The organism is Legionella sp., assembly GCF_047605385.1.
Lineage (GTDB): Bacteria > Pseudomonadota > Gammaproteobacteria > Legionellales > Legionellaceae > Legionella.
Map to the genome: position 1 here is coordinate 1 of NZ_JASGFU010000015.1, position 54,001 is coordinate 54,001.

A 54,001-nucleotide genomic window follows, 5' to 3' on the forward strand; every position below is an offset into this window, starting at 1 on the left:
TCCGCTCTGGGGTAATTCCAAAATTTCAAAAAAAAATTCGTTTTGAATCATATTGTACAGCATGCAATGGATTTAAATAAAGCCAAAGCCGCTTCAAAAGGCCTGGATTTTTCCATGGATTTTGATAAAAACATCCCTCAATACCTTATTGGCGATAGCGTTCGCATTCACCGCATTGTTCTTGAGTTACTCACCAACGCACTTAACTTTACCGATTCAGGTTCTGTCAAACTCACCGTGACACTCGCACACCGAAAGAATAGGGAAATCATTATTAAATTGATGGTTCAAGACAGTGGGATGGGGATACCCAAGGACAAGCAGCAGGAAATTTTTCTGCATTTCAAACGATTAACACCCTCTTACAAAGGGATTTATAAAGGCGCAGGATTAGGGCTTTCTGTTATCAAACAATTTATTGATGATCTGAATGGGGAAATTTACGTAGACAGTGCGTTGCAACAAGGAAGTACATTTACCTGCGTTATTCCATTAAACGTATCACTTATTGAAGACGACACTGGGCTTGTTGAGGATTTTGAAGACAATCTTGCCCTGCCCTCTTCCCAAATCATGACGCCCAGTATAAAAGCCACCACCAAAGCACCCGACACGAAAAACTTTAAGCATCAAGTATTGGTTGTTGAGGACAATACCATCGCGCAAACGGTTGCCAAATCCATACTGACTCAATCAGGCTGTCATGTGGATGTAGCGGCTAATGGGCAAGAGGCATTGAATCTTTGGAAGCAAAACGAGTACGATCTGATCTTTATGGATATTGGACTTCCCGACATGGATGGTTATCAAGTGACTCATCACATTCGCGTGCAGGAGGTTGCCAAAAATCGTCATACGCCGATTATTGCGCTCACGGCACATGTAGGCGAGGAAAACAAACAACGATGCATTGAGTCTGGAATGAACGCCGTCTTAAGCAAACCTTTATCAAAAAAGAGTTGCGATGAGATATTAGGCTCCTTTATTTCCCAAAAACCACGGGAAGAATCTGCTTCAACTCCTTGGGCTTCTGATTTACCGGAAACAGAAAATGAATTATTTGATTTATTGTCATTTCCAATACTGGATGAAGAAGAAGGCATTAAGACAACCGGATCGGAACACATGCTTGGAGAGATGTTGCAATTCATGCTCGACTCCTTACCTGATGATATGACTCAACTTAAAAAGACGCATGATGAACTAGATTGGGAAAGAACACAGCAACTCGCCCATAAAATCAAGGGTGGCGTGGTCTATGTCGGTGCTGTTCGGATGAAAATGGCCTGTCAATACCTGGAGCGGTATTGGAAAACAGGACAACGCACATTACTCGAGCCGCTTTATCAGCAACTGTTGCAAGTAACCCATGAAAGCGTTGTTGAAATTGAGCAATGGATTAAAAAGAGACTCCCTTCCTAATGTCATTTATTGCGTTTCAACACGCTGACTATTGGACATGACCTGAGAAAGCAGTTCCTGCTCTACTTGTGCAGGATATTTTTTAAATCGAAGTGCCACAGGTCTTAGAAAATGCGGATAATGCGGTTGGATTAAATAATGCCAGGTTGCCGCCATCGCTTTATTTCGCCCACTGGGATACACTTCAAAATCATATGCTTTTTCTGTCCATAAACACATCACTGCACATTCCTCAATCAGATAATCCAGGCATAACCTGAATGCTCGGTCATGGTCGATATCCTCTTGATTAAACCGACTTAAATAGCGTGTTAAAAAATCATCAATATTGGCATGGATGGCTTGTTGGAACAATTTATTGGAATCGTATTCCTTTTGTACACGCAAATGGCTGTTGATGTAATTAGGACTGTTATACCATTCATCCCATCGCATAATCTCAAAGGGAATGGTTAATTGGCTGTAGGCCCTCTCGTTTCGCTTTAACCAGGCATCCCCTTCTCTAACCGCCAATTGATACAATTCATCGGGAGTCGCATGATTCATAATCCCAAGGGTATGGCGCTGCACACTATCGTCCACAAGAATAGTGCATTGCTTAAAAGAGTGGTTAATCAGTTTAATGACCGCCTCAAATTTTGCCCCTTCGTGAATAGTTTGTCCGACACTGATGGGCATTAAGCAAGTCGACTGAGGAAATAGCTTCCTTTCTTCGGGTGGGTTTTCTCTAAACGATGCCTTTACAATCCGGTTATCCACTAAATCAATCACTAGAACCTCCTTAAGATGTTTAAACGGCTTATTGCATCACTCATCGATGCAGAACAAAAAGAGGTCATATTTTAATCTATTCCACTTTATTTGTCTATTTGTTAATCAAAAACACAGGCTTATCCCCAGAACGTAAATCAACACACCCCGAATGAATTAAAACCTAATGACTTAAACAGCAACGTTAAGCATCAGGTTCTTCATTTGATACATCAGTTCTTGTGATGTTAACTCATGCATAAAATAAATCGATACTCATTCAAATCCTACACCATCCAATACAATGAAGCGTTTCCCTCTATTTAGGCACAACGCTTTATTTTTTGTGCATTGTCTTGCTGTTCCAGCTCTTGTTCAATAACCGATTGTTGATGCCATAAGCATTCCAATTCCTCTTGTGCCTTTTGTATTTGTTCACGAATGAATGCGATGTTCTCTCTAGTCGTTTGTTCATGGATACTTTTTGTAAGCTCCTCAATAAGCGTGCTTTTCTTAAACATTAGTTCTTCAATGTGTGTTAATCGATCGTCCTTTAAAAACTCATTTGATTGATTCAGTTCACGTTCTTTTGTTTCTTGCCATTGTTTCTCTCTAATATCCTGTTTGTCTTTGAAATTTTGACCCAAATAAAAATGGTTATAAAAGCCTTTCGGAGTTCTCCAATTATTGCTACGCATGATTTTAGAAAGGCTGTTGTTTCGATGTTTAAAATCCTGCATGCTAGGTAAACAAAATTCTGTATTGATTAACGAAAAAAGGTATTCGGCTGCCACTTGTCCAGGAGATGAAAACTGTTTTTTATGCTCAAACGTTAAATTGAAAAAAGTTCCAAGAAGTAATTTTTTAATTTCTTCGGATATTTCTTCTTTAATTTCGGTGTTAACAAACATCTGAATCGTTGCATATTGGTTGATGAGTCGATCTAAGGTGGTTTTATCCACTGATTTAACTAATTGTTTCAACTTAATATTATTGTTAAAAGAATAATAAAGATCTCTTATATATATTCCCCTCATTTTAACGGGATCGTTTCCCTCATTTTTTTCTAAATTTGAACATGTTGGGTTTTTATTGTTTTTTTCTGAGCAGTTTCCTTTAGGGGAAGTGTCTTCCTCATTGTGAATATCTTTATTTTGACTTAGTGAATCGTTTTTGGGTGTGTTTTCAGATGGTTTAAGCAAACCAAGTAGTTGTTCAGTAATATAAATGTAAGTACCTTTTTTTATTTCAAATGCCCCTGTCTCATTGGTTCTGCTGTAAAGTGCCTGGCGCCGTTCAATGAACCCGGAATCATTAAGTTCCTTAATATACCGCTCAAGCGTGCTTTGAGGGATACCCGTATCCTCAACAATTTGAGAATAGGGTTTCATAAACCACTTTTGATCGGAGCCTTTTAACTTATAAGTGCTGGTTTGCCAGCCTAGCAGAATGTAGTCCATCAATTGAGCTTTTCGAGCTGATGGGATTATTTTAATGAGATTTTTAAATCTCGAATGAAAAATTGAACAAAGGGTTCCCATAGATAATATCCTTATCTTATTGTTTTTTTTAGGGAACGAGACTAAAATAAAGAAGAAGTATTAAAGAACTGTCGCTTGGAATTGATGTTCTTAAATATAGTTAGTCTCGTTCGGAGCTAAATTTCTTTAGCCAAGAAGAGTTTGCAGACTCTTCTTGGTTTTTATATTTTTACTGTCCTATTACATTTTCCTATCCATTTGTTTTATTTTGTTATTTCCGAATAATATGCACTACAAAAATTAATTGATCAATACTGTTTTTTTTATTTAGTTATTAAGCGCACTATAATTTTACATAACATATTGATAAATAATAATAAAAATATTTTTATTTTGTGATTCATCAATAAAAAGAACCCCTTTATTTATTTTGCACTACTGTAGTGCATAAATGCTTTATTTAATTTTATTTTTAAGGTACCGTATATAACAGGATAATAATAAATTGAGGAATTAAAATGATTAAAAATGAAAATAAAGCAAAAATTTTAGTTATTGCAAATAATAAAGGGGGGGTTGGAAAAACAGCTTTAACTCAATTGCTTATTAGTTATGCCGTAACTGTTCTTGGCCTGCGTGTATTGGCTGTTGATGGAGATGGACAAGCTAATTTGAGTAAACGTATAGTTAAAGACGACAGGATAGAGCTGCCAGCTAAATATTTTCCACCTATACATCCTGAATATAATTCTCAATTGCATCCGAATTGGGATGGGGTTTCTAGTCTAGCTTCATTATATATAAAAGATCAGCCTATTGCAGTCTACCCTTCTTACGAATATGAAAACTTGAAAGTAATACCTGCTCATAATGAAATTTTAAAAAAAATTGAGGAAATGCAATTTGATAGTACATTATCTTATGAAGATTTATATGATATTCCTCGAAAGTTTTTCGAACCAGAACGAATGATGAAAGTGGGATTTGATTTAGTTGTTGCGGATTGTGCACCCGCAATTTCAATAACTTCAGTTGGCTTAATGCGAGCAGCTACTCATACCGTTATGCCTTTTCAACTTCAAGAGAAAAGTTGTGAGGGGTTAAATGCAATGCTCCATTGTTTTCATGAGCAAAATGAAAAGAAAACAAGATCTCAAGCAAGCAAATTAATTGGGTTCCTTGTTAATCAAAAAGCCTGGAATAAACGTACTGGACAAGATGAGCAGCGTCAAAAATTAGAAGAAAGTCACTATATAAAGCCTTATCTTATTCCATGTGAATTAAGAGATTCTGGGGATATGGCTAAGGTTGATACTAAAGGTGCTGATTTATCAATGCCATTTAAGGGATTAAAAAGAAATTCAACTTTAAGAATAGATGCAATTAATGCGTGTAATTATATTTTTTCCAAAATGGGTTATGACCACCTTATTAAAGAAAAAGGCATTTTAGCAGAAGAAAATTTTGAATTAATGGAGGAAGTATAATGACGATGATATTAGGAAATAATAATTTTGATGATATCGCTTCAGAAGAGAAAAAAAATGTTAAGAGAAATGCTTCAAAGGGGGATGCAAGTAAAGCCCTAAACTTTGGTAATATTTCGATGCAGCTTAGCTTTAACGATGGTGGATTTGAGGGGTATTATAAGGTTCGTCCTAAAGCGTTAAAACCTAGTACTCATAATCCAAGGCCTGATTGGATAATTGATGATGAATGGCTGGTTAAGCATGTTGGCATAGATATGTCGGATGTTTTAGAAAGCAATGACTTACCAAATTGTCTTGTAAAAATAGAAGAAAATGAAGTTGATGGAAAAATTGTTGAAGTAGCTCATTTCCCTGATTTTAGTACCTTATTTAATAATCCAAATAAAGAACAACAAAAAGAATATGAGTTCTTAGTTGATCTAGCCAAGAGTCTAAGAGAGACAGGTCAAATTCAACCAATAGAGATTGAATCTGATTCTGAAGGAAATACTTTAATTGTATTAGAAGGTCATTTACGTCGTTTAGCTTGTATATTGGGAAGAATCCCTTATATACGTGCTATTAGAAATGAAGGATTGCATGACTTATCTACGAGAGAAAAGATAGGGCGGCAGATTACTGAAAATAGTTTGAGAGCTAATGTATCTCCTTTTGGAAATTATCAGTTAGCAATAGAAGAGATAAAAGCGAATCCATCTATAACAGTTCGAGAATTACGTGAAAGATTAAAGATTAAAAAGGATTTTGCTGCAGTTATTTTAAAGATGATATTAAATCCAGAAAAATTTCATCCAATCATTTTAGATAGTCTTAAAAGAGGTATGCTTTCCGCTAATAATTTAATAAAAGTTGCCGCAATTACAAGAGCTGACAAACAGGAGTCGTTTATTCATAAGCTTCTAAAGAATAATAAAGTCGATAACTCTGATGGGCAGATTAAGCCACTGAAACGCGGCACGGATGGTCGGAAAAAATCTGTTGCTACATTTTCCATTAAAACTCACGATCATTGTGTTAAAGCTGGAAAAAAGCTTTTAGAATTATTGCCTCAGCTAAAACAAATTTCTAATATTAATCAGGTAGAGTCAGTAGAAGATTTTTCGATGCTCTTAAAAAGTTTTGAGAGTTTTCTACTTGATAAGGTCTAATGGGAGTAGATATGTTTTTAGAAAAACCAGAAGAAAAAGATAGCAAAAGTCTAAAACAGAAGAAAATTACTTTACGAATTCCTGGTAAACTTTGGAATTCAATACAAGAAAAAGCTAAAGAAGAATATACCGGAAAGGGCAAGCAGTCCCAATTAGTTAATGAAGCTTTAGAACATTTTTTTAGAGTGTCTGCTATTGATGATATTAATTGGAATAATCCATCAGATGATTACGTTTTAATAAATTTATTAACGCAAATTAAGTTAGGTGCCAATATGAAAAATATTGGTTCTAACCCTGTTCAAGCTAATGTGAATATTGAATTAATGGAAAAGTTAATCACATTAGAGTTGAATATTAAAAACTCTAGAAAAATGCTTGATGTCCATATTAAGCCCGCAATAATTCGAATGGCATTAAGTCAATGGATGTTCGCTGATAGAAAGTTAATTAAAAGAATGGCTGATAATTGAATATTGTCCCCTGGGGGACAAATCGTATTTTTCCCAGTGTTTATAAGGGTTATCGAGATATTTATGTTTTTTTTTGCAAGCATAAAGGAGTGAAAAATTGAATATCCTAGGTATGGGAGTAGATGCAATTGAATTTTCAAAAAAAAGAACTCCGAAGATTGTTTTTGAGGAAAATACTTTAAAAAATATTCCTTTAATAGAATTAAAAATAGGAATATATCAACCGCGCAATCGAGATTTGATTAATGGTGAAAATTTATTGGAACTAGTTGATTCCATAAAGAAAAATGGGGTACTTCAACCGATCTTGGTTCGAAAAACTAGTAATGAATGTTACGAAGTAATAGCTGGAGAGAGACGATATCTGGCATGCAAAATTGCTGGATTTGAAGATATGCCTTGCATTGTTAAACATGTCAGTGAAACCGAAGCCTATGCTCTTGCTATTGTTGAGAATGTTCAGCGTGATCAATTAACACAATTAGAAGAATCACAGGCACTTTTGAATTTAAAAGATAAATTTAATTTGTCTGTTGAAGAGGTAAGTATGTTAGTAGGAAAGCATAGAACAACTATTTCTAATTTAATTAGAGTATCGTTATATGCAAGTCCTAAAATTAAAAATATGTGCGCAAATGGTTTAATTGAATTTGGACATCTTAGAGCGGTTTTATCACTTGATCATGAAATGCAAGATAACTTGATTACATATGTGGTTAATAATAATTTCTCAGTGAGAAAGACCGAAGAACTAATACGTCAAGGTCGTTTTAATAATCTAATAAATTTAATTGATACTGTAAAAAGCGAAATTAGTAAAAAAATGTTTGATGATAGTACTAAAAAATTGAATGAATATTTTTCATCTCCTGTGAGAGTAAAGCAAGTAGCTAATGGAAAAATAAGACTATCTGTCGATTTTGAAAGTATTAATGCATTTAATAACTATGTAGTCAAACTAAGTGAAGATAAGTGAGAGGATGATAATTGATGTGGCTCGCTTTCAAAACAATTTGGCACTTAATCGCTGCATCAAATGGACTTAAATTAAATGCGAATGAAATTGTGTTTTGGCTTACATTATTTATAACTGAAATGTTCAGTTCATCCAAAAAACGGCCTTTATAACTTGAATAGTACTCTAACTTAGTGTATTATTTAAATATATTAATAAGCTGGTGAAATAATTGATAAAGCCATGGCATGGCATGTTAACTTAACTATTAAGGCAAAAAAGAATTTAACTAAGGTTCCTGAATATATAAAAGAAAAGCTGCTATTATGGGTAGATTCAGTTGAACGTATTGGCATCAATAAAACCAGAACTATACTCGGTTATCATGATGAACCATTAAAAAGGAGAGCGAGCTGGTCAACGTTCAATAAGATTAAATAGGGCTTACAGAGCATTTTATATTGAAAATGAAAATAAAGAGGTTGTGATTATTTCTGTTATTGAGGTCAATAAACATGAATACTAATGCACGAGAATATCTGGAAAAGTCTTTAGGTAGATTAACTTTAGGTAAAGCTATTCGTTCTATTCGCCATGGTGAAGGAGTAAGCCAGATAGATTTTGCAAAACAACTTGGTGTTTCAAAGCAGTTTTTATGTGATTTAGAGCACAATCGAAAGATTGTGAGCGCCAAAAAAGCTAAACAGTTTGCAGAAAATTTGGGCTATTCATCGGAACAATTTATTGCGCTGGCTATTCAAGACTCTCTAGAGCACGATGGCCTCCATATGATTGTTGATGTAAAAGCAGCTTAAAGGTTTTATAAGAAAAGACTATGATTACAAAATCACTTTACCTTGATTTTTTCCATGAGGTATTTTGTTGGATCTTGAATAATTTCTCGCGAAAATACAATCACCAAAAAAACGTACGTTTGTCTGGTGATAGGCTGGAATGTTCAGTTGCAAATAATGTGAGCCTAGTGGCAATTAATCTGGACCAATTTGATGAGCTGATTGTGAGTCGCAACAAATAGGTGTGAAGCACGCACAATATACAGTATTGTCATCCCAAACATTTAAAGGAGATCGTTTAAAATTATGACATTGAATGAAAGATTGTTCTTCTATGTGTTTTTGATCTTTTTCAAGATAAGTTGAAGCATTCTGTAATAAAAACTAATTTAATGATAATGTGTTATCATACAATAAATAATTATAAATAAAATATGACCGAATGTTTAATAAATTCCGTAGGTGATCGCATTACTTATTGCCGATCTTCGCTACATTTAACAAGAAAAGAACTTATAGATGAATGGGCAGGAGCATCTGTTCCTACGCTTGTTAGATGGGAGCTTGGTACAGTAAAAATTCCAGCAAAAAAAATCCCTTCCTTGGTAGACTATTTTAATTTGAAAGGATTAATTGTTACAGTAAGCTGGATTTCTCAGGGAGTAGGTGCTCCACCTATTCTGATGAGTGAAAAAATATTTGAAGAGATAGATTTTGATAGTTTAGCTCAAGAAAATTTATTAGAGCTAAATCGTAAAACAAAGAACTTTATTTTTGGGCAAGTTAAAAATAATTTACTCTCGCCTTATATCCGCTATGGTGATTATGTTGGAGGAAGTAAAATTCTAATTAAAGTATTAAATACATTTTGTGGTGATTTAATTTTTCTTAAAAATCCTTCCGGATTTAATATAGGGATTTTGGAAGAGTGTGCAGAGCAATTAATACTAAGAAATTTTGAGCGATCGGTACAAAATTCATTTAATACTGATTCGATAGAGTTGGCAGGAAAAATACAATGGATAGCAAAAAGACCATAAAAATAGGAAATAACTTCCATCTTTTAAATAAAGAGTTATTAAATATAGGCGCAACCTATTCCTCTTTATTGATTATGAATGATAACTCGAAGATAATTTTTTCGAAATCGAGTGACATTGATTGGTCTGAGGAATTCACTACTTCTGGATTATATAAGCATTGCTATTTGCTAAAAGAAGCAAATAAACAAATGGCATATAATAATATGCCATTTACATTACTTTGGGATTTATATAACCCACTAACCGACAAAGAACATGAACTAGCAGATATAAGAAATCACAAAAATATTGTTCATGGTGTGGGTTTCTGCTTTCGAGACAATGAAGGACAGAAAATCCTATTAAATATTGCTGGCAAGTATTCTGATGTTAACTTTGGGGCTATTGTGCTTAAACGTAGAACTACTGTTTATAAATCGTTGCGTCAAGTAATGATCGGTTGATTTTTGATTGAAAAATAACTTTCAATAGTGTTGAGGATAACAAGAAAATACTGGAACATATTATTATAGTTAAAGAAAATCCATACAATTTATTTTGAAAAAAAAGACTTGAGAAATAAATTGATATGATTGGTAAAGATAATTTAATAATATTCATAATTGCTGAAGAAAGTGCCTTGCTCCGTCCATATTCCAATGCCATAAAAGTAGCAGCAGGATAAATAATCCCTAGTATAAAATCCATAAGATAAGAACAAATAAAAAACACAGAAACAGTTAAGTGCAACAAAGTATCAACAATAATTAAAGCTATATTTGATAATATAATCATTGATAATCCCGAAATACATATTGAGTATTCAGATAAAGTTCTATTTAAATATGTAAAAAGATAATTTCCCATTAATATGAAAAATAAATTAAAAAAGCTAAAGGTACTATATGTTTGTGGTGATAAAGAAAACCATTGAGATGTTATTAATGGAGCATAAAATGAATAAAGATAGGTGATAATTGTAGTAATTGATAACAATAGAGAATAAATTACTGTTGATCCTATTTCCTTATAATCAAAGTGGTTATTATCTATAGCTTGTTTTGTTTGTAACTTGGCTGGGGAATGAATAAATAAGCTAAAAATATAAAAACACAGCCCCAAGAATAAAAACATCCCCATTACTACATTCATAGAACTATATTGCAGCAAATGTCCCGAAAGGGCAATTGAAGTATAGATCGCTGCCGTAAAAAACATTGTAACTAAAGTTATAAATTTTTTTTGTATTTCTTTTGATAAATTTTCTTTTATAATTATAAATCCACAAATTAAACCAGCTGATGAGCCAAACCCCATAAGCATCCTAGCTCTAATAAAAGAGTTATAATTCTGATAACAGTATGCGTGTAATAAAACAAAAGCACCAATAATAGCTATAAGTGCACCAACACGAATGCTTATTTTACAACCAAAAATAGTAGATAAATATCCCCAAACTCCTTGCCCTACCAAATAGCCCATCAAATAATACGTCATAACCAAACTAAGTTGATTGCTGGATAAAGAGAAATAAGACTTTATAAGTTCTAACTCAGGGCTTATAAAGGTCGCTAAAATTGATGCTGAAGGGATCAAAAAAAGTAAGCTGAGTTTCTCAAGACGGGTCATGTTAAAAATACTTCAATTTCATTCGGTATACATAATTTGTCATCAGAATCAACGTTATTATTAACGCACGTTGCATTAAAAACAGCCTTAAGAATGATCTTCCCATCAGATAACCTTTTAATATCTTGCTTATGTGACCAATGATAAGGTAAATCTCCAGCACAGATTTTACTAGTAACAATAAATTTATCATTTGCTGAAAGAGAGTTTTTGAATTTCATTGTACAGGAAGTAACTATTAAATTTAGGCCTCGTTTTGCAAATTCTGTGTGATTTATATTTAGTATCTCGCCATGTTTGTGCCGAGCGTGGGATAGATAAATCATATAATTTGAATTATTTACAATACCCTGTGCATCTAATTCATTATCACGTACTTCCATTTCAATAGAAAAATTATTTAAAGACATACATACCTCTTTACAATGATAATTAGTTATCATATTGTAATTTAATATGATAACTAATTATCATAAATTGATTATCTTGTAACATTCTATGATTATTCTAACTTAAAAGCAATTAAGAATAATTCAGCAGAAATTATATTTATAAGGACAATGTGATGTGGGAAGTAATTAAGTATAATAAGGCCAGGCAATTAATTGAATCTAGATTTAAAGGTATTCCCCATCCGCATTCAACATTAATTAAATCGCTATTATCACTAGCTGATCCATTTACAGGAATAGCAAAAGACATTTCTTATATTGATTTAGCAAAGATATTAACGGTAAAAAAAGCCCCAGGAAGAAAAGATAGTGGTACACCAACAAAACAAACTATTCGCAACTATATCAAATCAATTGAGCATGAATGCGGGGACCATTTTAAAGTAATTTCCGAAGGGCAAAGTCTTCAATTCTTATTTCCAGACTTACCTAAAATTTTTAATAAAATTTGTGAAAACAGAGAAGTTAACACAGAACTTAATCTGTCAGAAACCATTGTCCATAATGAAAAAAACACTCTTTTAGACAAAAAAGATGACATAGAAGTTAACACTCCAACTCATACGGTAAAAAATAATAATTATATAAATAATAAACAAACAAATAACAAACAGGTAAAAGTTCCTATCAGTGATAATTTTTATCCTGATGCAGAAACCATCTCCATTGCAGAAGCAAAAGGCTACCTCCATGCAACTAATCCAGCTGAAATTCAGGCCTTTATTCAACACAACAAAATCAATAACACACAATGGGCTGATTTTAACCCCATCTTTTTACGCTGGTTAGCGCGTAAATCTGAATATGAAGCGAAACATCTACGGAACAAAAAGAACTTTTTAAGGAATAACTACGATGAATGCCGTGCCAATACACTCCATACCCAATCGTCCGCAATATCAAAACTCTGCGCACATTATGGAATTACCTCACCGCTTAGCTGGAGCTCCTCAATCGAAGAAGAGTTGCCCACCCATTTTGCAGAAAAAACACATTTCTTGGCTATGGACGAGGTTATCCATGATGTACGGTAACTTATTCATTAACCAACACGGTATTGAAGATAATGGTCTTTGGTACGAGGTATTAAATGATTTAACTCCAAGAGCGTTAGAAAGTGGGGTTGACCGAATTATCAAAGGCTCGCATTACAGTAAATACCCACCCAATGCGATGGAGTTTAGAAAGCTTTGTGAAGGATTTTATGAGGACGTCAATATTCCTTCATCTTCCGAAGCGTTTAATGAGATTCGTTTAAGTACCTATAGAAATAAATGCAACTGGAGTCATCCTATTGTTGCTTACATTGCTTCAAAGCTGAGCGCTTCATTTTATGATATGGAAAAGGACGTGGAGGCTTATTCGGTTTTTATTCGTATTTATGAACAAGTACGTTCTTTACTGTACCAAGGGCATGAACTTCCTCAATTTACAGTTCCTAAAAAAATTGAAAAAGAAAAAAATCCTGAAATTGCCCAGAAGCACCTGGCGCATATTCGCCAATTATTAGGAGCCCACTAATGAGCATGCCTCAGATGAAAATAATTTCACGAATTGAATTAATTACTCTTCTACGTCGTTGCGCCACTCTTTTAGAGCGCGCCTATCAAGAAAACCTTGAAAAAGATTTTTTTCAAGTAAGTATGGATGCCAATATGGCGAGTCAGAGGCTGGAAGTGGAGCTCGAACTGTATGAGCCTCGTGTGTTGCACTGAATGGTGTCGAGCAACAACGTGGGAATTTTATTTTTATAAATAAGGAAAAAACAATGAGTGCTGCTTTATCGTATTGCCAAAATAAGTTTCAAAAATCGTTAAACAAATCAAAAAACAAACAAGGTATTTATGCATCTTTTGAGTATTTGGACGCAGAAATTAAAAAATTAGATGCATTAACACAAATGCATTTATATTCCGCGGCAACACAATTTTTAGACAGTTTGGTGGAGGAGCCCAATGACTTGATTAATCCACTGGAACTATTTACGTACCGATGCCATTCCATTTTGGATGCTCGATACAATGGAACTCATTACCTTGTATTGGGACTCACAGTCCTTGCGATTTCTTTAGCGTTACTGATAACCGGTGCGACTTTAGGCATTGGCTTAGGAATTCTTTCTGGTTTTTGGTCAACACCAATGGCGTATCTGAGTGCGCTTGGTGCTTTAGAATTACCCGCACTTGGCATTGCAGCCACTGCAGGCGTTTTATCACTTGGAGGATTGGTGACCTCAAGCATTTTATTATTCAAAACACCCAAAATTAAAACCGCATTGTCACAAAGCATTGAAGCAGTCAAAGAAAGTCAACTGATGCCACACCTCGAAGAGGAAGAGGCAGAAGAACAAAACCAGGAAGAAGCCCCACAATTTACTCAATAAACTAAGGAACAGTTATGTTACTGCTGACACGAAGAACACAAGAAAAACTCATCATCGGTGATGAGGTCGTCATTCAAGTACTTGGTATTCGAGGCAATCAAGTGCGTCTAGGAATTGAAGCGCCTAAAGAAATCCCAGTACATCGTGAAGAAATTTATTTACGCATTAAAGCAGAAGATTTAAGGCCTGGTTCTAAGGGCGCAATGCACTAACCACTTAATCTATTAAGAATAAAAAGGATATTTTATGAAATGCACCTATAAAAACACAGTAAATTTCATTGGAGGCCTCTCTTTGGTAGCCTCATCAATAATGTTAACCGGTTGTGCTGCTACTCAAACCGCATTAGAACATAGTTCGTTGCAAGTCAGCACCAAGCAAAGCGACACGATTTTTTTAGAACCAATTTCTTCGAAACAAAAAACCATTTACCTTTCAATTAAAAACACTTCTGATGAAGAGATTAATATTAATGAGGCATTAAAAAATTCCTTAATAGGAAAAGAGTATCAGGTCGTTTCCAATCCTGAGAAAGGGCATTACCTTGTGCAAGCCAACATTCTCAAGATAGGTAAAATGAGTGTTGCTGCAAGTCAATCAGCATTAGGTGGTGGTTATGGTTCAGCCATTGCGGGTGCGGTAGCCGGTACTGCTGCTGGAAGCTTTACTCAGTCAAGTGCGGGCATGATTGCAGGTGGTCTTGCTGGTGGGGTCATTGGGTTAGCTGCGGATTCTTTGGTGAAAGATGTGAATTACACGATGATAACTGATGTTCAAATCAGCGAAAGGGCAGGTAAGGGCATTAAAATCAATGAGCAGTTCCAATCCCATTTGAAGAACGGAAGTAGCACAGTTACTTCCCAAACGTCATCGCAAGATAGCCAATATCAACGCTATAGAACTCGTGTGGTATCCAATGCAGATAAGGTTAATTTAAAATTTCAGGATGCACGTGCCTCCTTAGAACAAGGATTGGTTAAAGTGATTTCTGGAATCTTCTAATGAACCAAAAAACTTAAAAAAGACGATTTTATTCGTTAAATAAAACCATGAGATTTGTGATTAAAAATTAAGCGATTAAGGCTTAAGGGATTTGTATACCCTAAAAAAGGAGAAAACTTGTGAAATTGACTAAAAAAATAGCAATAAAGACTACTCCATTGTGTTTGGCATTGCTCGCTAGTGGGGTATGTTTTTCTTCCCCAGTAGATAAAGAAGAATTGACTCAGGAGTGCAAATATCTTGGAACGAGTTTAAGCCAATTAGCCAATGCGAATACTAAAGAATATTGCTCAGTCGATATGGGGTATTCAGGAGTGATGATGGGGCAATCATCTTTGTTAATTAAAGCAAACAGAATTCAGTTTGCACTGGATAATCTTAATTTTGTGTACAGAACACTTGAGCGCATCAGTTCAAATCATTGGGAATGCAGTTATTTTTCCTCGATGGTAATGCCCTTTTTAGAAAAAACAAGCAATTTGGCTCGTGAATTAGAGTCAATTGCTTACGTTTCATCATCAAATGAATAAGGAGCGAAAAATGAATATTGGAAAATCATTTATAAATTTAATGAGCAAGGGCGCTTTGATGCTCGTGATGTTTGTGATGACTCATAGTGTGTTTGCTAAAGATTTATTGGTCACTGCATTGGATGGAGATGTCAAAGATACCTTCTCTAGCGATGCGAAGTTTTGGATCATTTTTATCTTAATCGACATTGTTGGTGCTACTGCTCTAGCTGTTGCAGCTCGTAACCCTAAAGTATTTTTTGGTGTGTTCTTTATCGCATTTATTCCTGGAGCGTTACTTAAAATCTTCGTGTTTCATTAAAACAAGTAGTTGAAGGGGAATGAAATGAATCCAATGAACTATCAATTTTTAAATTACATTGATGCGCCGAAACGATACCTTACATTAACCATAGATGAGCTTGTTGTTGCTGGCATCAGTTTGTTGCTGTTTACATTTTTAAGTCAACGAATTTTAGTGAGTATGTTAGGTTTTGGTCTTGTGGGTGGATTGCGTGCCATCAAAAAAGGGCAAGGGCCAAAAGCTTTGTTGGTTTTAGCTTATTGGTATTTACCACATGCCTTGACGCAATTTTTCCTGCCTAAATTACCTGAATCTTATTACCGAGTATGGGTCGCTTAAGGAGTAAGTTATGGATTTTAGAGTATATCAAAATAAACTGAGCCAGCTGTCAGCACGATTTAACTTAATGGTTTGTTTGGTATTTGGGCTTTTGATTGCAAATTTAGTTTTATCGACTCTGGTCTATATTGGCTGGAATCGTCACAGCGTTGAAATAACCCCATTTTATGGGAGTCCTGGATACATCAAAAGTGCGAATAGGGTAGATGGAACTTATTTAAGTTTAATGTCTAAGAACTTTATCTATGCTCGATTGAATGTGACTCCTGAAACAGTACAGTCGAACCATGAGCAGTTGTTATCGTTTGTGAATCCTAAGCACTATGCCGATTTTGTTAAAACATTAAATGCAGAATCCAAAATCATTCAAGCACAAAAAATATCCTCTAGTTTCTATATTACTCGGGTTATTCCATCGTCCCAACATCTCACGGTTAAGGTTAAGGGACGGTTGGCACGTTTTGTTGGAATAAAACAAATTAGTGAGGAAGAGAAGACCTATAAATTGGCATTTCGTTATGCATCAGGTCGTCTATCCATAGTCCAATTTGCATCTTATAAGGAAGACAATCATGGTTAAAAAGTTTGGGTACGCACTTATTTTTCTGTCACTGAAGAGCTTCGCAGGGGCAGGGGTGCCTGTTGCGAATAACGGGGAAATTTCCTTGACATTGAGTGCTAATAATTACAACAGAATTCTCATTAAAAATGATGAAATTTGGGATTTCGCTTTTCCACCAGGATCATTAGGGATTCAACGTGATAAAGGGGATCATAGTGTTTATATATTACCTGTAAGGGCTCCTGTCACTTTATTTCTTACAACAAAATTGGGTCGTCATTATTCGGTAACCGTCAATACAGAGGATTCTTTAGGGAAGACTATTGAATTAATACCTAAAGAACCTGCGGCAGTTTTTGCTAAAGCAACACCAGTAAATAAAACAGAAAAAGTGCTCCAAGAGGAGGTTCCAGAGGCGATTACCTCTCTTTTGACCCATATGGAACAAAATAAACCCTTTACCGATGTTGCTGTTAAAAGATACTTTGGGCGCGTTGAGCGTTGGAATCGAGGCCTTACGCTGCAACTAAAAGAAACATGGGAAGGAAAGCAGCTTTCAGGCGAAACCATTACTCTTCGAAATGGTGGAAAAGAACCGCTGCAATTAGCGCAAGATTGGTTTGTAAAAGAGGGAACCTTAGCCGTGAAATTTTCCAAAGCAACCATTGCTCCTGGAGAAACCGCGATGCTTTATCGCATCCAAGGGGTGGCACATGGCTAATTGGCAGCTTAATAAACTGATTAAAAAAGTGCAAATTCGACGATTGCTCTTGATTGTTAGTGGGGTGCTCTTCTGTTTTGTTATGATTTTTGCACTCATGGTTGATGGTCATTCTCAAAAGAAACCACAAAAACAAGACAGTGCTGATTTAACTGGAATTATCGAGGAGTCTTTCACAGAGGCTGTAACTCAAAATGCATTAACTGCTCAGCAAACGGAAACGGAATCTCTTAAAAATGAAATAAGTCAGTGGACGAAAAAATTTAAAACAATGAATGAGGAACATCAACAGCAATTAAAAGAGTTAAAAGAGTTAAAAGAGTTAAAAGAAGAATTTAGTGCGCAATTAGCCGCGGTAACAAGCACGAAACAAGAAATGTCGCAAAAATCAGAGCAGGAGAATCAGTTACCCAATGAATTAAGCCAAGTTAAGAATCCAGAATTTTGGCATGGTGCAAACACCTATGCCATGAATTCGTTGAATCAATTTGGGCAGGCAGTTCGCTCGGACGCGGTGCCCCAAATTCATATGGTTTCATTTCGGCCTAAGCCTAAACGATACCGAACTCATTACAAGCATTATTTAAATCCCAAGCATTATGTTCCTTCAAATACATCGGTAAAAGCGGTTGTTTTGGGTGGTGCGGATGCGGATACCTCGGTAAACGGCCAAGAAAAAGACAATGGGGCAATGATATTCAAGTTTATAGAAGATGCACGACTCCCTAATGGGCAACGTGCTCGTTTACACGGGTGTCGCGTAAGCAGTTTTACCTATGGGGATATTTCCAGTGAGCGCGCAGTTGCTGCTCTTTATAACTTATCATGTGCTTATCCTGGAGAGCCGATTATTGATAAACGCGTTACGGGATGGGTTTTTTATAAAGGGAAAGTGGGAATTAAGGGAAATCCTGTGATGAAGGATGGCAAGGTCATGAAATGGGCGGGTTTAAGCGGTGTTATTGCGGGTGTTACTTCAGCCGCGCAATATGCACAAAGTATGCAAAACATTAGTCCTATTGGAGCAACTTCGATTATCCCTTCTGGAAATATCGTTCCCTATGCCGCTTATGGTGGTGCCTCTAAATCAGGCGATATGTTGGCGCAATATTATATTAAGCGCGCGGAGCAATATCACCCAACAATTCCTATTGGGGCGGGCAATGAAGTCACGATTGTCTTTAAGGACGGCTTTTATTTAGCTCCTGATGAAGACAAACAAGAGTATGCCAAAAAGCAAGTTCATAGTGAACAAGCGCTGTCTCAAGAAAGCAGTGAATTATCAAATTCCAATCAAAACAACGAAATGAACTTTTCTGTTCCCCCAGAGGTTTTAGGGCGAATTGATCAGGTGAATGCAGGAAGTCGAAATGGCACAGGAGAAATGCAATGACCCGAGTTAGATTTAGCTTATTGTTCTTGGTGAGTTTAGGGTGTATTGGATGCAGCTCAATAAGTACCAACAGCGCGTGTAAGGCGACTGCCACGGACAGTTGTTTGACAATCGAACAGGTCGATGACATGACCCATTTTGCAGATGAGATGATTACCTATAATGGAAAAAAGACTCATCACACGAAACCTAACTACAGTAATCATGTGGGACATGGACGAGTAGTTCAAAAACATAATGGAAGCTCTTTATGGGTTTCAGAAGCGGTGAGGGAGAAATCATGGGCGTAACAATAAAGTATTGGCGAGATAAAACTCGTTCGGCACTTCATCGATTAAGTCATATATTGGGTGAAACAGATGGCATTAAACCTAATTCTTTGGTGGATATTCATCACGCGAATCAATCCTTAAGTATGGATTTACCTTCATTTTCAAAATTACTTCCTTATGAGTCAGTCGATGAACATGGGTTTATTGTGAATCGAAACTCAGTAGGCTTTGGATTGATGTTGGTTCCTATGGCCGGCGCTGATGAAACATTAATGAAAGCAATCGCTGAGATGGTTAAAAGTAAATTGACCTATGGTACAGATTGTACCGTCATGTTGTACAAACATCCCTGGCTTGCCCAGTCGTTACAAAATAATTTTGAACCAATTATTGAGCGAGGCGGCATTTATGCAGAACTTGCTCGTATGAGTATTAAGTATCATCTCAATGCCATTCATCATGGGTATAAAAATCATCGAAATATTCCCGCAACCCTTACAGATTACCAATGCATGCTGTTTATTTCGCGAAAAGCAAGTCCAGGGGTGGAACTTGATTTAGTCCAGTTGCGCCATGATTTTGAATCAGAACTCAAAGTAGCTGGATTTTGTTATTCGCGCTGTGGGGTTCAGGATTTTCGAGTGTTCTTACGTGCGATAGTTTCTCCTAATTTTAATGAGTTTTCTTGGCCAGAAGTAGAGCCATCTTCTGAGCGATTAAGTAACACCATTCCCCATCCTACGATTGTATTGCGACATAATGACCATGCGGTCAATGTGAGTGCGGCTGATGAGGAGGGTACCCTACACAAAACAAGGATGGTCAGTTGTGAAATCGTTTCTTACCCCAAGAAGCCATTTGCACTGTGGCAAACCCCGGACTTATTTGCCAATACTTTAAAACCAGAACAAGGCATTCAATGCCCATTTTTATTGTCATTTACTATTCGAGGAATAAAACAGGAAAAAATGAAAGCGCGTGCTAAAAGTCGTGCTCAATCACTAGATGCCAATAATAATGCAGTGCAGTCCTTTATTAATCCTGGAATTCGAGACGAGGCGGCAGAATGGCGATTTGTGCATGAGCATGCTTCCCGAGGAGATCTGGATCTACTACCTACCTTTTATAATTTAATCTTATTTACTGATGAAGAGCACGAACGTGAACATGTAGCTAAAGCCATTTCCAGTTATCGTAGTTTAGATTTCACGTTAATCCGAAGCCCCTGCATACAATGGTTACGATTTTTAGGAAGTCTTCCGTTTATGTTAACTGAGGGACTTTTTTCAGGTATGGAGTTATTAGGGAAAACCAAAGAATTAAGTCATTACAATGTGGCCAATCTCGCTCCTTTAATTGCCGACTTTAAAGGAGCTAGCCAAGGTTTATTATTACCCACCACACGAAATCAGCTCTTTTATTTGGATATATTTGATGACAGAACATTACCCATTACTAACTACAATCGATTAACTGTTGCCAGCACAGGTTCTGGAAAGTCATTTTTTGAACAAGCCCAGATTGTTGATGGTTTGTCCCGTGGTCAGCAAATTTATGTCATCGATTTAGGTGGTTCCTACAAGCACTTGTGTGAATTGGTGGGAGGTACCTATATGATGCAAAAACGCTTACATTAAATCCATTTACCTTATTTGATTTTGATGGTGTTACGGACATTCAGGGTGAAAAGGTAAATGATCACACTCAAATCCGCGACTTATTAGCCATTATGGCCAGTCCTCATGAGCCTATTAGCGAAGTGCAACGTGCCTGGTTATTAAAAGCGGTATTGGAGTGCTGGAAAAAGCATGGCCGTAAAACGCGAATGGATGATGTGCTGAATTCACTTCGTGATTTGTTGCGACATCCTGATTCCGAAAATGATCAACGTCTTAAAGATATGCTTATTTTATTGGATAAATACGGAAGCACCGGAATGTATGGCCATATATTTAATAGCGATACCCCCTTGCTTAATGGCTCTAATTTTGTGGTTTTAGAGTTAGGTGGTTTAACGCATGATCCTGAATTAATGAGCATTGTGATGTTCGTGATGATCGTCATCATTCAAGGTCAATTTTATAATTCAGACCGAAAACGGCAAAAACGCTGCATTATTGATGAAGCGTGGCGATTTCTAGTTAAAGGAACCAACCCAATTTGTGCGGCCTTTATTGAGCAAGGATTTCGTACCGCACGTAAGCATATGGGTGGGTTTTCTGTTATTACGCAAAATCTTCAAGATACGACCAATACCATTCAGGGAGAAGCGATTGCTGCAAGTTCCGATACTAAAATTATTATGCGGCAAGGTAATTTCAAAAGTTTTATTGCAAAGAATCCCGATCGTTTTACTTCTTTGGAATCTACTCTAATTGATTCTTTTGGAGAAGCAAAAGCTCAAGGTTTTTCAGATGTGATGATTCAATTTGGTTCGGTCAGTAGTTTCCATCGTTATTTTTGCGATCCTTTTTCGCGCATTTTATTTTCAACCTCAGGTGAAGAGTATAGCGATATTGAGTCGTTGTTACATCGTGGTGTTCCGATGGCCGAGGCAATTAATCAAGTGGCCTATAAATATTATGGAGCTGAATTATGCGCATAAGTTGGCACCATGGATTAGGAGTTGGGATTTTTGTTTTAGGCTTGGGATTGGGGAGCCTTTGGAGTCCACGAACAGAGATAGTACTTTTTGATAGTCACAGGGTACACGCTCAATTAATCCGGCAATTAGCACTGCATCAAGCGTCTGATGTTCAAATTGCAAAGACGTCGCAAAAATTAAAAAAGATGTTGCCACAGATTATTAATGAGTATGCGCTTAATCACCATGTATTGATTATTGAAAAGCAACATGTTTTAAGCGGTGGCGTGGATGTTACTTCTCAATTAATAAATGAGTTGAGCCAAGCGATGAGGGGTTCTAAGTGAAACGGGTGCTTTTCCTTTGGCTTCTTTTAGCACAGTGCTCCTTAATCAATGCTCACTCATTAGGCGTTGTTGGTGCTGTGTTTCCAATCAAAGAGAAGAGTTTTCTCAAGCTTATTTATGAGCGTTTAACCGCGCTTAAAAATCAAGGAGCCATGGAGCAACTCAATCAACAATGGGTCAAAGAAGTTGCTGCTCATGCAAATCGTCCAAGAGCTTTGAATTTAGTGCGCACTATGCATTCACGCCACCATTATTATGTTCCTGAACTTGTACTTGCTGATGCAATCAAAGACAGTACAGGAAGGACACTTTATGCCAAGGGGACTCGGGTTAATGCTTTAAAACAGCTCCTCTCATACCAACCGTGCTGGTTATTTTTTAATGCAGATGATGAGGCACAAATTCGTTGGGCAAAGAAAAAAGCACAGCAGTGTATTAATCCCAAATACATTTTAACGGGAGGCGCAATTTCGCAGGCAGAAACGACTTTGAACGCTGCAATTTATTTTGATCAATCAGGTCGAATCACCCAAAAGCTGCGTATTACCGCAGTTCCCACTCAGGTAACACGACTTGATCATCAGTTAGTGATTCATGAGGTTGCCATTAAGGAGAACGGCGATGAGGCTTAAATTTATTTTGGTTATTTTGAGCGTGTTGTTCGCTATGCCACTATTTAGTGCCCCTTGTACTGGACATTTTGTAAACCCAATTAAAGATGTATGTTGGCGTTGTCTGTTTCCTTTATCTATTGGCAATACCAAAATCGTTAACTCCTCTTTAGAAGATACAGACAATGCCAAATTACCAGTTGGCATGTGTCCATCCAATTTAGGAATGAGGGTAGGATTAAACATTGGTTATTGGGAGCCTATGGCGTTGACCGATGTCACCGATACCCCCTACTGTTTGGTTAATTTAGGGGGAACCAAACTTAATATGGGTCTGAAGTCTGCTCGTGGTGGCCGGCATGTCGTAGGCATGGGGCAGCAACGCGCGTTTTTTCATGTGCATTGGTATAAATATCCCTTGATTTACTGGCTTAATTTAATTACTTCCGTAGGGTGTTTGCAAGGGGGAAGTTTTGATATTGCCTATTTAACGGAGCTTGATCCCACCTGGATGGACTCAGAAATGAGTTTTGTATTAAGTCCTGAATCGGTATTGTTTGGTAACCCCATAACACAAGCTTCGTGTGCTGCAGACAGTTTATCGTCCACGGTGCGCAAAAAGCCCATGGATAGTCTGTTTTGGTGTGCAGGAAGTCAAGGAACCCATTACCCATTAACGGGACATGTGAATGCACCATTATCCCCAGTACAAACGGCATTACTTCTTACAGAACGCATGAATTATAAGATGCATCGAGAATATCTTCTTGCTGACTCAAGTCCTGAGTCAGGGGCTATTTGTAAAGAGCACTATTGTTCCGTAACTCCAAAATCACGATATCGCTATGAGTTAGTAAATCAAGTCGCTGACGGACAACATTGTTATCCAACAGGATACAGCACCCTTGCTTGGGAGGCAGGGAAAATCAAATCTCATAAACCTTCTCAATATGGATTTTTAGTATGGCGAAAACGCAATTGCACCTTTTTATAAGATGGAGACATAGATGAACAGTACAGTATTCAGAAATTCGGTATTGATGGGGTTGCTGGGTTGTTATTTCGTTTTAATCAGTATCCATACAGGCAGCATCCTTTCATTAATTACGTCAGATGATATCGCACCGCTTTATGCGAATAAACTGATTCTACTTTTTTTATGTTTATGCTGGTTATCAGCGCTTATGTTGTTCTGTTCTTCGCTTTATCGAACGCTATTTGCGTTTAGATATTACTGGGAATGGAGGTGTTATCGTGAGCTGTTGGTCGTTATTCGTTACTTCATATTGAACGGTTTTTTGTTTCTTTTTCCAGATTTAATTTTACGCTACGGAACGTATGTCAGCGGTGTGTTATCTGATAGTGCATTTTATTTAGGAGTTGCGTTCATTAGTATTCTTTTGGCTTGGAACCGCTGCCGAGGACTTGATTATGTGGAGTAATACGATGCGCCTAATTGTTGGTTTATTCATGTACTTGTTTTTGCCCATTACCTGTTTTGCGCACACACTCTCAGTTTATGTGAGTTTTTCGATGCCAAAGCAATTGTTAATTGAAACAGTAAGAGAAAGTGTTCAATTAAATATACCCGTTTATTTAAATGGACTTCATCAGGATTCCATGGAGAAAACAGTTCATAAAATTATGAGCCTAACCCAAAGCGTGCCCAATTTAAATTTACAAATTGATCCTACTGCATTTGAGAGGTACTCCATTACGTCAGTTCCTGCTTTAGTGGTTGATAATGGCCATGTATTTGATGTGATTTATGGCAACTTGTCTCTAAAAAAAGGATTGGAGCGAATTGTAGATCAGGGTGTCACCGGATTAAGCTTGGAACAACTTCGAGGTCGCTATGAGCGCTAAACGCTTCCTTCTCATTGGGCTATTGAGTGGTTGTGCATTAGCTGCCAATAAACAAGATGCGATGAATGCACGAGATCGTGCTATGAATGCATTGCGAGGGCTAAATCCATCCGCAATTTTACCTAATTTTACTGAACATCCTAAAGAACAATCTTTGGAGACAAAGCAGTTAAAAAACTTAAGCATTAATTCGTTACCTAATAATGCAACTGCGCAAGATATTTATCGTAACGCGGGAAATCATGCCGCGCGATTGTCCGAAAATAGTCCTGAAGTTCGTTATGCGGAACAGCTTTTAGAAAACCCAGAAGACGCACTTAACGGAGCGTGTTATACCAAAAATGTAGAATGTATTGAGAAGGCTTCTGAACACTCCTGTTTAGAGTCCATTGAATATAAGGAGTTAGCTTGTGCGGATGAATTAAAGGTTTCAGTACAGCCACTAAGTCAAACAGTAACTCGAACAATTAATGCCTCCCCTTACAGCTCAGAGAGCACGATTGATTTAAGTCATTGTGCTAAAGGGGATTGGCATTGCTCAGAGGCTAATTTAATCCAATTTCATGAACATTGTGAAGCAGTTGACATTTCGGTAACCACAAACAATAAAGCGAGAATCATTACCCAAAAACCAACGTGCGCTGAGCATACCCTTAAAATCAAAAAATCGTATTGGGAGCAGCAAGTTAAGTTCACCATTACGCTAACCCAGAAAATCAGTGATGATGAATGGTTGCACCGCGATTGCGATAGAATTCAAACCCAAACACATCAAGGACAGTGTTTTATTAAAGCAGCTAATAAGTGTCTGGATGCAAACCAGACACGATGGATTAATGGAGTGATGATTTCGCGCCCATGCTGGAAACAAGAATACCACTATCAATGCATGAATATCACAAACAGTGGATGTACGGGTTTAATGAATCAAGGATGTTCCCAAATTGGTTCTCAGTGCAGTGCGCAACAACAAAGCCAATGCACTCAATATACTCAAAAGTTTCGTTGCTTGGAAGAGCAGTGCCTTCCTGAAAAAACCATCTGTCCAGGAACCATGGCATGTGCTGATGGTCAATGCGATGAATCCCAAATGGAAGAAAGCTCGGATGCGAGTGAGGGGATTTCTCGTCTTGGCGCATTGGCGGGAGCAGCAGGCGATGTTGCCGCCAATCAAATTCGTAGTGGCATTCCTGCGATTTTTAAAGGCAAGAACTCTACGTGCAGAAAGGTATTTTTAAATGCACGTAATTGCTGTGGCGGGAGTCATCAGATGACGCATTGCAGTCAAGATGAGAAACGTCTAGCCAAAGCCAAAGAAGAGGGGCGAGCATTTAGGGTTGGTGAGTATTGTGCCAAGAAGGTGATTGGTTGTGTTGAAAAGAAAGAGTCCTGGTGCGTGTTTCCAAATAGTCTTGCGGCAATTATTCAAATTCAGGGACGTTTTAAGCAGCTTGGAATCAGTTTTGGTTGGGCAAAGGATAATGATAATGAAGCAAATTGCCGAGGGATCACTCCTGAAGAGTTGGAGCGCATTAATTTTTCTTCGCTGGATATGTCTCGTATTGAAAAGGAGTTTGTTGATAGGATGACTCCTCCGAGTAATGGCCAAATTAGTCAGGCGAATCAATCACGTATTGTGCACTTGCAAAATCTGGGGAAAGCCCATGATTAAAGTGTTCTGCTTTGTTTTGATGTTGTTTAGTCCCTGGTGTTTTGCGACCGAGGAACCTGTTGGATTTCTTTGGTATAGCGTAAAAAAAGAGCACGACCAAAAAGAAGAAAAACGCGTTCCTACCCATCAAAAGGGCACTCCCTTTAAACAACTTAGTTTCACGCAACGTGATGCAGTACTTCGTTTTTACACTATGGAAGCGTTGCATAAAGCACGACATACGAAAAGTGTAGAGGACATGCGCGTGTTTTTAAGCCTACAACATTATTGGCTGGAAGAGTCTTCTCGATTTAAGCAAGTCTTTCAACAAACAATGCTGTCCTATCCAGAGTATGATTATTCAGTGACTCATCCTACGTCTAATATTGGAGCCAAAATTACCGATGAAGTTCGCGATAACAAGCGTACTGAGTTTATCTCATCGCTTGCACCAACTCATGGCGTGTTATTTTTTTATCGTGGTAAAAGTCCTTACGATGTAAAACAAATTCCCATTATTTCTGATTTTTGTAAACGATTTCGTTTGACACTAATGCCGGTTAGTGTGGATGGCACAATTGCACCCGAATTACCCAGTTCACGTGTCGATGTCGGGCAAGCAAACCAAATGAATGTTCGTTATTTTCCCGCAATTTTATTGGCTAATCCCACAAGTAAAAAGGTTTTTCCTGTGGCGTTTGGATTAACGACTCAAGATGTGTTGATGGAGCGATTTGTGGATGTAGCAACCCAATTTAAAGGAGGTGTGTCATGAGCAGGGTTCGACTTTTAGGGATTTTATTAATGTTTTATTCATTGGGTGCTTCGAGTCAGGCAGCGTGGTTGTCTGATTTAATTAGTGAGAAGGATAGACCTCATTCGGAAAATCAGCGTGCTCAACCCGCTCAAACGGGGCAAGATGGGTTTTATAAAAACCATGGGTTTATATTATTTTACGGCAGTCAATGTCCGCACTGTAAGCAGTTTGCTCCTGTTTTAAAGGAATGGGTAAGCCAAAATCATGTACGTTTATTACCTTTGTCGTTAGACAATCAGCCATTGGTCGAATTTCCCAACTTTCTTCCGGCTACGACGGAATGGATTAATGCCGCATTTCAGGGAAATCCTATTAATTATCCGGCTCTTTTTATTGTAAATCCTGAAACCAAACAACTGTTTCCAGTGGGATTTGGTTCTATGAGTTTTTTTGAATTAAGTAGTCGTATGGAACAACTGGTACCAAAAATTAGGGCTTATGAACGCAAAGGCGGTGTTCTATGAGCGCTCTAATACTTTTGCTCTTATGTTTCGCGCATGATTCTAATCAAGGTGTTTTTGCTGATTTTCAAAATCATCACGAAGTTGAATTCAATAGAGATGGTTTTGGAGATGATCTTGTTTGGCCTAAAGTTCACAAGAAGTCCTCTCATTCACATCGTACGCTTAAGAGGCGTTCCTCATGAAACGATTGATGGCAAGTATGCTTTTAATGGGATCAAGCGCGCTTTATGCCAATGTAGGCACTGATTTGGATGCATTTTTTAATGGTATGGGGTATGCGGCGAATGTTACTTCACCCGCGGCTTATGAGTCTCAGGCAGCCGGTTTCTTTGGTGGTGGTTCCTTATATGCTCGTAACCAAATAAGACAATTCCAATTGGTTCAGTTGGATTTGCCCAGCTATCGGGCGGGATGTGGTGGCATCGATTTATTTACGGGCAGCATGAGTTTTTTAAGTCATCAAAAGTTAGTGGATTTGGGGAAGTCCGTGATGACCAATGCCGGAGCTTATGCAGTTGATGTGATGTTGGCATCCACTGTTCCTGAACTTAAACAAGTTCGAGATTATTTGCAACAATTGGAACAGATGGCCAATCATTCAAGTATTAATTCATGCCAACTTTCTGAAAATTTAGTGGGTGGAATTTGGCCAAAAACAGCAGCCAGTCAGCAAAAAGTGTGTAAAGATCAAGCCGCCATGGGCAAGGAAGGAATGTTTAGTGACTACGTACAAGCACGAATGGCGTGTTCCGGTAATGGTTTTGATTCTGTCATGGATAAAGCATCTAAAGATGAGGAACGCAAACAACAAGTTGTATTAAATAAAAATTTAGTTTGGTCTATTTTGCAAGCCAAATCGTTCTTGAATTCTGATTCGGAACTTGCAGAAATGGTGATGAGTTTAACGGGAACCCTCATTATTGATAAACAAGGAAAGGTGACTAATGTGCCATCCTTGGCCGCTAATTCTGAACTGATTAATGCATTATTAGGGACTCATCCTGGTGCACATACTGCAAAAATTTGGCGATGCAAAGATTCAGGAAGTGCTACTCAATGCATGCAAGTTGAATTAAAGGAGGTAACCATTCCTGAGCACTCTACACTTACTTATAAAATTCGGGAGATGATAGAAAATCTCCGTAACAAGCTTGTGGCAGACGTTGCTCCAGAGGCACAAGATAAGAGCTTTCTGAGCATGATCTCTTTGCCGGTTATGAAATTTTTGCAGGTTCTTTTAAGCACACAATATGCGAGTGCCTCAGTCGATATTGAAGAATATTCGATGTTAATTGCTCAAGATTTATTGACGCACTATTTAACCGAGCTGCTCACTGAAGTAGACAATGCAACGGCGGGCTCAGAACTTAATGAAGATTTAATCAAGCAAATTCAAAAAAGAGTGCGTGATGCAAGCATCAAAGTCGCATCGATTGAACCACAGGTTGGAAAAAAACTTCAAGAAAAGCTTGCTTTAATCGAGCGAATTGCACGTGTTGAAAAACAAGTTGCATCGAATATGAATAGCGTGGGGGCTTAGAAATATTATGGTTACGATTCATGTACTTGCCTGTGGCGAAATGTTTGAGTTGGTGCTCAATGCACTGGCGGCCTTTCTCAAACAAGACAGTTTTGATGGATTACTCCGTATTACTGCGCTTGTCGGCATCATCATGGTGATGGGAGGATTTTTAAAAACACGTGATCCGAAGGTGTTTGCTCATTGGTTTCTTACCTATGTTTTATGCACGAATGTGATTCTTCTTCCAAAAACCACGGTAGAGATAGAGGACATTAGTACCCAAAAAATTAAATTGGTCGATAATGTACCGGTGGTATTTGCCTTATCTGTACATTTAATTACAACCGTGGGTTATGGCTTAGCTCAAGTGTATGACATGCTTTTAAGTATACCGATAGGAAACCGCCAGCCTCTACCTGAGGAGTTGCTATATACGCGAACAGGATCATTGTTCGGTTCACGACTTATTCAGGCTGCCACATCATTTCGTATTCTTGATCCTGTATTAAAAGAAGAAATGAATGAATATTTTAGAGTATGTGTGGTGGGAGATATTCGTATTAATCGTAAATACAGCGTGCGTGATTTATCTGAATCAAAAGACATTTGGAATTTAATCTCTTCCAAAGCATCTCCTTTGCGGATGCTTCAAGTTGGGGACAAATTGGTGACGTGTAAAGACGCGTCCTCAGCGGATGGTACTTACAGTTTACGTAAAAAATTAGAACAAGAAATTAATCGTTCTTATAAAATTTTTGGGGTGAGTCTTTTTGGAAAACCGCAGAATACAACGTATCAAAATTTGTTTGAAACCCATCTTAAGTCTTCATTTGAGTATTACCAAGGTTTAACAGATACCTCCAGTAATATCTTTTTGCAAAGTATGATGATTAATGCAATGCGAGATGGGATAGGGCATTACCAGGCATTTACCGATGCAACTGCAGGGGTTGTGAACCAACAACTTTCCAAATCTCAAGTACAACACCGTTGGAGTTGGCAGGTGTTAGGACAAAAAGCGTTATGGATTTTACCCATCATGCATACGTGTTTAACTATGTTGCTTTTTGGTGTCTTTCCTCTGATTTTGGTTTTGGCCACTCTACCTTTTGGGATACGCATTTTAGCAGGATATTTTCAATTTTTTCTTTCATTGCAATTTTGGCCGGTTATGTTTGCTATTTTGAATGTGGGAATGGCGATCTATGGTGCCTCATCGTCGAGCGAGTTTGGTCAATTTTCGATGGTCAATTTAGATAAAATTGATGAACTTCATGGTGATGTGGCGGGTGTATGTGGGTACATCATGATGATGATTCCATTCATTGCCATGGGTTTTTTGTCTAATTTTAGTGGCGCATTTAACAATTTAGCCACATCCATGATGAGCCATATGCAAGGTTCGAGTATGTCTACGGCAGGTGAGGCCGCTAATGGCTCTTTTGGCATTGGCCAAACGAGCTTTTATAATACGACTGCCAATAATCTTTCTGCAAATAAGCATGATTCAAATTGGTCGCATTTGCATGGAATGCATACGGAGCAAATGGGAAGTGGGGTGCTGAAAACACTAACAGGTAGTGGCGGGACTGTATTTGATGTAAGTCCTGGAATGACACGAGGTGCGGTATCGATTAATTCATCAGAAGGTTTAAGCGCCTCTTTGAATGATGCTTATGAACGCTCCACGCAAGCAGCTCACAATCAATCCTCTCATTTTCAAACGGCATTATCCAATGCAGCGCATCGTGCATTGCAATTGTCTCAAATGAGTGGTCATGATTTGCGATTAGGTGATGGTGTTTCCAATAGTGAGTCAGGGCAATTTTCAAAGGCTTTATCTACCATGAATCATATTGCCGAAGATGTTGCGAGTCGAACAGGAATGAGTAAAGAGGATGCCTACTCACGTCTTATTTCTAATGGGATTGGTGGGCATGCAGGGGTGAGAGCCGACAGTAGTTTGGCAGGAAAGGTTCTTAAATTTGGAACAGGATTTAGTGCAGGTGTTGATGCGCATGTTAAAGCAGAAGGCTCTTCTTCTGAAAGTTCACGCTATCATAGTGGCACGGATGCATCCGTTTCCGCAAGACAGGCTCAAGACTTTAATAAAGCGTTAAACTACGTTAATCATTTTGCTCAAACACATCATTTTGATGAGAGTCACTCCACCGCCGCCAGTTTAAGTTCGCAGTTGGGGGCTGATTTACGTGATGCACAAACAGCAAGCCATAACTACGATGCGAGTATGGCTCATTCACAACGTATTAGCCAGGCTAAAAGTTATGTAGAAACCCATGGTTCACAAATTACAACCGATTTAAATCAGGCTTTTCCTAAGTTTGTGGAGCAGCGTGTTGGTAAAACACACCGTGATGAACTCTTTACCCATCCTGGAGATTTAAATTCATTAAATCAATTAAATGATTTGGGTCAGGATTTTATTGCGCAGCGTCGTGATGCGTTGATTTCTGAATTTGGTGGTTCGGGGCATAAAGACGAGGTTCAGGCTTATTATGCGCAAGAGAAAGATCATGTAGCAGGTAAAGAGCATGAGCTAACCAATAATTATTATGCACAGAGTAACGGATTGTCACAGAGCGCGAGCGCCCTAGATTTAGGAGTGGATGCCCAAAAGGCTCAAGAATTACAACAACAAGTTGGCCATAATGTTTTGAAGAAACAAGTTCAAGCGGAGCAGGGTTATCAAAATATGAATGCTCAACACGAAGTTATGGCGCATGAAACACAAAGCACAGTGATGAAAGGAAAGGAGGAGGCAAGAAGAAATACGCTAAATCCTAAAAACTGGATTAAACAAAATCAATTACATCCTAAGGAGTAGCTTAAATGAATGGGAATGAATTAAAACAAGCCATTAAAGAAGACATTGCATTACTCAGTTCACTCGATTTTGACGTGTTTTCTGTACGCACTTATTACTCAGGACTTTTTAGGATCATTGGCGGTTGTTTTTGGAAAATAGGGTTTATTGTTCTGTTTGCGACAAGTTATGTAGAAGTTTCTATTCGAAATGGTTCAGCATCTTATGACTGGGATTTTTTTGGTGACCTCATTATAAGTTCATTTTTCATGACGTTTGTAGGGGTATTGATGTTGCTTCCTTCACTCACGCAATATTATCTGATTCAAATTCATTTGAAGCATCGCATTCAAACAGGTCAATTATTAGTCAGTAAATTAAAGCAGATCGGTTGGGTTTTTTTAGTTGTTTTTGGCCTCTGCTCCTGCTTTGTGATGCAATGCCCCGATCCTTTTGCCTTTCGTATTTTTCTTGGATTTTCTTATTTCGTAGCCCTTTTTGCGTCCTACATCTTATTGAGCATGGAAATGAGTCGTGTAGGGGCAAGCGTATTATTCGACCTGGTGAATCAATGGGTAAATAAAAAATAAACATCGAATACAAATAATCTAAATACCAACAAATAGAGCTTATTTTAGCCATTAATTCAGGGTGGCCGCGTTAGCTTTGCTTAAAAAAGGAGAAAATATTAAATGCAGACGGAACCTAATTTTAAACATTATACCCGTGGGGGACAAATAAGTTTTCATAATTTGAGGATGTGGGATCAGATCACAAAAACCTTGGTAACGGTTTGTTTTTGTTTGTGGCTTGTTTTTACTTGCTTCATTTCTTGGCTTATTTTGCCTACAGAGAAACTGAATCATGCTCTGGTCTATTACTACGCATGGTTTCTCGACTTTACGGGAAAATCACACACGTTTACCTTGTCATTTCATGGGAAAATATACCACCAATCAGTACAGCAAATCATGCATTACCCCTATTTTGAAACCAATGCTCGTCATATGGTGGATTTATTAGGCCAGGCGGCATTGGGAGCTTTTGCTTTGGCGTGTAGTGCAGGACTCGGTCTTGCCGTCTATTTTATTCGAAGAGGTAAGTCGCAAACTGAAAATCAATTTATTCGTGGGGCATCACTTCTTGATCCTGCAGAACTTAAAAAACAAATTAAAAAATGCAATCAAAGTTCAGATCTTAATCTTGATGGATTTCCCTTAATAAGGGATTCGGAAGTACAGCATTTGCTTGTTCATGGCACGGTAGGGATGGGTAAAAGTCAATTTATTATGAAATTGATGGACGATATTCGGGCTCGTGGGGATAGAGTCATAGTCTACGATAAAGGATGTACGTTTACCCAAGCTTATTTTCAAGAAGAGCATGATGTTTTACTAAATCCTTTTGACGCGCGTTGCGCGAATTGGGATTTATGGCGGGAAGCACCAAAAGATGAACTTTTGGAGAATATGGCAGAAAGTTTGATTCCGATGCATGGAGAAAACGACCCATTTTGGGTTAATGCCGCGCGTACTGTGTTTTCCTCAGTGGCCAGTCGAATGAGAGAAGATAAAGAACGCTCCTTATCCAAGTTATTGCGACTGCTTGTCACCGGAGAGTTTCATGAGCTTGAACCTTATCTTGCAGGAACCGCTGCCGCTACGTTAGTAAGCAATAAAATTGAAAAAACAGCCATATCGATTCGCTCTGTAATCACAACCTATCTTAAGTCGCTTCATTCGTTAAGTGGGATTGCAGAATCTGGAAAAGAGGCATTTTCAATCAGAGACTACTTATTAAATCAAGATTTATCGGGTTGGCTTTTTATTTCATCTAATGGAGAGCAGCATAAATCTTTAAAACCACTTATCTCGATGTGGATAGCCATGGCATCACTTACCCTGCTGAGCCTGACTGAAGATTCAAATCGCCGTATTTGGTTCATCTGTGATGAGCTTCCAAGTTTGCATAAACTCCCGTTATTAGGAGAAACCATTGCGGAGGTTCGCAAGTTTGGTGGATGCTTTTTATTGGGAATGCAAAGTTTTAGTCAACTTGAGAAAGTATATGGACGCAGTGGTGCGGCTGAAATCTTTGACTTACTCAACACCCGTGCATTTTTTGCAAGCCCTAGCCATCAGATGGCGCAATTAGTAAGCAAGGAGTTAGGTGATGAAGAAATTGATGACACACGAGAGAATTACTCGTATGGCGCAAATTCCATACGTGATGGGATTTCATTAGGAAAGAATAGAATTACGCGACCTTTAGTGACTTATCCTGAAATTATGGATTTGGCGCCTCTTTCTTGTTATTTGCGGCTTCCAGGTCACTATCCCATCACTAAATTAACCCTTCAACATCAAAAAAGAAAAGCTAAGTCTTCTGGTTTTATACCTCGAATATTCCCTGAGACTGAAAAACCCCCAACAGCCATTGAAACACTTCTCGAAAATCTGGATGCGAGTGCATCTCACACGGAACCCAAGCCTTCATCTCGCGTAAAGAGTGACGAGCAAGAATGGGATATGGAATCAATTTTTTAATTTAAGGACCACATCATGCTAAGTCTTCGCGTGCAGCCCATTAAAAAAGCATCTTACTACTATGACAAAGAAAATTATTATTTTTCAAACCAACTCACAACACAATGGGTTGGTTTAAGTGCAGAAAAACAAAATTTATGTGGTGAAGTGGATGTTCATACCTTAGAACAAGTGGTTGGCGGCGTTTTGCCCAGCGGAGAGATTATGGGATTTCAAACACAACAAGGTGAAATGAAGCATCGTGGTGGTTATGACTTAACCTTCTCAGCACCTAAATCGGTTTCTTATCTTGGGTTGGTTGCAGGACACAAAGAATTTGTGGATTTACACCTAAATGCCGTAAAAACAGTGTTAAAAGTGATTGAAAAAGAAGCATCTGAGGCGCGCAAATCAGGAAAATCCGGCGTGGAGTATGAAAAGACAGGGAATCTATGTTTTGCAACCATTCTCCACGATACGTCAAGAGAGCTCGATCCTCAACTTCATGTGCATGCCTTATTGATGAATTTTACTGAGCGACTGGACGGAAAATGGCGTGCACTTGCCTCAGACCTTAGCCGTAATCACGGAACAATGGAATGGATTATGAACAATCAGATTTTATTGGGTCTTATCTATCGCTCTGAGGTAGCATTGGGTCTGAAAAAAATGGGGTTAGAAATAGAAGGCACAGGAGATGCTCATGGGCTATTTGAAATTAAATATTTTGATGAAAACCTTTTGAAATGTTTTTCAAAGCGTCGTTCACAAATTGAAGAGCAAGCAAAAACGATGCATTCGAATTCACACAAAGCCTATGATAGAGCAACTCTTGATTCGCGTAAGCAGAAAACCGCAGTTGATCCTGATGAGTTGCTTGCTCAGTGGGTTAAGGAAAGTAACGATTTAGGCATTAATCCATCCACGTATTTTTCAGAATTAAAAGAAAAAACAGCTCAAAATTCGTTGTTAAAGTCCTCATTAACCGCTGATCAAAAATCGAATAGCCCTTTCATGATGGGAATTGCTCATTTGGAAGAAAAGAAGTTAAGTTTTACGTATCACGAACTGTTACAAGCCAGTCTTTATTTCTCATTAGGGGAGCAGGGATTTGATGTATTGATGCACCATATTGAGGAGGCACTTCAACAAAAACAGCTTATTGCGTTAGATGCCGAAGATACCCGATTTACAACGCCTGAGTTAATCAATAAAGAACGCGAACTGATCACTAAAATCAATCAATTCCCTGCACAAAAAAACGTAATCCGTTGTAGCGTGGATAAAGACGCTGATAAGGAACACATTCAAAAAATAGTCAGCCAGGCGCTGTCCTCAAAAGATAGCCTCATACGAATAAGGCAGCAAAGTGCATTATCTCGTGATGTTTTAAAGAGCCTTATTGATTCTGCTGAAGCCTCCAAAAATATTCGCATTTTATGCCCCACGTCATTAACTTCCCAAAACATCAATCAAGAGTTTACTAAAAAACCATCAACATTATGGCAATGGGTCTTATCGATAGGTAAAGAGGATTTATGTGAAACCGTATCTGGGTTTAATTATCGGCATGAATCGGAGCATCGATTGCCATTTTTTAAACACAAAAAAGAACGTGAATTGCTTATTGTTGATGAATCACAACGCTTGTCACCTGATGAGATGAATAAGTTGTTATCCATCTCTGAGAAACGTCTGGCAAAGGTTGTTTTTTTGGAAAAATCGCAATCGTTAACAGGCTTTAAATCCGATATTCCGGCTCTATTAGATAAAGCTCAGATAAAAACATTAGATGTTGATGACAGACCCTTGCATCAATCTCAAATTACTCTTGTGGAAGCGCGAGAAAAAGACGCTCGAATTCTTAAGACAGCGCAGTTGTATCAATCGTTAACCAGTGCACAAAGACAACAGACACAAATACTCACTTATTCCAAAATAGAAGCTAAAGAAGTGAATGAGGCGATTCGTGCGAAGCTCAAAGAATGCGGGGAACTTTCCAAGGAAGAGCGCGTTATTTCTACATTAACTCCTCTTTCGCTCACTGAAAGCGAAAAAAAATTGGCCAAAAGTTATCAGGAAGGAATGGTACTCATTAAAAAAATACGTTCTGTTTCCCAGAAATTACTGGTGATTGGGGTAAATGAACAGGCAAACCAGCTTATTATACGAAATCAGAACGGTATGAAATCTACGATTTCAACAACAAAAATATCAAAAACGACACAAATTTATGAGCCGATTCAAATTCCAGTGGCCATTGGCGATAAAATTGTGGGTACTGGAAACCTTGCCTTGGAAGGAGTGCGGTTGGGAACTCAATATGAAGTAACTGAATTTACGCGCCAGGGAATTAAAATCAAATCAGGTAAAGACACTATTCATTTAGATCTGCACAAAGAGAAGCATTTTCCCATGAATTATGCTTATGCCAAGACGATGCATGCACATGATTTTAAACCTTCAGAAAGAATCATTGCGACTATGCCTGCCTATGGGCTTCGACAAAATATTGTTTCTCTACTTTCTGAGACAGCTAAAAAGGAGTTATACGTTGTTACTGATGATGTAGATAAAGCCAATCGTTATGCTCTAAAGGCCGCACCTAAGCACACTGCCATCGCATTAACTTTAGATGCGGCGCAGAAACACCATGGCGCTCAAGTGGTGGATGATTCGAGCTCTGCTGAGTTGCTCTTAGCCCTAGATAATGCCTTAGCGCGTTTATCCATAGAAAAACCAATAAAAGAGGACAGCGAAAAAGCATTAGCTTTTGCGATTGCTCATCTTGGGGAACGCGAAGCGGCCTTTAAACGCAGCGAGTTACTCAAGGTGGCAATTCAAAAAGCGATTGGGCGTACGGATTATGATGCGTTAACTCATCAATTGGATTATTTAATCGAACGCGGTGAGCTGATTGCTGGGGGAAATGAATTTTTAACGACAAAGGAAGCCGTTTTCTTCGAAGAATCAATCCTTTCTACGGTTAAATCAGGGATTAATACGTTAAAGCCTTTAATGAAAGAAGAAGAGGCTCGAAATCAATTGGCTTCTGCTCGATTGACTAAGGGACAAAAAGAAGCCTGTGGACTGATTACAACGACATCTGATCAATTCATTATGATTCAAGGCTATGCGGGGACAGGGAAAACAACGATGAACAAAACCACTATTGATACGGTTCATCATGTACGCTCTATGACTCAAGAAGAACTACGCATCATTGCTGTAGCACCCACGCATCAGGCAGTAAAAGAAATGAGGGCTTTAGGAATTGAGGCGCAAACATTAAAGAGTTTTCTTATTGCTCAAGACCAAGAGCTTACCTTATCGCCTAATTCGCTCGTACTACTCGATGAATCTTCAATGGTTTCTAATCGTGACTGCGCAAGACTTGTGCAGCAAATAAGTGATTCGGGCGCTCGTTGCGTTTTATTAGGTGATGTAAGTCAGCATCAGAGTATTGAAAGTGGAAAGCCGAGTCAAATTTTGATGCAGAAAGGAAGCATACGTGTTGCGTGTATGGACGATATTGTTCGGCAACAGGTCTTGGAATACAAGAATGCCATTGAAACATTAATTCAAGGTAATCCAAGTAAAGCATTGTCGCAATTAGGGGCGCTGCCGCTTAATCTTATTGATCGAAAAGACAGCAATAGCCCTTACCATGCGTTGAGCTCATCTTTAATGGTTACGGGGTACTCTTTAGATGAAAATGTACCTCTTGATAAAAAGGAAGAACACAGTCAAAGCGTGTTTCGTCAAAAATCACCTATTGAAATGGCTGTAGGTGATTATTTATCTCGTACCGATGAATGTAGAGAACAAACGATAGTAATTATTCATGAAAATAAAAAAAGGGAAGTCGCTAACAAGCTTATCCGAAACGAACTGATTAAAGAAGGGACACTTGGTTCTGAGAATTTAACTTTTCCTCGATTATTGAGCACCAATTACACAACCGCGGAGCTCTATTTTTGCGAGACTTATCAAGAGTGCATTAAAAAAGGGGATTTTTATTTAAAAAAAGAAGGTGAATATTTCCAAGTTGCATCGGTGGATGCATCAAATAAAGTTGTTTTGTTACACGATTCAAAAGGGGAAAGATCCTTTTTTGTTCCTGAAAAAGAGAATAAAGACTGGAAAATAGAGTTGTTTCAATCAGACCCTGGAGAAATTTCAGTAGGAGAAAAAATCCATTTTAAAAAATCCGATAAATCTCTAGGACGATATGCAAATGAGCGGTTACGGGTAACGCAAGTACAAGAGGATTCTATAGTTGTCACAGATGGTGCCGGTTCAGAACATCGTTTAAACAAAGAAGAAATGAAAGACGCTCACTGGGATTATAGTTATACAGCAACCAGTTATTCAATACAGGGCGCTTCTTCACCGTATGTTATTGGTGTTGCAGAGACAGGGAATAGTAAAGTGAATCATCTACGTTCATTTTATATCATGGTCACTCGTGGCTCGTTGCATGCCATGCTCTACACCGATGATCACGATAAATTACAGGAGCAGCTTTGTGTATTACCCGATAAAACATCAGCGCTGGAAGTATTAAACCGAATTAATCCAAATATTAAGAGCAAAACGCAAGAGATTCAAAACAGCACGAACAGATCTCAGGACAGAACAAAATCAAAACCAGTAAAGCCTGCGGAGCCTAAGAGCGAACCCTTTTATGATGCGAAGACCATTTCACAAAATCTTTCAAATCATGCCGAGCTCGTGGTTGTATCGTTGCTTGGAGAACCAAACAGGGTACTTTCATCAAAAAATGAATACCGTTATGGAACTTATGGAAGCTTAGTCATTTGTTTACATGGCGAAAAAAGAGGAGTTTGGTTTAATCACGAAACTTTGGAAAAGGGTAATTTACTTCATCTCATACAACACACGCTCAATTTGGACTTTAAACAAAGCCTTATCTATGCAGCTAAATTAACTGGTGAAGACTTAAAAGAGCAGATAAAAAGTAGGGTAAATACTCCAGTGATTGATAAGGAAAACCAGAAAATCAAACCCAATAAAACAAAAGAATACGCAGTCAAGTTGGCTCAGGAATCGAAACCCATATATGGCACTGTAGCAGAAAAGTATCTGAAGGACATAAGAGGGATTGGGCACATCTCAGGAGAAGATATTCGCTATCACCCAAGAGTCTATACCATGGATACAGAGACTGAAAAATATAGGCCAGCACTACTCTATATCGCCCGAGATAAGGAGGGTCAAATAGCAGCGGTTGAAGCGGTATATTTAGACCCAAAAACCGGAAATAAAGTGCCGATAGCATCTCTGAGCATGAAATCTAAGAAAACATATGGTTCGAAAGAAGGTGCAGGAGCCATCTTAAATAAAGGAAATAGCAAAGAGTCCATTACTTATCTTACAGAAGGCGGTGAAACGGGGCTTAGTGTACGTGATGCAGTGCCTAATGAACGTGTTATTGCAACGCTGGGCAAACAAAACTTTACAAATATTGATATGAGTCTTCTAACGGATAAAGTGGTTCTTTGTCTTGATAATGATGGGAAACCCATCAAAGAAGATAAAGTAATTATTAAGACAATTGAGCGGTTAAATCAGCATGGAAAATCGGTAGAAATAGCTGTTCCACGCAGGGATAAGGATTTTAATGATGTAGGTAAGATAAGCGGAACTCAGGGCGTTGTAGATGCGTTAAGTCATGCTGTAAACATAGATAAACTTGTTGGGATAACAAATAAAATTGAGATCAGTGAAGAGAAAATTAAAGAATGTTTGGAAACTATCTCCAACAAAATGAAATTAGAAATACCTGAAAATAAAAACCCATCAGTGGATAAAGTTAAATTACTTCAACGAGAGGAAATGGAGCTCTATTAAAATAATTTTTTTTAAATTTACATTGTATCATTCACAAAATAACGAGGATAATATGCGCAACAGCCTTACCATATTTATTGTATTTATAAGTGCTTTTATTGGTTCAATATTAGTATTGAGCACGCCCATGAACTCTTTCATTTATTATGTACTATTTAATAGGGATTTTATTATTATTGTTTTGATAATCGGGTTAATTTATTTCCACAAAAGAATATTAATAGCTATTAAAAATATCAATATTTTGTCATGGATAATCCTATTAAGTTATCTTATTGGGGTATTGGAGATGGAATATATAACTTATAAATTCAGTGTTCCATTCGAGGGACTTATGATAACGCTTCCATTACTTATTTCATATCTCTATTGGAGCCAAAAAAGAGACATCCACTATTTATTAAAACCCAATAATGAGAATCGAATTAATGCGTTTAGGATTGATTTATTATTGATTTCATCAGCATTTTTTATTGCGGTATCTCTATCATTAATAACAGAATTAAATAATGTTGATGCAAGAGCATTTTGGCCTTTCCAAATTTACTTTGTGGCATTTTATGGAATAATTTTTTCGTGGGGTTATTCACTACTAGGGCTGATGATTAAAAAAAATCATATCAAATATTCTTTACTAATTGCGAGTTTCATTATTTTAAGTTGCTTATTACTTAACTATCTTCCAAGGAAGGTTAACTTGAGTCATGAAATAAAAATAGAGCCTTTTCATTTCATATTTTCGATAATATTTTTACTTCATATGGGTGCGTGTCTTACACTCTTTATGAAAGAAAATTACAGCAAAATATTCCAGGATTAAATTGGATTTTCTTGGAGTTTTATTGAGGATAATTTGATATGGCAATTAGCCTCAATGATAAAAGTTATCTTACGTTAACGTCAATTACCAATAAATCCTTCAATAAAATTATCTACTTTTTTCTTAAGTTCAGCAATGTGCTCATCAGCATTGTTTGCCTCACCTGCTAACTTATTTTTATCATAAACACATCTAAAAATGTCGGCACTAATACCTAATAATCGGAGCAAGTGAGTTGTGTGTTGTCTATTTAATTCCTCTTCTTTTTCTAGGCGTCTCTTTTCCTCTTCGCTTAAAGATGGGGTATCTTTGTTATGTAAGTATACTTTAATCCCAAGTTCAATCATTTCTTTCATCGTCTGTGATGAGGAAGTATGCTCCTCCTCTTGTCTGATGGACTCCAATTGATCAAGTGTTTTTTGAGATAAGTAACAATAAGCCTTTGGCATAAAATCCTCTATATCGTGTTTAATAGTTAAAACTAAGCTGATTATATCATGTGAAACAAGGTGCTAAAAGGGTGTGTTTTATGTTAAAACCTCAAAAAATATATTTAAGAATAGGTGTGGATTGGGTGTTGATTTTATTTAACATATTGATTATTATATAAGAGTGGATTAGCACCTAATAAAATAATAAGCTATATTGAATTTAAAAAGTTAAATAAACCTTAACTTATTGATTTAACTATGAAATATAAAAGGCAATGACAGTTGCGAGGGGTGTGTAGATTCAAAAAATACAACTAGGCACAATCCTTATGAAGTACTACTATTAGTATAGTTAGAACAACGGATCAGAGAGTAAATAAAGAGCGCGTGCCTTTGCGCGTTTGTGAAGGAATTAATTAACTATTAAATAAATAAAATAGGATAAAAAAATGAAACTATTTTTTCAAAAGGATGTGATAGTTGATCGCATAAAAAAATTAATACAATTACTCATCCGAATTAAAGATTATGTATTGGAACCGCCACCAGGTTTTCTTGAATATCAAAAAGCCATTGCCTCAAAAGATGAGCATTTTAATTATATGGAAAATGAATATTTTAAACAGTATATTTTGCCTAGGATGAATAAAGGCCATGATATAGCACAGGGCGATCATTCTTCTATGAATATTGACCATCAGCAGTTATTTAATAATCATTCACAGGATACGTTTAGAGTAAATCCGGTTACTGGTTTGCCTATGATTGGTTCGTATGATGCGGGGGGTAGTCCATTTGGATTTAATTACAATCACTCTATGCACCATCACAGTAATCATCATTCCAATTTTAGCAATATGCATTCCAATAACCAATTTAATTCATTTGATTATTGGAATAGATAGTATACGTGTTAATAATTTGTAATATTAAGCGAGGATATTATGTCTTTAATTACCGAAGATAAAATAAAGAAAACTGAAAAAATTCGAGTCGAAATTGATGCCACTGTATATAAAGAAATTCAAGCCTATTGTGAATGGGCAAAACTGAGAAGTCCAGATACATTTTTTGAAAAATCAGCTTTGTATATTCTAACAAAAGATAAAAAATGGAAAGCTTCTGATGAATATTCAATGGTTGATTAAATTAGTATTAATCATTAATGAGTGATTTATGTTTATTAAAATGTGTATTCTTATAAATTCAATTACAATGATTTTTTGTGCGTTAAGTGCTAATAACAATAGAAAATTATTGAAGGCAATGCAGCGATGCAATGACGGTTGTGCGCAATCGAATAAAAGGCTGGATCATATTGTATGACGGATATAAACACTATTCTTTTATTTATTGCTGTGCTTGTATTTTTGCGGTTATTGGATCTCAGTAATTTTGAGTCTACTTGCCATCAAACGATTGATCATTGGCTAACTAAAAAATTTGGAATACGTGGGTTTGAAAAGAGGGCTTATAAAGGTGGATTTCTTGATTTATTTCACGAAGAATTGGCTCTTCGTTCACATCGACCAATGACTCAATGTAAATGCCATTATGCGTTTCGTGTTGCTCAAAACAAGCATGAGAACAACCTGTAAGAGTACGTGGTATTTTTGCCAATGCATAAAGCATGCATTGGCAAAATGAAAGATAAAAAGCAAAGAAATCCTTCTATTTAAATTAACTCCCAATCCCCAAAATACCCCTCCTTGGTTTTAATTAAATCCTCATAAACGCGCATTTCCAAACCATCTCCTAGTTCATCCCATCCTGTTAAATCCTTGGCTGCGTTTAATGCGCTATCATTAACAAAGTACACTCGTGGCACGCCATAAGTCCATATAATTCCATCAACACCATTAAGTGTTGCACCATCGAAACCCCAATCATTCATTTCTTGCTCTGGATTATGACGTCCATGATATAATCTTAATTTCATAATGCTCCATTCAAAAAATTAACTCGGTTAGCTGCTTCATCTGGTGATGTGTGATCGCTTTCTGGATGCCATTTCCCAGAGGGATCATAAAATCCAACAGTCCATAAAAAACCTTTTTCTGATTCAATATATACGTACATTTTTACTTCCTTAATTTTCTAAATAAATTGATAAACATTTGCGCACGTAAGCCGGTTTTAAATCTAAATTCTTAGATAATTTGTTTACGCCTTTAGTAGTGAATGAAGAGCTATAACCGTTTTGATAGATATATTCCAGCCATAATGCTTTGCCTTCATGCCAATATTTCCTATCACTATGGTTCATTATTTACTCCTTAATTTTGTTTAATTCTTCCTTAGGTACATATTCTTCAATATGCTTACTCTATTGAAAGGCCGTAATTCAAATTTACGGCCTCTTTTCATCTACTTAATCAATCGCAGCATAAATCTCGCTGGCTTCTTCGTGATACTCGATGTAATCCTTTAATAAATAATACTGATGGATTGTTTTATCCGATTTAGTTTTCCAACAGAGTTGATTAAGAACACATAGGGTTGTAATGATTCCAGCAGCATCCGCGCTTATTTCGCCAGCATAGCCGTTGCCTTCCACGTAGATAGGGAGTAGTTCGTCCATGTCAGGAGCTAAATAAAAACCACGATTGCTCAATTCGTAAAAATGCCAATAGCCACCATCGTAAGAAGAACACATTACTTTTAAGGTGTTGTAGATGGCTTGCTCGGCATTTAGCATCTTGATGCCAAAATGTTTGGGTAAAAAAGAAAGGCGTTGCTTATCGCTAACTAATTTTGAAGTAATGATGGTTGTCATTTTTGATCCTTAATGTTTTCTATTATGTTCCTAAGTGAACAACTACATTATGGCAAAAAATGGCAATTTTGTCAATAAAAAACATCTTTTAAATTGACGTTTATTTTGTTGTTGCATGGGAGGCTATTTTATTTCAGATTTAATTTATTAGCTTCATTGATATTGATTTGTTGCATTCTTGTTTTAAATTCAGGCGCGCTAAGTCGTTGGCCTTGATCTAGCTCAAACCGGCTTATCGATTCCACAGGGTGAGGGGTACGTTCTTTTTTCCAAGAGACTCTCACAAGGTATTCATCCTGCATTTTTATATAGACAATATGCGCATAAAAATTATTGCCTTTAAAAAATTGCTTATGTTCAATCCAATCTTGGGAATTTTTGTCAATTGGCCAGCAAAGTGTGTGTATTTGATGCTTTTTATAACGATTTTTTCCTTTGAATAGGTCATTTAAAAAGTTCTTAAGCCCTTGGCTTCTAAAATAAGTATGTCCCTCATCACCATAATGTTTAAAAAATAGCTCAGAAAATCGCTCTATTGGGCTTTTTTCGATAACAAAAAAATATGGCCAAAGAAGCGGTTTAAGAATCAAATAGCCTCTAATATCAGGCCTTTTGAGTAGCAAATCATTATTGTAATATTTTTTAAAGTGTTGGAAACTGAGAAAACCGTGGATGGAATAACATAGGGCAATTAATCCACCAACTATATAGACCACTATCAAAAACTCTTTTACACTTACATTCATTGTTTACCTTCCATAATTTCTAAATTAAGCTTATTGTTATTGGAATTACCAGAGCATAATCCCAATAACTCTGTGATTAATTTTTTACGTCTGTGCTGGCAATATTGCCTGTTATAATGCTTTGTTGCAGTTGCGATGCAATATCATTCGGTAACTGTGGCAATAAGATCGTACTCGATTTGTTATGTGAGCCTATTTCTTTTAATGTATCAAAATATTGGGTGATCAATACCAAGTTCATTATCTCTGCAGACGTTACCCCAGGTATGGATTTTTGAAAATCTTCTACCGAATGGCTTAGTCCATCGATAATTGCTTTTCGTTGATTGGCTATCCCTTCACCTTGTAATTGCTTGCTTTCTGCTTCGGCCTCTGCTCTTTTGACCATTAATATTTTTTCTGCTTCTCCTTTGGCCTGAGCGGCAACTTGTAGACGTTGTTGTTCGTTAATTTCATTCATTGCGTTTTTTACTTTAGCCTCTAACTCAATATTCGTTACTAATGCTTTGACAATTTCAAATCCAAAGTCTTTCATAGTGCCGGTTAAGTGGTTTTTAACGGCATTAGCAATGGTGTCTTTTTTTTCAAAAATGTCATCCAAAATCATTGTTGGCGTTTCAGAGCGTACTAGATCAAGCACATAGGCCGTAATTTGTTGCGTAGGATCTTCCAACTTATAGAACGCATCATAAACGCCGTCCTCTTTGATTCGATATTGCACGGAGACTTGAATCTGAACAATCACATTATCTTTTGTCTTGGTTTCGACTTTGACATCTAATTGTTGGATTCGTAACGATAATTTACCGGAAATCCAATCAATAAAGGGTATTTTAAAATTAAGTCCCGCATGTGCAATAGAATGGTATTTTCCTAAGCGTTCAATCAGTACAACTTCTTGCTGTTTGACAATAAACAGGCCTGTTAAGACAAAAATTAGCAAGAGAACGGCAATACCAATTAATAGTTCAATCATCATTTATATAACTCCTTATAGTTATGATTTATTGTTTAGTGTTAAAAAAAAGAAGTTCAGCAGTAACGGCAGGAATATAAATGGCCATATATATTCCAATTTTTCTCGTATGGATTCCAGAATGTCTTTTCTTGCTGCCTTTGGAACGTAGTAGGAGTGAGATAAATTTAATACAAGATTGTGATCTTTTTTATCTCTCAAAGTTACCTTAATGGTGTTATTCCCCCATGTTTCTGAATAGGTAAATTGATAGGGATGTGCGTTATTAGGTTTCATTTCATTAATAGCCACCACATCAAAATCACTTATTGGTTTTGGGCTTTCATCTGAAAACTCAAGTTCATAAACGACCTGTTTGCGCTTTACTTGGAAATCCGGTTTTTCGTTATACGGTGTTTCAATTTTTGATTCAATTATCTTTTCTTTGAGTGGAGCCAATTGAAGCGTGAATGCGCTCATGTATCTTTTTTCAGCTAGTGCAATTAACCTGTTTTTTATCTGTTGATTTCGGCGCTCTAGTGCTGCTCGCTTATCTTGAGGCAAGTCGCCTTGAGCTAATAATTGATTGTTGCGCTCGTATTCACTATACAGCTCGCCATCAGGGGATTCAAAATCCGGCTCATTGTAAGCGTCAGTATGCCCTTTTTGCGAGAATAAAATAGAGCCTGCAGCTAACCCAGTTAAAAATTTAGAGTGTTTTATCGTGGGCGATATGTGCTGTGATTTCACATTCCCATGGGGATGAGCCACTCTAAATGATTTAGAATACCCTGAATAAGCAGGAAAGGATAAAAAAGCCCCCATGAATAAGGTGAGGGCAAAAGTCCTATTTATAGCAATTAAATAGCTATGATTTCTTAAATAACTCATGTGCGATTCCTTGGGGTAATTTTTCATCAAACCATTTCCATAGTTCGAATTTGTCCGTTCCTTTTTCAAAATGCAGAAAACCTTCTTCAATTTCATCTTCGTCGTTTATTGGCACATCTCCTAACTGCTCCCATAAATTTAAATAATCCATTGTGTTTCCTCCTCATCGGTGCATAGACTAGAAAAAATCTAGCCTATTAATTAATTGGATTACTTTTCTTCGATTGGGAATAAATCATCTGAAAGGATTTCTATCACATCCCAATTAATCCCTATGTTGGCATCATTATTTTTTTTAAGATGTTTTAATACGATGCTTGCCTGTTCTTTACTGAGTAGTGGCCTGACATCCAACACATCCTCTATAGACCAAACGATGCATATTTCTTGTGTTAACTCATTTGTTTTTTCTGTTGATATAGTGCTCATCAAAATCTCCAATTTCTATTAAGCCGGTAATTAGTAGTAACTCCCTGCATCAGCAGGGAGGATTTTCGAAGTCTAATGGTAAGAGGAATAATAAAGAGGAGCGCCATCCCAAAGACTCGCATGCGAGAAGGAGTTCATACGGACTCTACCTTGCGCGTTTGCCCTTTTTCGAAAGGGCTCATCAATAAAACAATTAGGTTTTGCTTTTGTTTTGCCGCAAAATTCATCGTTGCGCTCGGTGATTTTTTCTTGAGCAAGTTCTCTGAGTACAACAGTCGATGTTCCGATTAGTTCAATAACTTGATAAAAATCAATGTTAGTTTGCTCGTAACCCCAAGAAGTATAGAGAATGGAAGCGATTTGAAGAGGGTGTTTAATCATGATGTATTCCTTATTTTATCTATTATGTTCCTAAGTGAACAACTACAGTATGACAAAGCTCATATAAAAAGTCAATTAAAAAGACCCTTTTTTTAGATTATTTTTAAAAAATTTTTTGCCATCCGGCTCAAATAGTAAAGAGGGCATTGGCTCATTATCTATAAGGCTAAAAAATTTGAATTGCTAGGGATTCCATGAACAAATCCCCTAAAGAACGTTATATCAGCGATCATTTTCCCAGTAAGTGCGCCAGCATGATAAATCATCGCCAGAAAAGCATTCATAATCATAACCAACTTTTTTATTGCACCAAATACACGTATCGTATGGATTTTCAATATCATGAATAAGCATATGATCGCCTTTTTTGCAGTTAAGTAAGTTCAGTTCAAGAGTTATAAAGCGCACAGCATCTTCTAGCTGCTTGAATAGCTTCCCTTTACTTAATTCAAGCATACCTATTACATCTTCAAACAATATAGGGCTCATGATTTACTCCTTTTTTTGTGCTACTGGATTTGGCCTAAGAATAGAGAGAAAGCCCATTTAGGGCTTTCTATTTACGCAAGACGTGCTTGTTCTTTTTGTGAAACGTGCACACTGCCGTATTTTTCTCTAATCGCATTCATTGAATACTTGCCAAAAGAACGGGAACGTAAAGCATCCGCAGGTCTAAAATACCAGCATTCTTTTTTAGATGCCCACTTAAATCCCGCTGCTTTTAACGCGTCTTTATGAGGTTTTGTATTCCCGGAAACCCAAACCCATGCGCCGCAAACCTCAATAATTAAGCCTAATGTGCAAATTTGATTTAATGCATTAGCTACTTCATCACCATACGAAGCTGCATCGCTGGTAACGTGGGCAACACCATCAAAGTTTTTTAATACTTCATAGGCCACATTGATCATTTTCATGATTTCAAGACCGGCTGGATTTCTATCAGGGTGGAATTTGGAGCAGGCTTTTTTGATATCTTCTTGAGATACTTGGCCAGAAAGACCCAAAACTTTTAATGCATCGTATTGATTCATAATGATTCCTTACTTTTTCTTTTATGTTCCTAAGTGAACATAAATAGTATGGCAGACCATAGCGAAATAGTCAATCAAAAAGATCTTTTTAATTTATCTTTTTTATGGATTTTATTTATTGACAAATTGTGTTGCTATGAATAAACTAAATAGTGTCATTAGGACAATCAAAGAAAACGAGGTAATTATGATTCATCTAAACCAAATCAATGCACCACTTGAACTGGCCTTTTCTTTAAACGATTTGTTAAGGGCGTTAATGCTTACATCTTCATCGACCAGAAGCCAAGATATTTCTTATTCCTATTGGAATAGATTATCCATTAAAGAGGTCATTGGCACTCATTTGGAATTAAATACTCTTGTTCATTACCCTCAGCTGTGTACTTCACTAAGGCAATTGGAACGTTTAGATTATCAGGTGGAACTTTCTCTGGAAGATATTCCTGAAATGAATCAGCAGGGGATTGAGGCAATAACTCAGGCTTTAGCAGCAATAAAAAATAAATTATTGAGTGTGCGAACGCAAAAAGCTAGCCTTGATGCTCAATTTAATAATCTTGTTTACCTATATGGACAAACTGCAACAGTACCTGTATTGCGTGCTTTTAAACCGTATTATTCTTTGCGAAGAGCGGTTTATTATAAACAGCATGCTACACGCGCCAGAAAAATAAATATTTCAGGTGTTTCTTATTTCATGCATTACAACGGCCACCGATTGCAAAAACTAAAAAGCCTTCATGAATTAAATGAACATCAATTATTAAGTCGCTATTTTGATGCAACAAAACAGGATACAACAGCAATAACGCCAAGAATGAGAACCTATTTGTTGGGAGGATTCACCAATACACCTGTGTTTGCGTTTCGTTCTAAATACGATTACAAACAATCAGGCAAAAAATACTACATTGATTTGGCAACAAACAAAACATACACGCGGTTAAACGATGCAAAAGCCTGTGCATCGCAATACTGTAACAATCCGTCACTTATTTTATTAGAGGCCTCTTAATGAAAAAACTATTGCGATTCGAGGTGAAGCAAAATTTGCGTAGACCCTCAAGAATTTATGTCAGATCAGCGGATGATAAGAGTTTGTATGGCTCTTTCCGTATCGATGAACCGGATTTGTTCGATGGGTGGGATAATCTTTCAATTAACCAAAGCATTGAATTAAAACAGTTCATACAAAATCTTAAGGCAGTTAATCAACACCTAAATCCTTCACCAACAAGCACGTTGATTGATTTACGCTTTCGATTGCCTTATGAATTTATCGACGTTTTGGAGCAGATTGAAATTATTTGTGATGAACAAAAAGTGGAGTTAAATATTTTTGAGCCCATGGTTAGCAGTATGATACAGCAAATTAAAATTGCAGTGGGAAAGCTTTCAGGCTCCAGCAAAGAACAGGCGTTAACGTTGCTGAACCAGGTAAACCTTGCGGAGTATAAAAAGCAGGATTTTAGCAATCAAATAAAATCTATTTTTTCAGAATTACAAGCCGTTGCTAATCGTTCCGAAAAATTGCACCACAAAGCGATGACTATATTTGATAAGGATAAAAGCTATTCTCCTATGGCTATTAAAGGTATGGCTGGAGGAGAAACAACACCTTCGAAATGGCTGGTGGCTTGTGCCGTTGAAGTATTACTTGATGAAAAAAAAGATATCCTTTTTAAGATCCTCACTGAGGATGATGTGTTTATGCTATGGGCTAAACAACTATTGGATCAAAGACATGAGCCTGAAGACATTATTAAGAAGATTATTCACCTCAGCAAGAATGAGTTAATTAATAAAATTGAATGCTATAGAAAAATCACATGATAAAATAACACTATTCGTTTAAATACTTTTACCACACGGAGTATAAATTGATAGCTTTAACCCTTACCAACAGTTTAATCATGTTATTAGGTCTTGTACTTACATGGTGTATTCTCTTTTCCATTTTTAATGAGAAATCATCATTACGCCTAGGCATAAAATTAGGATGCTTAGTGCTGTTTTTATCTCCATTCATTGCGAAATTTAGCTATGATTTTTATGCAACGGCTTCTCGTCAATTATTTTTAATGAGTGCTAATGGGGAGATTCAACTAGCTTACTCATCCTTGAAAATACCTCATAATAAGAATATTGATAATTATTGCACTCAATTTAAGGACAGCAAAGGAAAACCATTAAATATGTTATCAATAGGTTTTGATGATAAAAGCTATTGTGGAGAATTTTGGGGATTATATGATCAACGTACCGTCTTCTTACCCTATAAGCTATTGGATAATAATCAAGCGATGTATTGGGCCTCACCTGAGTTGCGCATTGTTGGACCAAAACCAAAGTTTCTTTCACTAGAAACAACAAAAGATCATTCAAATAGCAGCTTTTCTAAAAAACCTAAAGAAATTCATATTAAGGAAGGACAAAGTACCAATATTGTTATCATTAAATCATTCGATATTACTTTAGAGAATCAAGGAAAAAAAACGATTAATGCAGGTACAGTACTGTCAGGATTTACCCTAGATCCGTTGCATGCCAATGACAAACCCAGCCCAACGCGAATAAAGCTAATGATTGGCAGGGATTCTTGCATTGCATCATCTACTAATCCAATACGCCCTGACTATACGACAACGACCGCTACTACCAAAATAAGCAGCTTGAATTGTTCTCATATGGAATCAAATGCCATACCTATAGAAGCGATTGCGTCCATTCCAGGGAAAGTTCTGTATACCCAAAAAGATTAAACAAGGAATGAAATGAAAATGAGCAACAAATTAGAAAAATGCTTAAAAAAATTGGAAGAGAATTTCTTGAACCCTATTAATTTAAAGAAAAAAATACGCTACTTATCCTGTTTACTTTTTGTTTTTACTTTTCTATCGCTTTCCATTGAAACAGCATTGAAATCAGGAACAGCATCCTCTTATGCTGACTTATTATCCCCAATTACCTATTCATTTTACTGGCCAAGATTTACCTTATTATTAATGCCATCACTTGCAATAATTCTTCTCTCTGCTCATAAGAAAAAACAATCCGATTATATTTTACAGGGATTACTCTTATTCATGGCTCCAATTATTGTAAGTAGTAACCTTGATATTTTTTCTGCCTATAATCTTGTTCCCAATCTAAATCAGCCAAAGCACTTCATGCAGCTTTATCATTTTGTCACCGCTGCCAATGCCGCACTATGGATGGTTATTATTATGTTGGGACTCATATGGCTGTTTCAAAAACCCAACTATATTACCGATATACAGGCTATGTAACATTATGAGTAAAGAGAATAATAACCAAATTACCAACGCTCACGATCAATTCTTCCGTACTGCAATGGGAGATAAGCGTGTAGCTCAGGATTTTTTAAAATCTTGGCTCCCTAACGATCTTTGTCAAAAGATTGATTTTGAGCAGTTAGAAATCCAGCCTCGATCGCATATTAATGATGTACGAAAAGAATCAGCAGTTGATGTGCTTTTTAAAACAATAATTGAAGGCCATGAAGTATATATTTATTTGTTGCTTGAGCATCAATCTACTCCTGACCAATTAATGCCGTTTCGAATGCTGAAATACATGTGCAATATTATTGATCAACATTTAAAAACACAAGACTCGAAAAGTGATAAAAGAATCCCTCTGATCTATCCTTTAGTGATCTATCATGGCAAACGAAAATATCCTTTTTCCACAAATTTAAGTGATCTGATTGACGCACCACAATCTTTAGTAGATCGTTATTTCTTAAAACCTTTTCAACTAATAGATTTGGGACAAATTGATGATGAAGTATTGAAACAACACGCATGGTCCGGTGTTATGGAGTTTGCATTAAAGCACATCTTTGCACGCGACATTTTGCCCTGGTTAAAAGATATTGCAGAGAGGCTTCATCAACTTGATAATGCAGGTGGACGTGATTTTATTGCAATTGTGTTACAATATTTATTAGAGCGTGGTGAATTAAGTGACAAAGAGGCTTTTTTTAAAGTAATTGACACCCAGATATCCCATGAAGTAGGAGAGAAAATAATGAGCTTGGCAGAACAATTAAGAGAAGAGGGTAAAAATCAAGGCATACTCGAAATTGCCGGAAAAATGCTTAAAGAAGGCGCAGATCCTGCTTTTGTTGCCAAAGTCACAGGATTATCTCTGGATAGAATCAAGACGTTACAGAAACATTAAGAGTTCCTTTTAAAGCGACCTGGGAAAATAAAAAAGTGAACACGTTTAACGTTCAATTAAAAAATGGCAATTATTTGAATATTCCAGCCGAATATTATCCCAGATTTGCTAGCATTGTAGCTGCTAAAGAAAACCTATTGTGTCTTACCCCTATTAGTCGAGTCGAAGCCTTTCTTAAAACAATTGGCCGCACTCTCTTCAACCCCACTTTTGCAGTGTTATCAATCATTAATTTAAGCCTATGCACTCCGTTATTGATAACGAACAGTCCAGATAATCCAAAAACAACTTATTATTTTTACTTATCTCTCGGTTTCATTATTTCTTATTACCTTACCAAAATTCATATCAGACTTACTAATAAACACCCCTTATCTCTCGATGGCTTGGCGCAGCAATTAGGATATAAATCCTTTGCCAGCTCACTTAAACCTTATGATGAGCGTATGATTAAAGCAATTATTGCTATTAATAAGATAAAAATACGTAGGACTACACTGTTTTTTGATGATTTATATGGCATTTTATTTGATGAGGTAACATCAAGAAGATTATACGATATTTTTCGCCCCACCCATTTAAGGGTAATAAAATAGAACCTGTCACAATAAAACTTCTCTGATATAATTAAAAATACCCATCCAGATATGAATAGGCATCTTGGAAAAACACCAATTAAAAAAACTGGTGTTGGTGGTTATTTTACAATAGGGAGGCTCTAAGCGTAAAATAACGTATTCATTCCTTGTTTCATAGCGACATTTAATGTCCAATCCATATTTAGAACAGCCCAACCCATTACGCAACCAAGAGACTCAAGAGAGCTATTGGAAACCGCCCATTCCCCTTGTTACTAAACTAATCAATGAAGCCCCATACCCGTTAGATGCATTACCCAATATACTTCAACATGTGGTTCATTCTTATCAACGCTACGGGCAACAACCACTATCCTTAGTCGCTAATGGTGCTTTAGCAAACCTTTCTCTGGCCTGTCAGGCTCATGCCAATGTGGCTCGTGACACCTATTTAACCAGCCCTGTTTCCTTATATTTTTTAGTCATTGCCAGTTCAGGAGAGCGCAAAAGGGCTCCGTTGCAAAAACGAACGATGGTTTATACTTCAATCTAAAACTATTAACTG

At 37.1% G+C, this 54,001-nt stretch carries 65 protein-coding genes; 48 read left to right on the plus strand and 17 right to left on the minus strand.

From position 1 onward, the window contains the following. Positions 1–66 precede the first annotated feature (66 nt). Complete coding sequence (locus QM652_RS05145; protein WP_415073501.1) at positions 67–1,422, plus strand: response regulator; 1,356 nt, start codon at positions 67–69, stop codon at positions 1,420–1,422. A 6-nt stretch (positions 1,423–1,428) separates the two neighbouring features. On the opposite strand, the gene QM652_RS05150 is transcribed toward QM652_RS05145, so the two are convergent. Both QM652_RS05150 and QM652_RS05155 read right to left on the minus strand, forming a co-directional pair. After that, a complete protein-coding gene (locus QM652_RS05150) occupies positions 1,429–2,193 on the minus strand; it encodes a hypothetical protein (protein WP_415073503.1) in 765 nt (254 codons plus the stop codon). Positions 2,194–2,495: 302 nt separating this feature from the next. Beyond that, on the minus strand, positions 2,496–3,563 hold the full coding sequence (locus QM652_RS05155) for a hypothetical protein (protein ID WP_415073505.1): 1,068 nt from the start codon (positions 3,561–3,563) through the stop codon (positions 2,496–2,498). A gap of 608 nt (positions 3,564–4,171) precedes the next feature. Here QM652_RS05155 and QM652_RS05160 point away from each other — a divergent pair. From QM652_RS05160 to QM652_RS05195, 8 genes are all read left to right on the plus strand, one after another. Continuing rightward, complete coding sequence (locus QM652_RS05160) at positions 4,172–5,140, plus strand: ParA family protein (RefSeq protein WP_415073507.1); 969 nt, start codon at positions 4,172–4,174, stop codon at positions 5,138–5,140. Further along, positions 5,140–6,291 (plus strand): ParB/RepB/Spo0J family partition protein, encoded by a 1,152-nt coding sequence (locus tag QM652_RS05165; protein WP_415073509.1) that lies wholly within the window; start codon positions 5,140–5,142, stop codon positions 6,289–6,291. Before QM652_RS05160 ends, QM652_RS05165 begins: the two co-directional genes overlap by 1 nt. 11 nt (positions 6,292–6,302) lie before the next feature. After that, positions 6,303–6,764 (plus strand): hypothetical protein, encoded by a 462-nt coding sequence (locus QM652_RS05170; protein WP_415073511.1) that lies wholly within the window; start codon positions 6,303–6,305, stop codon positions 6,762–6,764. A 97-nt stretch (positions 6,765–6,861) separates the two neighbouring features. Then, positions 6,862–7,740, plus strand: coding sequence for a ParB/RepB/Spo0J family partition protein (locus QM652_RS05175; protein ID WP_415073513.1), 879 nt, complete (start codon positions 6,862–6,864; stop codon positions 7,738–7,740). 222 nt (positions 7,741–7,962) lie between these two features. Beyond that, positions 7,963–8,160: a hypothetical protein gene (locus QM652_RS05180; RefSeq protein ID WP_415073515.1), complete on the plus strand. Its 198-nt coding sequence runs from the start codon at positions 7,963–7,965 to the stop codon at positions 8,158–8,160. 74 nt (positions 8,161–8,234) lie between these two features. Beyond that, on the plus strand, positions 8,235–8,534 hold the full coding sequence (locus QM652_RS05185) for a helix-turn-helix domain-containing protein (RefSeq protein WP_415073517.1): 300 nt from the start codon (positions 8,235–8,237) through the stop codon (positions 8,532–8,534). Between the two features lie 413 nt (positions 8,535–8,947). After that, the gene (locus QM652_RS05190) at positions 8,948–9,553 is read left to right on the plus strand and encodes a helix-turn-helix domain-containing protein (RefSeq protein WP_415073519.1); all 606 of its coding nucleotides are present in this window, start codon (positions 8,948–8,950) and stop codon (positions 9,551–9,553) included. Beyond that, complete coding sequence (locus QM652_RS05195; protein ID WP_415073521.1) at positions 9,532–9,999, plus strand: hypothetical protein; 468 nt, start codon at positions 9,532–9,534, stop codon at positions 9,997–9,999. Before QM652_RS05190 ends, QM652_RS05195 begins: the two co-directional genes overlap by 22 nt. Here the strand turns inward: QM652_RS05195 and QM652_RS05200 are convergent. After that, on the minus strand, positions 9,959–11,164 hold the full coding sequence (locus tag QM652_RS05200; protein ID WP_415073523.1) for an MFS transporter: 1,206 nt from the start codon (positions 11,162–11,164) through the stop codon (positions 9,959–9,961). The two genes, QM652_RS05195 and QM652_RS05200, sit on opposite strands and share 41 nt — an antisense overlap. Further along, positions 11,161–11,574 (minus strand): acyl-CoA thioesterase, encoded by a 414-nt coding sequence (locus tag QM652_RS05205; protein WP_415073525.1) that lies wholly within the window; start codon positions 11,572–11,574, stop codon positions 11,161–11,163. Before QM652_RS05205 ends, QM652_RS05200 begins: the two co-directional genes overlap by 4 nt. Positions 11,575–11,729: 155 nt before the next feature. Between QM652_RS05205 and QM652_RS05210 the strand changes: the two genes are divergently transcribed. From QM652_RS05210 to traI, 29 genes are all read left to right on the plus strand, one after another. Next, positions 11,730–12,650: a hypothetical protein gene (locus QM652_RS05210; RefSeq protein WP_415073527.1), complete on the plus strand. Its 921-nt coding sequence runs from the start codon at positions 11,730–11,732 to the stop codon at positions 12,648–12,650. Beyond that, positions 12,637–13,137 carry a hypothetical protein gene (locus QM652_RS05215; protein WP_415073529.1) on the plus strand — a complete coding sequence of 167 codons (501 nt, stop codon included), beginning with the start codon at positions 12,637–12,639 and terminating at the stop codon, positions 13,135–13,137. Before QM652_RS05210 ends, QM652_RS05215 begins: the two co-directional genes overlap by 14 nt. Then, the gene (locus tag QM652_RS05220; protein ID WP_415073531.1) at positions 13,137–13,331 is read left to right on the plus strand and encodes a hypothetical protein; all 195 of its coding nucleotides are present in this window, start codon (positions 13,137–13,139) and stop codon (positions 13,329–13,331) included. Before QM652_RS05215 ends, QM652_RS05220 begins: the two co-directional genes overlap by 1 nt. 53 nt (positions 13,332–13,384) lie before the next feature. Continuing rightward, on the plus strand, positions 13,385–13,999 hold the full coding sequence (locus QM652_RS05225) for a hypothetical protein (protein WP_415073533.1): 615 nt from the start codon (positions 13,385–13,387) through the stop codon (positions 13,997–13,999). Between the two features lie 14 nt (positions 14,000–14,013). Then, positions 14,014–14,211 carry a carbon storage regulator CsrA gene (gene csrA, locus QM652_RS05230; RefSeq protein ID WP_415073535.1) on the plus strand — a complete coding sequence of 66 codons (198 nt, stop codon included), beginning with the start codon at positions 14,014–14,016 and terminating at the stop codon, positions 14,209–14,211. Between the two features lie 34 nt (positions 14,212–14,245). Next, positions 14,246–15,001, plus strand: coding sequence for a complement resistance protein TraT (locus QM652_RS05235; protein WP_415073537.1), 756 nt, complete (start codon positions 14,246–14,248; stop codon positions 14,999–15,001). Between the two features lie 119 nt (positions 15,002–15,120). Beyond that, on the plus strand, positions 15,121–15,531 hold the full coding sequence (locus tag QM652_RS05240) for a hypothetical protein (RefSeq protein ID WP_415073539.1): 411 nt from the start codon (positions 15,121–15,123) through the stop codon (positions 15,529–15,531). Between the two features lie 10 nt (positions 15,532–15,541). Beyond that, on the plus strand, positions 15,542–15,832 hold the full coding sequence (locus QM652_RS05245; protein WP_415073541.1) for a hypothetical protein: 291 nt from the start codon (positions 15,542–15,544) through the stop codon (positions 15,830–15,832). A gap of 24 nt (positions 15,833–15,856) precedes the next feature. Further along, positions 15,857–16,153 carry a type IV conjugative transfer system protein TraL gene (gene traL / locus QM652_RS05250; RefSeq protein WP_415073543.1) on the plus strand — a complete coding sequence of 99 codons (297 nt, stop codon included), beginning with the start codon at positions 15,857–15,859 and terminating at the stop codon, positions 16,151–16,153. Positions 16,154–16,163: 10 nt separating this feature from the next. Next, positions 16,164–16,733 (plus strand): type IV conjugative transfer system protein TraE, encoded by a 570-nt coding sequence (traE, locus tag QM652_RS05255; RefSeq protein ID WP_415073545.1) that lies wholly within the window; start codon positions 16,164–16,166, stop codon positions 16,731–16,733. Next, positions 16,726–17,436 carry a type-F conjugative transfer system secretin TraK gene (gene traK, locus QM652_RS05260; protein ID WP_415073547.1) on the plus strand — a complete coding sequence of 237 codons (711 nt, stop codon included), beginning with the start codon at positions 16,726–16,728 and terminating at the stop codon, positions 17,434–17,436. Before traE ends, traK begins: the two co-directional genes overlap by 8 nt. After that, positions 17,429–18,829 (plus strand): TrbI/VirB10 family protein, encoded by a 1,401-nt coding sequence (locus QM652_RS05265; protein ID WP_415073549.1) that lies wholly within the window; start codon positions 17,429–17,431, stop codon positions 18,827–18,829. The genes traK and QM652_RS05265 overlap by 8 nt, the downstream gene beginning before the upstream one ends. After that, positions 18,826–19,119 carry a conjugal transfer protein gene (locus QM652_RS05270; RefSeq protein WP_415073551.1) on the plus strand — a complete coding sequence of 98 codons (294 nt, stop codon included), beginning with the start codon at positions 18,826–18,828 and terminating at the stop codon, positions 19,117–19,119. Before QM652_RS05265 ends, QM652_RS05270 begins: the two co-directional genes overlap by 4 nt. Continuing rightward, positions 19,110–20,738, plus strand: coding sequence for a TraC family protein (locus QM652_RS05275; RefSeq protein ID WP_415073553.1), 1,629 nt, complete (start codon positions 19,110–19,112; stop codon positions 20,736–20,738). Before QM652_RS05270 ends, QM652_RS05275 begins: the two co-directional genes overlap by 10 nt. Positions 20,739–20,830: 92 nt before the next feature. Further along, positions 20,831–21,706 carry a hypothetical protein gene (locus QM652_RS05280; protein WP_415073555.1) on the plus strand — a complete coding sequence of 292 codons (876 nt, stop codon included), beginning with the start codon at positions 20,831–20,833 and terminating at the stop codon, positions 21,704–21,706. Then, positions 21,697–22,032 carry a TrbI F-type domain-containing protein gene (locus QM652_RS05285; RefSeq protein ID WP_415073557.1) on the plus strand — a complete coding sequence of 112 codons (336 nt, stop codon included), beginning with the start codon at positions 21,697–21,699 and terminating at the stop codon, positions 22,030–22,032. The genes QM652_RS05280 and QM652_RS05285 overlap by 10 nt, the downstream gene beginning before the upstream one ends. Continuing rightward, positions 22,029–22,664 (plus strand): type-F conjugative transfer system protein TraW, encoded by a 636-nt coding sequence (gene traW, locus QM652_RS05290; protein ID WP_415073559.1) that lies wholly within the window; start codon positions 22,029–22,031, stop codon positions 22,662–22,664. Before QM652_RS05285 ends, traW begins: the two co-directional genes overlap by 4 nt. Beyond that, entirely contained in the window at positions 22,654–23,637 is a 984-nt protein-coding gene (traU, locus tag QM652_RS05295) for a conjugal transfer pilus assembly protein TraU (protein ID WP_415073561.1), read from the plus strand. Before traW ends, traU begins: the two co-directional genes overlap by 11 nt. Positions 23,638–23,650: 13 nt before the next feature. Further along, on the plus strand, positions 23,651–24,085 hold the full coding sequence (locus QM652_RS05300; protein ID WP_415073563.1) for a hypothetical protein: 435 nt from the start codon (positions 23,651–23,653) through the stop codon (positions 24,083–24,085). Between the two features lie 28 nt (positions 24,086–24,113). Further along, complete coding sequence (trbC, locus tag QM652_RS05305) at positions 24,114–24,509, plus strand: type-F conjugative transfer system pilin assembly protein TrbC (RefSeq protein WP_415073629.1); 396 nt, start codon at positions 24,114–24,116, stop codon at positions 24,507–24,509. After that, entirely contained in the window at positions 24,499–26,181 is a 1,683-nt protein-coding gene (gene traN / locus QM652_RS05310; RefSeq protein ID WP_415073565.1) for a conjugal transfer protein TraN, read from the plus strand. The genes trbC and traN overlap by 11 nt, the downstream gene beginning before the upstream one ends. Then, the gene (gene traF, locus QM652_RS05315) at positions 26,174–26,935 is read left to right on the plus strand and encodes a type-F conjugative transfer system pilin assembly protein TraF (protein WP_415073567.1); all 762 of its coding nucleotides are present in this window, start codon (positions 26,174–26,176) and stop codon (positions 26,933–26,935) included. The genes traN and traF overlap by 8 nt, the downstream gene beginning before the upstream one ends. After that, positions 26,932–27,441 (plus strand): type-F conjugative transfer system pilin assembly thiol-disulfide isomerase TrbB, encoded by a 510-nt coding sequence (trbB, locus tag QM652_RS05320; RefSeq protein WP_415073569.1) that lies wholly within the window; start codon positions 26,932–26,934, stop codon positions 27,439–27,441. Before traF ends, trbB begins: the two co-directional genes overlap by 4 nt. Then, a complete protein-coding gene (locus QM652_RS05325) occupies positions 27,438–27,623 on the plus strand; it encodes a hypothetical protein (protein WP_415073571.1) in 186 nt (61 codons plus the stop codon). The genes trbB and QM652_RS05325 overlap by 4 nt, the downstream gene beginning before the upstream one ends. Beyond that, positions 27,620–28,981: a conjugal transfer protein TraH gene (locus QM652_RS05330; RefSeq protein ID WP_415073573.1), complete on the plus strand. Its 1,362-nt coding sequence runs from the start codon at positions 27,620–27,622 to the stop codon at positions 28,979–28,981. Before QM652_RS05325 ends, QM652_RS05330 begins: the two co-directional genes overlap by 4 nt. A 7-nt stretch (positions 28,982–28,988) precedes the next feature. After that, positions 28,989–31,808: a conjugal transfer mating-pair stabilization protein TraG gene (traG, locus tag QM652_RS05335; RefSeq protein WP_415073575.1), complete on the plus strand. Its 2,820-nt coding sequence runs from the start codon at positions 28,989–28,991 to the stop codon at positions 31,806–31,808. A 5-nt stretch (positions 31,809–31,813) separates the two neighbouring features. Next, positions 31,814–32,377: a hypothetical protein gene (locus QM652_RS05340; protein WP_415073577.1), complete on the plus strand. Its 564-nt coding sequence runs from the start codon at positions 31,814–31,816 to the stop codon at positions 32,375–32,377. 102 nt (positions 32,378–32,479) lie between these two features. Then, positions 32,480–34,333 (plus strand): type IV conjugative transfer system coupling protein TraD, encoded by a 1,854-nt coding sequence (gene traD / locus QM652_RS05345; protein WP_415073579.1) that lies wholly within the window; start codon positions 32,480–32,482, stop codon positions 34,331–34,333. A 15-nt stretch (positions 34,334–34,348) separates the two neighbouring features. Further along, complete coding sequence (gene traI, locus QM652_RS05350; RefSeq protein ID WP_415073581.1) at positions 34,349–40,186, plus strand: conjugative transfer relaxase/helicase TraI; 5,838 nt, start codon at positions 34,349–34,351, stop codon at positions 40,184–40,186. A 900-nt stretch (positions 40,187–41,086) separates the two neighbouring features. On the opposite strand, the gene QM652_RS05355 is transcribed toward traI, so the two are convergent. Then, entirely contained in the window at positions 41,087–41,455 is a 369-nt protein-coding gene (locus QM652_RS05355; RefSeq protein WP_415073583.1) for a hypothetical protein, read from the minus strand. A 431-nt stretch (positions 41,456–41,886) separates the two neighbouring features. Here QM652_RS05355 and QM652_RS05360 point away from each other — a divergent pair, with 431 nt between their 5' ends. The 3 genes from QM652_RS05360 to QM652_RS05370 all read left to right on the plus strand — a co-directional run bounded on the left by QM652_RS05360 (position 41,887) and on the right by QM652_RS05370 (position 43,035). Next, on the plus strand, positions 41,887–42,342 hold the full coding sequence (locus QM652_RS05360) for a hypothetical protein (protein WP_415073585.1): 456 nt from the start codon (positions 41,887–41,889) through the stop codon (positions 42,340–42,342). Positions 42,343–42,381: 39 nt separating this feature from the next. Then, positions 42,382–42,585 carry a hypothetical protein gene (locus QM652_RS05365; RefSeq protein WP_415073587.1) on the plus strand — a complete coding sequence of 68 codons (204 nt, stop codon included), beginning with the start codon at positions 42,382–42,384 and terminating at the stop codon, positions 42,583–42,585. Positions 42,586–42,759: 174 nt separating this feature from the next. Beyond that, the gene (locus tag QM652_RS05370; protein ID WP_415073589.1) at positions 42,760–43,035 is read left to right on the plus strand and encodes a hypothetical protein; all 276 of its coding nucleotides are present in this window, start codon (positions 42,760–42,762) and stop codon (positions 43,033–43,035) included. 77 nt (positions 43,036–43,112) lie between these two features. Here QM652_RS05370 and QM652_RS05375 read toward each other — a convergent pair whose 3' ends face one another. The 12 genes from QM652_RS05375 to QM652_RS05430 all read right to left on the minus strand — a co-directional run bounded on the left by QM652_RS05375 (position 43,113) and on the right by QM652_RS05430 (position 48,649). Continuing rightward, complete coding sequence (locus QM652_RS05375) at positions 43,113–43,376, minus strand: hypothetical protein (protein WP_415073591.1); 264 nt, start codon at positions 43,374–43,376, stop codon at positions 43,113–43,115. Next, the gene (locus tag QM652_RS05380) at positions 43,373–43,516 is read right to left on the minus strand and encodes a hypothetical protein (protein ID WP_415073593.1); all 144 of its coding nucleotides are present in this window, start codon (positions 43,514–43,516) and stop codon (positions 43,373–43,375) included. The genes QM652_RS05375 and QM652_RS05380 overlap by 4 nt, the downstream gene beginning before the upstream one ends. A gap of 10 nt (positions 43,517–43,526) precedes the next feature. Next, on the minus strand, positions 43,527–43,703 hold the full coding sequence (locus QM652_RS05385) for a hypothetical protein (protein WP_415073595.1): 177 nt from the start codon (positions 43,701–43,703) through the stop codon (positions 43,527–43,529). 105 nt (positions 43,704–43,808) lie between these two features. Then, a complete protein-coding gene (locus tag QM652_RS05390) occupies positions 43,809–44,213 on the minus strand; it encodes an antirestriction protein (RefSeq protein WP_415073597.1) in 405 nt (134 codons plus the stop codon). Positions 44,214–44,341: 128 nt separating this feature from the next. Then, entirely contained in the window at positions 44,342–44,959 is a 618-nt protein-coding gene (locus QM652_RS05395) for a hypothetical protein (protein ID WP_415073599.1), read from the minus strand. Positions 44,960–45,035: 76 nt separating this feature from the next. Beyond that, the gene (locus tag QM652_RS05400) at positions 45,036–45,938 is read right to left on the minus strand and encodes an SPFH domain-containing protein (protein WP_415073601.1); all 903 of its coding nucleotides are present in this window, start codon (positions 45,936–45,938) and stop codon (positions 45,036–45,038) included. An 18-nt stretch (positions 45,939–45,956) separates the two neighbouring features. Further along, positions 45,957–46,805, minus strand: a complete 849-nt coding sequence (locus QM652_RS05405; RefSeq protein WP_415073603.1) for a hypothetical protein — start codon at positions 46,803–46,805, stop codon at positions 45,957–45,959. Then, positions 46,783–46,956, minus strand: a complete 174-nt coding sequence (locus QM652_RS05410) for a hypothetical protein (RefSeq protein WP_415073605.1) — start codon at positions 46,954–46,956, stop codon at positions 46,783–46,785. The genes QM652_RS05405 and QM652_RS05410 overlap by 23 nt, the downstream gene beginning before the upstream one ends. A 59-nt stretch (positions 46,957–47,015) precedes the next feature. After that, the gene (locus QM652_RS05415) at positions 47,016–47,234 is read right to left on the minus strand and encodes a hypothetical protein (protein WP_415073607.1); all 219 of its coding nucleotides are present in this window, start codon (positions 47,232–47,234) and stop codon (positions 47,016–47,018) included. A 72-nt stretch (positions 47,235–47,306) separates the two neighbouring features. Beyond that, positions 47,307–47,615: a hypothetical protein gene (locus tag QM652_RS05420; protein WP_415073609.1), complete on the minus strand. Its 309-nt coding sequence runs from the start codon at positions 47,613–47,615 to the stop codon at positions 47,307–47,309. Between the two features lie 222 nt (positions 47,616–47,837). Beyond that, entirely contained in the window at positions 47,838–48,104 is a 267-nt protein-coding gene (locus QM652_RS05425) for a hypothetical protein (RefSeq protein WP_415073611.1), read from the minus strand. Between the two features lie 71 nt (positions 48,105–48,175). Then, positions 48,176–48,649: a J domain-containing protein gene (locus QM652_RS05430; protein WP_415073613.1), complete on the minus strand. Its 474-nt coding sequence runs from the start codon at positions 48,647–48,649 to the stop codon at positions 48,176–48,178. A 136-nt stretch (positions 48,650–48,785) separates the two neighbouring features. Here QM652_RS05430 and QM652_RS05435 point away from each other — a divergent pair, with 136 nt between their 5' ends. From QM652_RS05435 to QM652_RS05465, 7 genes are all read left to right on the plus strand, one after another. Next, the gene (locus tag QM652_RS05435) at positions 48,786–49,667 is read left to right on the plus strand and encodes a hypothetical protein (protein WP_415073615.1); all 882 of its coding nucleotides are present in this window, start codon (positions 48,786–48,788) and stop codon (positions 49,665–49,667) included. Beyond that, positions 49,667–50,485, plus strand: a complete 819-nt coding sequence (locus QM652_RS05440; protein WP_415073617.1) for a hypothetical protein — start codon at positions 49,667–49,669, stop codon at positions 50,483–50,485. Before QM652_RS05435 ends, QM652_RS05440 begins: the two co-directional genes overlap by 1 nt. Positions 50,486–50,532: 47 nt before the next feature. After that, complete coding sequence (locus tag QM652_RS05445; protein ID WP_415073619.1) at positions 50,533–51,414, plus strand: hypothetical protein; 882 nt, start codon at positions 50,533–50,535, stop codon at positions 51,412–51,414. Positions 51,415–51,426: 12 nt separating this feature from the next. After that, complete coding sequence (locus QM652_RS05450; protein WP_415073621.1) at positions 51,427–51,942, plus strand: hypothetical protein; 516 nt, start codon at positions 51,427–51,429, stop codon at positions 51,940–51,942. A 4-nt stretch (positions 51,943–51,946) separates the two neighbouring features. Next, positions 51,947–52,858: an Rpn family recombination-promoting nuclease/putative transposase gene (locus QM652_RS05455; RefSeq protein WP_415073623.1), complete on the plus strand. Its 912-nt coding sequence runs from the start codon at positions 51,947–51,949 to the stop codon at positions 52,856–52,858. 35 nt (positions 52,859–52,893) lie between these two features. After that, on the plus strand, positions 52,894–53,454 hold the full coding sequence (locus QM652_RS05460; protein ID WP_415073625.1) for a hypothetical protein: 561 nt from the start codon (positions 52,894–52,896) through the stop codon (positions 53,452–53,454). A 169-nt stretch (positions 53,455–53,623) separates the two neighbouring features. Beyond that, positions 53,624–53,989, plus strand: a complete 366-nt coding sequence (locus QM652_RS05465) for a DUF3987 domain-containing protein (RefSeq protein ID WP_415073627.1) — start codon at positions 53,624–53,626, stop codon at positions 53,987–53,989. The last annotated feature ends 12 nt before the right edge of the window (positions 53,990–54,001 follow it).

Bases quoted from the DNA above. Each gene is read 5' to 3' on its own strand.
- QM652_RS05160 (WP_415073507.1), top strand. From the start codon at position 4,172: ATGATTAAAAATGAAAATAAAGCAAAAATTTTAGTTATTGCAAATAAT.
- QM652_RS05275 (WP_415073553.1), top strand. From the start codon at position 19,110: ATGGGCGTAACAATAAAGTATTGGCGAGATAAAACTCGTTCGGCACTT.
- QM652_RS05220 (WP_415073531.1), top strand. From the start codon at position 13,137: ATGAGCATGCCTCAGATGAAAATAATTTCACGAATTGAATTAATTACT.
- traL (WP_415073543.1), top strand. From the start codon at position 15,857: ATGAATCCAATGAACTATCAATTTTTAAATTACATTGATGCGCCGAAA.
- csrA (WP_415073535.1), top strand. From the start codon at position 14,014: ATGTTACTGCTGACACGAAGAACACAAGAAAAACTCATCATCGGTGAT.
- traI (WP_415073581.1), top strand. From the start codon at position 34,349: ATGCTAAGTCTTCGCGTGCAGCCCATTAAAAAAGCATCTTACTACTAT.
- QM652_RS05375 (WP_415073591.1), bottom strand. From the start codon at position 43,376: ATGAAATTAAGATTATATCATGGACGTCATAATCCAGAGCAAGAAATG.
- QM652_RS05450 (WP_415073621.1), top strand. From the start codon at position 51,427: ATGAAAATGAGCAACAAATTAGAAAAATGCTTAAAAAAATTGGAAGAG.
- QM652_RS05440 (WP_415073617.1), top strand. From the start codon at position 49,667: ATGAAAAAACTATTGCGATTCGAGGTGAAGCAAAATTTGCGTAGACCC.
- QM652_RS05370 (WP_415073589.1), top strand. From the start codon at position 42,760: ATGACGGATATAAACACTATTCTTTTATTTATTGCTGTGCTTGTATTT.
- QM652_RS05390 (WP_415073597.1), bottom strand. From the start codon at position 44,213: ATGACAACCATCATTACTTCAAAATTAGTTAGCGATAAGCAACGCCTT.
- trbC (WP_415073629.1), top strand. From the start codon at position 24,114: ATGTACTTGTTTTTGCCCATTACCTGTTTTGCGCACACACTCTCAGTT.
- QM652_RS05325 (WP_415073571.1), top strand. From the start codon at position 27,438: ATGAGCGCTCTAATACTTTTGCTCTTATGTTTCGCGCATGATTCTAAT.
- QM652_RS05415 (WP_415073607.1), bottom strand. From the start codon at position 47,234: ATGAGCACTATATCAACAGAAAAAACAAATGAGTTAACACAAGAAATA.
- QM652_RS05270 (WP_415073551.1), top strand. From the start codon at position 18,826: ATGACCCGAGTTAGATTTAGCTTATTGTTCTTGGTGAGTTTAGGGTGT.
- QM652_RS05405 (WP_415073603.1), bottom strand. From the start codon at position 46,805: ATGAGTTATTTAAGAAATCATAGCTATTTAATTGCTATAAATAGGACT.
- QM652_RS05265 (WP_415073549.1), top strand. From the start codon at position 17,429: ATGGCTAATTGGCAGCTTAATAAACTGATTAAAAAAGTGCAAATTCGA.
- QM652_RS05355 (WP_415073583.1), bottom strand. From the start codon at position 41,455: ATGCCAAAGGCTTATTGTTACTTATCTCAAAAAACACTTGATCAATTG.
- QM652_RS05425 (WP_415073611.1), bottom strand. From the start codon at position 48,104: ATGAGCCCTATATTGTTTGAAGATGTAATAGGTATGCTTGAATTAAGT.
- QM652_RS05215 (WP_415073529.1), top strand. From the start codon at position 12,637: ATGATGTACGGTAACTTATTCATTAACCAACACGGTATTGAAGATAAT.
- QM652_RS05435 (WP_415073615.1), top strand. From the start codon at position 48,786: ATGAATAAACTAAATAGTGTCATTAGGACAATCAAAGAAAACGAGGTA.
- QM652_RS05205 (WP_415073525.1), bottom strand. From the start codon at position 11,574: ATGTCTTTAAATAATTTTTCTATTGAAATGGAAGTACGTGATAATGAA.
- traG (WP_415073575.1), top strand. From the start codon at position 28,989: ATGGTTACGATTCATGTACTTGCCTGTGGCGAAATGTTTGAGTTGGTG.
- trbB (WP_415073569.1), top strand. From the start codon at position 26,932: ATGAGCAGGGTTCGACTTTTAGGGATTTTATTAATGTTTTATTCATTG.
- QM652_RS05280 (WP_415073555.1), top strand. From the start codon at position 20,831: ATGGCCAGTCCTCATGAGCCTATTAGCGAAGTGCAACGTGCCTGGTTA.
- QM652_RS05380 (WP_415073593.1), bottom strand. From the start codon at position 43,516: ATGTACGTATATATTGAATCAGAAAAAGGTTTTTTATGGACTGTTGGA.
- QM652_RS05190 (WP_415073519.1), top strand. From the start codon at position 8,948: ATGACCGAATGTTTAATAAATTCCGTAGGTGATCGCATTACTTATTGC.
- QM652_RS05395 (WP_415073599.1), bottom strand. From the start codon at position 44,959: ATGAATGTAAGTGTAAAAGAGTTTTTGATAGTGGTCTATATAGTTGGT.
- traF (WP_415073567.1), top strand. From the start codon at position 26,174: ATGATTAAAGTGTTCTGCTTTGTTTTGATGTTGTTTAGTCCCTGGTGT.
- QM652_RS05155 (WP_415073505.1), bottom strand. From the start codon at position 3,563: ATGAAACCCTATTCTCAAATTGTTGAGGATACGGGTATCCCTCAAAGC.
- QM652_RS05170 (WP_415073511.1), top strand. From the start codon at position 6,303: ATGTTTTTAGAAAAACCAGAAGAAAAAGATAGCAAAAGTCTAAAACAG.
- QM652_RS05200 (WP_415073523.1), bottom strand. From the start codon at position 11,164: ATGACCCGTCTTGAGAAACTCAGCTTACTTTTTTTGATCCCTTCAGCA.
- QM652_RS05145 (WP_415073501.1), top strand. From the start codon at position 67: ATGGATTTAAATAAAGCCAAAGCCGCTTCAAAAGGCCTGGATTTTTCC.
- QM652_RS05420 (WP_415073609.1), bottom strand. From the start codon at position 47,615: ATGATTAAACACCCTCTTCAAATCGCTTCCATTCTCTATACTTCTTGG.
- QM652_RS05365 (WP_415073587.1), top strand. From the start codon at position 42,382: ATGTCTTTAATTACCGAAGATAAAATAAAGAAAACTGAAAAAATTCGA.
- QM652_RS05245 (WP_415073541.1), top strand. From the start codon at position 15,542: ATGAATATTGGAAAATCATTTATAAATTTAATGAGCAAGGGCGCTTTG.
- QM652_RS05330 (WP_415073573.1), top strand. From the start codon at position 27,620: ATGAAACGATTGATGGCAAGTATGCTTTTAATGGGATCAAGCGCGCTT.
- traD (WP_415073579.1), top strand. From the start codon at position 32,480: ATGCAGACGGAACCTAATTTTAAACATTATACCCGTGGGGGACAAATA.
- QM652_RS05360 (WP_415073585.1), top strand. From the start codon at position 41,887: ATGAAACTATTTTTTCAAAAGGATGTGATAGTTGATCGCATAAAAAAA.
- QM652_RS05410 (WP_415073605.1), bottom strand. From the start codon at position 46,956: ATGGATTATTTAAATTTATGGGAGCAGTTAGGAGATGTGCCAATAAAC.
- QM652_RS05455 (WP_415073623.1), top strand. From the start codon at position 51,947: ATGAGTAAAGAGAATAATAACCAAATTACCAACGCTCACGATCAATTC.
- QM652_RS05430 (WP_415073613.1), bottom strand. From the start codon at position 48,649: ATGAATCAATACGATGCATTAAAAGTTTTGGGTCTTTCTGGCCAAGTA.
- QM652_RS05210 (WP_415073527.1), top strand. From the start codon at position 11,730: ATGTGGGAAGTAATTAAGTATAATAAGGCCAGGCAATTAATTGAATCT.
- traE (WP_415073545.1), top strand. From the start codon at position 16,164: ATGGATTTTAGAGTATATCAAAATAAACTGAGCCAGCTGTCAGCACGA.
- QM652_RS05285 (WP_415073557.1), top strand. From the start codon at position 21,697: ATGCGCATAAGTTGGCACCATGGATTAGGAGTTGGGATTTTTGTTTTA.
- QM652_RS05340 (WP_415073577.1), top strand. From the start codon at position 31,814: ATGAATGGGAATGAATTAAAACAAGCCATTAAAGAAGACATTGCATTA.
- QM652_RS05165 (WP_415073509.1), top strand. From the start codon at position 5,140: ATGACGATGATATTAGGAAATAATAATTTTGATGATATCGCTTCAGAA.
- QM652_RS05225 (WP_415073533.1), top strand. From the start codon at position 13,385: ATGAGTGCTGCTTTATCGTATTGCCAAAATAAGTTTCAAAAATCGTTA.
- traN (WP_415073565.1), top strand. From the start codon at position 24,499: ATGAGCGCTAAACGCTTCCTTCTCATTGGGCTATTGAGTGGTTGTGCA.
- QM652_RS05385 (WP_415073595.1), bottom strand. From the start codon at position 43,703: ATGAACCATAGTGATAGGAAATATTGGCATGAAGGCAAAGCATTATGG.
- QM652_RS05465 (WP_415073627.1), top strand. From the start codon at position 53,624: ATGTCCAATCCATATTTAGAACAGCCCAACCCATTACGCAACCAAGAG.
- traU (WP_415073561.1), top strand. From the start codon at position 22,654: ATGAGGCTTAAATTTATTTTGGTTATTTTGAGCGTGTTGTTCGCTATG.
- QM652_RS05195 (WP_415073521.1), top strand. From the start codon at position 9,532: ATGGATAGCAAAAAGACCATAAAAATAGGAAATAACTTCCATCTTTTA.
- QM652_RS05300 (WP_415073563.1), top strand. From the start codon at position 23,651: ATGAACAGTACAGTATTCAGAAATTCGGTATTGATGGGGTTGCTGGGT.
- QM652_RS05180 (WP_415073515.1), top strand. From the start codon at position 7,963: ATGGCATGGCATGTTAACTTAACTATTAAGGCAAAAAAGAATTTAACT.
- QM652_RS05235 (WP_415073537.1), top strand. From the start codon at position 14,246: ATGAAATGCACCTATAAAAACACAGTAAATTTCATTGGAGGCCTCTCT.
- traK (WP_415073547.1), top strand. From the start codon at position 16,726: ATGGTTAAAAAGTTTGGGTACGCACTTATTTTTCTGTCACTGAAGAGC.
- QM652_RS05185 (WP_415073517.1), top strand. From the start codon at position 8,235: ATGAATACTAATGCACGAGAATATCTGGAAAAGTCTTTAGGTAGATTA.
- QM652_RS05400 (WP_415073601.1), bottom strand. From the start codon at position 45,938: ATGATGATTGAACTATTAATTGGTATTGCCGTTCTCTTGCTAATTTTT.